The organism is Allobosea sp. GW821-FHT09G06, from assembly GCF_059416005.1.
Genome location: NZ_JBWKOI010000002.1, coordinates 895,100 through 950,685, shown reverse-complemented (window position 1 = coordinate 950,685; position 55,586 = coordinate 895,100). Strand labels below are relative to the sequence as shown.

General features: G+C 67.1%; 55 protein-coding genes (2 of these 55 running past the window's edge). 21 read left to right on the top strand and 34 right to left on the bottom strand.

Annotated elements, in window-relative coordinates:
- Together dxs and AC07NY_RS14690 are read left to right on the top strand one after the other, a co-directional pair.
- Positions 1-920, top strand: the end of a protein-coding gene (dxs, locus tag AC07NY_RS14695; RefSeq protein ID WP_494584436.1) for a 1-deoxy-D-xylulose-5-phosphate synthase. The gene continues 991 nt to the left of window position 1, outside the view; only the last 920 of its 1,911 coding nucleotides appear in the window; its start codon lies off the left edge, out of view; its stop codon occupies positions 918-920.
- A 10-nt stretch (positions 921-930) separates the two neighbouring features.
- Positions 931-1,653, top strand: a complete 723-nt coding sequence (locus AC07NY_RS14690) for a TlyA family RNA methyltransferase (RefSeq protein ID WP_494584435.1) — start codon at positions 931-933, stop codon at positions 1,651-1,653.
- A gap of 66 nt (positions 1,654-1,719) precedes the next feature.
- Here AC07NY_RS14690 and AC07NY_RS14685 read toward each other — a convergent pair whose 3' ends face one another.
- Positions 1,720-2,220 carry a hypothetical protein gene (locus AC07NY_RS14685; protein ID WP_494584434.1) on the bottom strand — a complete coding sequence of 167 codons (501 nt, stop codon included), beginning with the start codon at positions 2,218-2,220 and terminating at the stop codon, positions 1,720-1,722.
- A gap of 87 nt (positions 2,221-2,307) precedes the next feature.
- On the opposite strand from AC07NY_RS14685, the gene AC07NY_RS14680 reads away from it, so the two are divergent.
- Both AC07NY_RS14680 and AC07NY_RS14675 read left to right on the top strand, forming a co-directional pair.
- Positions 2,308-3,075, top strand: coding sequence for an SOS response-associated peptidase (locus AC07NY_RS14680; protein WP_494584433.1), 768 nt, complete (start codon positions 2,308-2,310; stop codon positions 3,073-3,075).
- 51 nt (positions 3,076-3,126) lie between these two features.
- Positions 3,127-4,722 carry a gamma-glutamyltransferase family protein gene (locus AC07NY_RS14675; RefSeq protein ID WP_494584432.1) on the top strand — a complete coding sequence of 532 codons (1,596 nt, stop codon included), beginning with the start codon at positions 3,127-3,129 and terminating at the stop codon, positions 4,720-4,722.
- A 1-nt stretch (position 4,723) separates the two neighbouring features.
- Here AC07NY_RS14675 and AC07NY_RS14670 read toward each other — a convergent pair whose 3' ends face one another.
- The 5 genes from AC07NY_RS14670 to AC07NY_RS14650 form a co-directional block, all read right to left on the bottom strand.
- Positions 4,724-5,500 carry an ABC transporter permease gene (locus tag AC07NY_RS14670; protein ID WP_257732576.1) on the bottom strand — a complete coding sequence of 259 codons (777 nt, stop codon included), beginning with the start codon at positions 5,498-5,500 and terminating at the stop codon, positions 4,724-4,726.
- Positions 5,501-5,525: 25 nt separating this feature from the next.
- Entirely contained in the window at positions 5,526-6,326 is an 801-nt protein-coding gene (locus AC07NY_RS14665) for an ABC transporter ATP-binding protein (protein WP_492284147.1), read from the bottom strand.
- A 92-nt stretch (positions 6,327-6,418) separates the two neighbouring features.
- Positions 6,419-7,492, bottom strand: coding sequence for an ABC transporter substrate-binding protein (locus tag AC07NY_RS14660; RefSeq protein WP_494584686.1), 1,074 nt, complete (start codon positions 7,490-7,492; stop codon positions 6,419-6,421).
- Positions 7,493-7,661: 169 nt separating this feature from the next.
- Complete coding sequence (locus AC07NY_RS14655) at positions 7,662-9,074, bottom strand: FAD-binding oxidoreductase (RefSeq protein WP_494584431.1); 1,413 nt, start codon at positions 9,072-9,074, stop codon at positions 7,662-7,664.
- Between the two features lie 172 nt (positions 9,075-9,246).
- The gene (locus AC07NY_RS14650) at positions 9,247-10,485 is read right to left on the bottom strand and encodes a class I SAM-dependent RNA methyltransferase (protein WP_494584430.1); all 1,239 of its coding nucleotides are present in this window, start codon (positions 10,483-10,485) and stop codon (positions 9,247-9,249) included.
- Between the two features lie 141 nt (positions 10,486-10,626).
- On the opposite strand from AC07NY_RS14650, the gene AC07NY_RS14645 reads away from it, so the two are divergent.
- The gene (locus AC07NY_RS14645; protein WP_494584429.1) at positions 10,627-11,673 is read left to right on the top strand and encodes a cysteine synthase A; all 1,047 of its coding nucleotides are present in this window, start codon (positions 10,627-10,629) and stop codon (positions 11,671-11,673) included.
- A 28-nt stretch (positions 11,674-11,701) separates the two neighbouring features.
- Here the strand turns inward: AC07NY_RS14645 and AC07NY_RS14640 are convergent, their stop codons facing one another.
- On the bottom strand, positions 11,702-13,069 hold the full coding sequence (locus AC07NY_RS14640) for a dicarboxylate/amino acid:cation symporter (RefSeq protein WP_494584428.1): 1,368 nt from the start codon (positions 13,067-13,069) through the stop codon (positions 11,702-11,704).
- A 469-nt stretch (positions 13,070-13,538) separates the two neighbouring features.
- Between AC07NY_RS14640 and AC07NY_RS14635 the strand changes: the two genes are divergently transcribed.
- Positions 13,539-14,537, top strand: coding sequence for a magnesium and cobalt transport protein CorA (locus tag AC07NY_RS14635; protein ID WP_494584427.1), 999 nt, complete (start codon positions 13,539-13,541; stop codon positions 14,535-14,537).
- On the opposite strand, the gene AC07NY_RS14630 is transcribed toward AC07NY_RS14635, so the two are convergent.
- The 4 genes from AC07NY_RS14630 to AC07NY_RS14615 form a co-directional block, all read right to left on the bottom strand.
- Positions 14,538-16,313, bottom strand: coding sequence for an SLC13 family permease (locus AC07NY_RS14630; RefSeq protein ID WP_494584426.1), 1,776 nt, complete (start codon positions 16,311-16,313; stop codon positions 14,538-14,540). It abuts the gene before it with no gap.
- A 33-nt stretch (positions 16,314-16,346) separates the two neighbouring features.
- A complete protein-coding gene (locus AC07NY_RS14625) occupies positions 16,347-17,336 on the bottom strand; it encodes a magnesium transporter CorA family protein (protein WP_494584425.1) in 990 nt (329 codons plus the stop codon).
- A gap of 88 nt (positions 17,337-17,424) precedes the next feature.
- Complete coding sequence (locus AC07NY_RS14620; RefSeq protein ID WP_494584424.1) at positions 17,425-18,285, bottom strand: SDR family oxidoreductase; 861 nt, start codon at positions 18,283-18,285, stop codon at positions 17,425-17,427.
- Positions 18,269-19,150: an SDR family NAD(P)-dependent oxidoreductase gene (locus tag AC07NY_RS14615; protein WP_494584423.1), complete on the bottom strand. Its 882-nt coding sequence runs from the start codon at positions 19,148-19,150 to the stop codon at positions 18,269-18,271. The genes AC07NY_RS14620 and AC07NY_RS14615 overlap by 17 nt, the downstream gene beginning before the upstream one ends.
- Positions 19,151-19,230: 80 nt before the next feature.
- Here AC07NY_RS14615 and AC07NY_RS14610 point away from each other — a divergent pair, with 80 nt between their 5' ends.
- Positions 19,231-20,025: a class I SAM-dependent methyltransferase gene (locus AC07NY_RS14610; protein ID WP_494584422.1), complete on the top strand. Its 795-nt coding sequence runs from the start codon at positions 19,231-19,233 to the stop codon at positions 20,023-20,025.
- A gap of 17 nt (positions 20,026-20,042) precedes the next feature.
- Here the strand turns inward: AC07NY_RS14610 and AC07NY_RS14605 are convergent, their stop codons facing one another.
- Positions 20,043-21,818: an acyl-CoA dehydrogenase family protein gene (locus tag AC07NY_RS14605; protein ID WP_494584421.1), complete on the bottom strand. Its 1,776-nt coding sequence runs from the start codon at positions 21,816-21,818 to the stop codon at positions 20,043-20,045.
- A 177-nt stretch (positions 21,819-21,995) separates the two neighbouring features.
- Between AC07NY_RS14605 and AC07NY_RS14600 the strand changes: the two genes are divergently transcribed.
- Entirely contained in the window at positions 21,996-22,976 is a 981-nt protein-coding gene (locus AC07NY_RS14600; RefSeq protein WP_494584420.1) for an L-threonylcarbamoyladenylate synthase, read from the top strand.
- Between the two features lie 235 nt (positions 22,977-23,211).
- Positions 23,212-24,111: a LysR family transcriptional regulator gene (locus tag AC07NY_RS14595; protein ID WP_494584419.1), complete on the top strand. Its 900-nt coding sequence runs from the start codon at positions 23,212-23,214 to the stop codon at positions 24,109-24,111.
- Position 24,112: 1 nt separating this feature from the next.
- Here the strand turns inward: AC07NY_RS14595 and acuI are convergent, their stop codons facing one another.
- Positions 24,113-25,099, bottom strand: a complete 987-nt coding sequence (gene acuI, locus AC07NY_RS14590; RefSeq protein ID WP_494584418.1) for an acrylyl-CoA reductase (NADPH) — start codon at positions 25,097-25,099, stop codon at positions 24,113-24,115.
- A 153-nt stretch (positions 25,100-25,252) separates the two neighbouring features.
- A complete protein-coding gene (locus AC07NY_RS14585) occupies positions 25,253-26,485 on the bottom strand; it encodes an MFS transporter (RefSeq protein WP_492284163.1) in 1,233 nt (410 codons plus the stop codon).
- A 331-nt stretch (positions 26,486-26,816) separates the two neighbouring features.
- Between AC07NY_RS14585 and AC07NY_RS14580 the strand changes: the two genes are divergently transcribed.
- Both AC07NY_RS14580 and AC07NY_RS14575 read left to right on the top strand, forming a co-directional pair.
- The gene (locus AC07NY_RS14580) at positions 26,817-28,109 is read left to right on the top strand and encodes a cell wall hydrolase (protein ID WP_494584417.1); all 1,293 of its coding nucleotides are present in this window, start codon (positions 26,817-26,819) and stop codon (positions 28,107-28,109) included.
- 608 nt (positions 28,110-28,717) lie between these two features.
- A complete protein-coding gene (locus tag AC07NY_RS14575) occupies positions 28,718-29,311 on the top strand; it encodes a hypothetical protein (RefSeq protein ID WP_492284165.1) in 594 nt (197 codons plus the stop codon).
- 260 nt (positions 29,312-29,571) lie between these two features.
- Here AC07NY_RS14575 and AC07NY_RS14570 read toward each other — a convergent pair whose 3' ends face one another.
- The 7 genes from AC07NY_RS14570 to AC07NY_RS14540 form a co-directional block, all read right to left on the bottom strand.
- Positions 29,572-29,838 carry a hypothetical protein gene (locus AC07NY_RS14570; RefSeq protein ID WP_492284166.1) on the bottom strand — a complete coding sequence of 89 codons (267 nt, stop codon included), beginning with the start codon at positions 29,836-29,838 and terminating at the stop codon, positions 29,572-29,574.
- A 7-nt stretch (positions 29,839-29,845) separates the two neighbouring features.
- The gene (infA, locus tag AC07NY_RS14565; protein ID WP_492284167.1) at positions 29,846-30,112 is read right to left on the bottom strand and encodes a translation initiation factor IF-1; all 267 of its coding nucleotides are present in this window, start codon (positions 30,110-30,112) and stop codon (positions 29,846-29,848) included.
- An 80-nt stretch (positions 30,113-30,192) separates the two neighbouring features.
- Positions 30,193-31,713: a DEAD/DEAH box helicase gene (locus AC07NY_RS14560; RefSeq protein ID WP_494584416.1), complete on the bottom strand. Its 1,521-nt coding sequence runs from the start codon at positions 31,711-31,713 to the stop codon at positions 30,193-30,195.
- 282 nt (positions 31,714-31,995) lie between these two features.
- Positions 31,996-32,205: a cold-shock protein gene (locus tag AC07NY_RS14555; RefSeq protein WP_047578161.1), complete on the bottom strand. Its 210-nt coding sequence runs from the start codon at positions 32,203-32,205 to the stop codon at positions 31,996-31,998.
- Positions 32,206-32,435: 230 nt separating this feature from the next.
- Complete coding sequence (locus tag AC07NY_RS14550; RefSeq protein WP_494584415.1) at positions 32,436-32,807, bottom strand: helix-turn-helix domain-containing protein; 372 nt, start codon at positions 32,805-32,807, stop codon at positions 32,436-32,438.
- Between the two features lie 12 nt (positions 32,808-32,819).
- Positions 32,820-33,074, bottom strand: a complete 255-nt coding sequence (locus AC07NY_RS14545) for a type II toxin-antitoxin system RelE family toxin (protein ID WP_492284170.1) — start codon at positions 33,072-33,074, stop codon at positions 32,820-32,822.
- Between the two features lie 43 nt (positions 33,075-33,117).
- The gene (locus AC07NY_RS14540) at positions 33,118-33,816 is read right to left on the bottom strand and encodes an HAD family hydrolase (protein ID WP_494584414.1); all 699 of its coding nucleotides are present in this window, start codon (positions 33,814-33,816) and stop codon (positions 33,118-33,120) included.
- Positions 33,817-33,915: 99 nt separating this feature from the next.
- On the opposite strand from AC07NY_RS14540, the gene AC07NY_RS14535 reads away from it, so the two are divergent.
- On the top strand, positions 33,916-34,161 hold the full coding sequence (locus tag AC07NY_RS14535) for a type II toxin-antitoxin system Phd/YefM family antitoxin (protein WP_494584413.1): 246 nt from the start codon (positions 33,916-33,918) through the stop codon (positions 34,159-34,161).
- Positions 34,158-34,544 carry a type II toxin-antitoxin system VapC family toxin gene (locus AC07NY_RS14530; protein WP_494584412.1) on the top strand — a complete coding sequence of 129 codons (387 nt, stop codon included), beginning with the start codon at positions 34,158-34,160 and terminating at the stop codon, positions 34,542-34,544. Before AC07NY_RS14535 ends, AC07NY_RS14530 begins: the two co-directional genes overlap by 4 nt.
- 29 nt (positions 34,545-34,573) lie before the next feature.
- Here the strand turns inward: AC07NY_RS14530 and AC07NY_RS14525 are convergent, their stop codons facing one another.
- The 3 genes from AC07NY_RS14525 to AC07NY_RS14515 all read right to left on the bottom strand — a co-directional run bounded on the left by AC07NY_RS14525 (position 34,574) and on the right by AC07NY_RS14515 (position 38,500).
- A complete protein-coding gene (locus AC07NY_RS14525) occupies positions 34,574-35,137 on the bottom strand; it encodes a cytochrome c oxidase subunit II (protein WP_494584411.1) in 564 nt (187 codons plus the stop codon).
- Entirely contained in the window at positions 35,134-37,818 is a 2,685-nt protein-coding gene (ppdK, locus tag AC07NY_RS14520) for a pyruvate, phosphate dikinase (protein ID WP_494584410.1), read from the bottom strand. Before ppdK ends, AC07NY_RS14525 begins: the two co-directional genes overlap by 4 nt.
- A gap of 187 nt (positions 37,819-38,005) precedes the next feature.
- A complete protein-coding gene (locus AC07NY_RS14515) occupies positions 38,006-38,500 on the bottom strand; it encodes a YcgN family cysteine cluster protein (RefSeq protein ID WP_492284173.1) in 495 nt (164 codons plus the stop codon).
- A gap of 233 nt (positions 38,501-38,733) precedes the next feature.
- Between AC07NY_RS14515 and AC07NY_RS14510 the strand changes: the two genes are divergently transcribed.
- The 3 genes from AC07NY_RS14510 (at position 38,734) to AC07NY_RS14500 (ending at position 42,230) form a co-directional block, all read left to right on the top strand.
- Positions 38,734-40,956 carry a transglycosylase domain-containing protein gene (locus tag AC07NY_RS14510; protein ID WP_494584408.1) on the top strand — a complete coding sequence of 741 codons (2,223 nt, stop codon included), beginning with the start codon at positions 38,734-38,736 and terminating at the stop codon, positions 40,954-40,956.
- Positions 40,957-41,025: 69 nt separating this feature from the next.
- Positions 41,026-41,601 (top strand): DUF1214 domain-containing protein, encoded by a 576-nt coding sequence (locus AC07NY_RS14505; RefSeq protein ID WP_494584407.1) that lies wholly within the window; start codon positions 41,026-41,028, stop codon positions 41,599-41,601.
- The gene (locus tag AC07NY_RS14500) at positions 41,598-42,230 is read left to right on the top strand and encodes a DUF1254 domain-containing protein (RefSeq protein ID WP_494584406.1); all 633 of its coding nucleotides are present in this window, start codon (positions 41,598-41,600) and stop codon (positions 42,228-42,230) included. The genes AC07NY_RS14505 and AC07NY_RS14500 overlap by 4 nt, the downstream gene beginning before the upstream one ends.
- A gap of 11 nt (positions 42,231-42,241) precedes the next feature.
- Here AC07NY_RS14500 and AC07NY_RS14495 read toward each other — a convergent pair whose 3' ends face one another.
- Together AC07NY_RS14495 and AC07NY_RS14490 are read right to left on the bottom strand one after the other, a co-directional pair.
- Entirely contained in the window at positions 42,242-43,006 is a 765-nt protein-coding gene (locus AC07NY_RS14495; RefSeq protein ID WP_494584405.1) for a hypothetical protein, read from the bottom strand.
- Complete coding sequence (locus tag AC07NY_RS14490) at positions 43,003-43,212, bottom strand: hypothetical protein (RefSeq protein ID WP_494584404.1); 210 nt, start codon at positions 43,210-43,212, stop codon at positions 43,003-43,005. Before AC07NY_RS14490 ends, AC07NY_RS14495 begins: the two co-directional genes overlap by 4 nt.
- Before the next feature lie 169 nt (positions 43,213-43,381).
- On the opposite strand from AC07NY_RS14490, the gene AC07NY_RS14485 reads away from it, so the two are divergent.
- Complete coding sequence (locus AC07NY_RS14485) at positions 43,382-44,512, top strand: DUF2336 domain-containing protein (protein WP_494584403.1); 1,131 nt, start codon at positions 43,382-43,384, stop codon at positions 44,510-44,512.
- 24 nt (positions 44,513-44,536) lie between these two features.
- Here AC07NY_RS14485 and AC07NY_RS14480 read toward each other — a convergent pair whose 3' ends face one another.
- The 3 genes from AC07NY_RS14480 to AC07NY_RS14470 are packed head-to-tail and all read right to left on the bottom strand — an operon-like array spanning position 44,537 to position 47,281.
- Complete coding sequence (locus AC07NY_RS14480; RefSeq protein ID WP_494584402.1) at positions 44,537-44,872, bottom strand: DUF1491 family protein; 336 nt, start codon at positions 44,870-44,872, stop codon at positions 44,537-44,539.
- Between the two features lie 15 nt (positions 44,873-44,887).
- Positions 44,888-45,457, bottom strand: coding sequence for a hypothetical protein (locus AC07NY_RS14475; RefSeq protein WP_494584401.1), 570 nt, complete (start codon positions 45,455-45,457; stop codon positions 44,888-44,890).
- A 15-nt stretch (positions 45,458-45,472) separates the two neighbouring features.
- Positions 45,473-47,281 carry a PAS domain-containing sensor histidine kinase gene (locus AC07NY_RS14470; protein WP_494584400.1) on the bottom strand — a complete coding sequence of 603 codons (1,809 nt, stop codon included), beginning with the start codon at positions 47,279-47,281 and terminating at the stop codon, positions 45,473-45,475.
- 326 nt (positions 47,282-47,607) lie between these two features.
- On the opposite strand from AC07NY_RS14470, the gene AC07NY_RS14465 reads away from it, so the two are divergent.
- Together AC07NY_RS14465 and AC07NY_RS14460 are read left to right on the top strand one after the other, a co-directional pair.
- The gene (locus AC07NY_RS14465; protein ID WP_492284183.1) at positions 47,608-47,877 is read left to right on the top strand and encodes a hypothetical protein; all 270 of its coding nucleotides are present in this window, start codon (positions 47,608-47,610) and stop codon (positions 47,875-47,877) included.
- Between the two features lie 39 nt (positions 47,878-47,916).
- Positions 47,917-48,345, top strand: coding sequence for a SufE family protein (locus AC07NY_RS14460; protein WP_494584399.1), 429 nt, complete (start codon positions 47,917-47,919; stop codon positions 48,343-48,345).
- Between the two features lie 6 nt (positions 48,346-48,351).
- Here AC07NY_RS14460 and AC07NY_RS14455 read toward each other — a convergent pair whose 3' ends face one another.
- The 3 genes from AC07NY_RS14455 to AC07NY_RS14445 all read right to left on the bottom strand — a co-directional run bounded on the left by AC07NY_RS14455 (position 48,352) and on the right by AC07NY_RS14445 (position 50,175).
- Complete coding sequence (locus tag AC07NY_RS14455; RefSeq protein WP_494584398.1) at positions 48,352-49,146, bottom strand: DUF6456 domain-containing protein; 795 nt, start codon at positions 49,144-49,146, stop codon at positions 48,352-48,354.
- Positions 49,143-49,511: a helix-turn-helix domain-containing protein gene (locus AC07NY_RS14450; RefSeq protein WP_494584397.1), complete on the bottom strand. Its 369-nt coding sequence runs from the start codon at positions 49,509-49,511 to the stop codon at positions 49,143-49,145. The genes AC07NY_RS14455 and AC07NY_RS14450 overlap by 4 nt, the downstream gene beginning before the upstream one ends.
- A gap of 247 nt (positions 49,512-49,758) precedes the next feature.
- Entirely contained in the window at positions 49,759-50,175 is a 417-nt protein-coding gene (locus AC07NY_RS14445) for a Ros/MucR family transcriptional regulator (RefSeq protein ID WP_257732537.1), read from the bottom strand.
- A gap of 327 nt (positions 50,176-50,502) precedes the next feature.
- On the opposite strand from AC07NY_RS14445, the gene AC07NY_RS14440 reads away from it, so the two are divergent.
- Entirely contained in the window at positions 50,503-52,674 is a 2,172-nt protein-coding gene (locus AC07NY_RS14440; protein ID WP_494584396.1) for a S9 family peptidase, read from the top strand.
- Here the strand turns inward: AC07NY_RS14440 and AC07NY_RS14435 are convergent, their stop codons facing one another.
- Positions 52,675-54,066, bottom strand: a complete 1,392-nt coding sequence (locus AC07NY_RS14435; RefSeq protein WP_494584395.1) for a hypothetical protein — start codon at positions 54,064-54,066, stop codon at positions 52,675-52,677.
- A 287-nt stretch (positions 54,067-54,353) separates the two neighbouring features.
- On the opposite strand from AC07NY_RS14435, the gene AC07NY_RS14430 reads away from it, so the two are divergent.
- Entirely contained in the window at positions 54,354-54,950 is a 597-nt protein-coding gene (locus tag AC07NY_RS14430; RefSeq protein WP_454657826.1) for a superoxide dismutase, read from the top strand.
- A 200-nt stretch (positions 54,951-55,150) separates the two neighbouring features.
- Here AC07NY_RS14430 and AC07NY_RS14425 read toward each other — a convergent pair whose 3' ends face one another.
- Positions 55,151-55,586: the 3' portion of a methyl-accepting chemotaxis protein gene (locus AC07NY_RS14425; RefSeq protein ID WP_494584394.1), read on the bottom strand. 1,250 nt of this gene lie beyond the right edge of the window; the window shows 436 of its 1,686 coding nt (coding positions 1,251-1,686); the start codon falls outside the window, past its right edge — the gene reads right to left on this strand; its stop codon occupies positions 55,151-55,153.

The window sequence follows — 55,586 nt, the reverse complement described above, 5'->3', positions numbered from 1 at the left end:
AGCAGGCGCGGGAGGACGACAAGGTCGTCGCTGTCACCGCCGCGATGCCCTCCGGCACCGGTCTCGACGCTTTCGGCAAGGAGTTCCCGGGCCGCACCTTCGACGTCGGCATCGCCGAGCAGCACGCCGTGACCTTCGCGGCCGGTCTCGCGACCGAGGGCTACAAGCCCTTCGTCGCGATCTACTCGACCTTCATGCAGCGCGCCTACGACCAGATCGTGCATGACGTGGCGATCCAGAAGCTGCCGGTGCGCTTCGCGCTCGATCGCGCGGGGCTCGTCGGCGCCGATGGCGCGACCCATGCCGGCTCCTTCGACATCGCCTATCTCGCCTGCCTGCCGGACATGGTGGTGATGGCGGCGGCGGATGAGGCCGAGCTCACCCATATGGTCGCGACCGCCGCAGCCTATGAGGACGGGCCGATTGCCTTCCGCTATCCGCGCGGCGAAGGCGTCGGCGTCGAGATCCCCGACGGCGGCGTACCCCTCGAAATCGGCAAGGGCCGCATCGTCCGCGAGGGCTCGCGGATCGCACTGCTCTCGCTCGGGACGCGTCTGGCCGAATGCCTCAAGGCCGCGGATTTGCTGGCGCAGCGTGGCCTGTCGACCACCGTCGCCGATGCCCGCTTCGCCAAGCCACTCGACGAGGCCCTGATCCTGAAGCTCGCCCGCGAGCACGAGGTTCTCGTCACGGTCGAGGAAGGCTCGGTCGGCGGTTTCGGCAGCCATGTCCTGCATCTGCTGGCGCAGAACGGCGCGCTCGATGCCGGCCTGAAGATTCGGAGCCTGACCCTGCCCGACGTCTTCCAGGACCATGACAAGCCGGACGCGATGTATGCCGCCGCCGGGCTCGACGCCGCCGGGATCATCAAGGCCGTCGAGACCGCGCTGGGCACGCCAAGCGCGGTGAAGCTGGCCTGACGGCACCGGCATGAAGAGCCGGGCCGACCAGTTGCTCGTCGAGCGCGGCTTCTTCGAGAGCCGGGCAAGGGCGCAGGCCGCGATTGCGGCCGGACTGGTCACCGTCAACGGGACGCCTGTACGCAAGGCTTCGGAAATGGTGGCCCATGATGCCGAGCTGACCGCGCAGGCGCCGCATCCTTACGTCTCGCGTGGCGGGCTGAAACTGGCGGGTGCGCTCGGCGCCTTCGGCTTCGATCCGCAGGGGCTGACCTGCCTCGATGTCGGGTCCTCGACCGGCGGCTTCACCGACCTCTTGCTCCAACGCGGCGCGCGCCATATCGTCGCCGTCGATGTCGGGCGTGACCAGCTCCATCACTCGCTAAGGACCGATCCGCGCGTCACCAGCTTCGAGGGGCAGGATATCCGCACGCTGGATGTCGAGGCCCTGCCCGAGCGGCCGAGCCTTGCGGCAATCGATGTCAGCTTCATCTCGCTCAAGCTGGTGCTGCCGGCAGTCGCTGCCCTGCTCGCGCCGACCGCCGGCATCGCGGCGCTGATCAAGCCACAATTCGAGGCCGGCCGTGCTGCGCTCAAGAAGGGCATCGTGCGGGACGAGGCGATCCAAATCCAAGTCTGCGACGAGATCGTTGCGACATTGCAGGGGCTGGGCTTCGCGGTTGAAGGTCCGATCCCCTCCCCGATCGAGGGCGGCGACGGCAACCGCGAGTTTCTCGTGGGAGCGCGGCGCTAGCATCGGATGATTCCGAAAAGTGGCATGCACTTTTCGGAATCATCCGATGCTGCGACGAATGCCTAACTAGCGCGCGAGCAAGGCGTCGATCTGCGCCTGGAGGGCGGTATCCTCGAACTTTCCGATATCGATCGAGCCATTCGCGTTGATGAACTGGGTTGTGCGGGCGATCTGCCGACGCAGGGCCTCGCTGGCGACCTCGATGATGACCGGCAGCTCGGGCTGAGGCGGCGTTTCCGCGAGAAGCGCCGTCACCGTGCGCACCAGCCGCGTCATCGCATGGCAGGCCTCGTCGAAGGCCCGGGCCCGGTTCGGGTTCAGATCGTCGTAAGCAGCGAGAGCCGAGGCGGCGCAGCGCAGGGCCGATGCGGCGAAATGCTCGCGATAGCCGACGGATTGCCAAGCCTGGAGATCGGCGAGGATGGTCTCGTCCATCGCGACCATCTCGATCAGCATCAGGGCTTCGCTGTAGCGATTGAGAAAATCGGTCGACAGACGCGGGTGGACACCGGCATCGAGCCGTTCGGCCGCCGTTCCCGCCAGCATGTCCGTCGCGATGACGCTCATCCGCTACCCCAAATCGGCGCGACTATGTTGGTGCAACCGCAAATAAAGTGTTGATTCCGAGCGCTCGTCTCGACGTAAACAGCGGGCATGTGCGGACGCTATGCGATCACCCTGCCACCCGAGGCGATGCGCGAGACCTTCGGCTATCGCGAGCAGCCGAATTTCCCGCCGCGCTACAATATCGCGCCGACGCAGCCGGTGCCGATCGTCAGGCTGCATGACGGCGCGCGGCAGTTCATGCTGATGCGCTGGGGCTTCATTCCCGGCTGGGTCAAGGACCCCAAGGATTTCCCGCTCGTCATCAATATCCGCATGGAGAGCGCGGCCGAAAAACCCTCCTTCCGCAACGCCCTGACGCGGCGGCGCTGCCTGCTGCCGGCGGATGGCTTCTACGAATGGCGGCGCAGCGGCACCGGCAAGGAAGCCCGGAACGAAGCCTTCCTGTTCCGCAAGCCGGATCGCGGTCTCTTCGCCTTCGCGGCGCTGTGGGAGACCTGGCATTCGCCTGACGGGTCCGAGATCGACACGGTCGCGATGATGACGGGGCCGGCGAACGGCACGATGGCCCCGATCCATCACCGCAGCCCGATCATCCTCGATCCCCGCGACTACCAGGCCTGGCTCGATCCGCAGGCCACGCCTGAACAGACCGGGCGCCTGCTCAGGCCGCCGCCGGACGATCTGCTGGAGGCCGTCGCCATCGGCAACGCGGTCAACAAGGTCGCGAATGACTCGGCCGAAATTCAACTGCCGCTGGCCGAGCTTCCGCATCAGGAAGCGCCCGAGGAACCGAAGCGCCATGCGCGCAAAGCGACCCGGCCTCCCGCGGATGACGGGCAAGGCAGCCTGTTCTAGCGCCGGATTCGTGCTCTGATCGTCATCAGAAGACGACGAGGAGACGCTGACATGCACGGCCGCCGCCCCACCATGACCTCCCGCCACGGCATGGTCGCCGCCGCCCATCCCCTGGCGGCACAGGCCGGCGCAAAGCTACTGGCACAGGGCGGCAACGCCTTCGACGCCGCTGCCGCCACCGCCGCCGCGCTCAACGTGGTCGAGCCCTTCATGTCGGGGCTCGCCGGCATGGGTCTCTCGACGATGTGGGTCGCGGCCGAGAAGCGCGTGCGCGTGCTCGATTTCGTGCCGCCGATCCCGGCAAGCTTCCCGGCTGACCGGTTCAGCCAGCGTACCGACCTGGAGCGCGGCGCGCTCGCCGTCGCCTCGCCCGGCAATCTCGCCGGCTGGTGCGAGCTGGTGAAGACCTATGGCCGCAAGTCCTTGGCCGAGGTCTTCGCGCCGGCCATCGCGCTGGCGCGGGACGGTTTCGCGCTGGCCGAATTCGGCGCGGCGGAGTTCGAGGAGAACGACCCGCTCTTGAAGGCGATTCCCGCGCTCTATCCGGCCTGGTCGAAGAATTACCAGCCCAACGGCCCGATGCATCTGGGCTCCGTGGTCGTCCAGTCGGATCTCGCGAAGACGCTAAGCGAGATCGCCGAGAAGGGGCCTGAGCATTTCTATCGCGGCGCTCTCGGCGAGAAAGTCATCGCGCATCTGCAGGCGCTCGGCGGGTCATTGACCATGGCCGATCTTGCCGCTGTTAAGACGGTCTGGCGCGAGCCGATGGCGGCGAGCTTCAAGGGGCTCTCCGTGCATGTGCCGCCGCCGCCCTGCGAAGGCTTCCAATTCCTGCTGACTTTGCGCCTGCTCGACGGGGTCGATCTCGCATCCAAACCGAGGGACGGGGCTGATCATCTCGACCTGGTCTATCGCGCGATCCGCCTCGCGGCGGGCGAGCGCATCGCCCATAACAATCCCTCGCCGGAGAAGCTCGCCGAGATCATGTCGGATGCCTCAGTCGCGCGTCTGCGCCAGCGCCTGACCGACGGCAAGCCAGTGACCGGGCCAACCGAGCAATGGGTGCCACAGGACAAGGAAGACCCGGCGCACACCACCTCGCTCTCCGTCGCTGACGCTGAGGGCAACCTGATCTGCATCACGCAGAGCCTCGGCAGCCCGTTCGGCAGCGGCGTGGTCGTACCCGGCACGGGGCTCTGCTTCAACAACTTCCTGTACTGGGCGGATGTCCAGCCCGGCAGCCCGAACCGCTCCAAGCCCGGCGACGAACTGCCGATGTGCATGTCGCCCACGCTCTCGACCCGCGACGGCAAGCCCGTACTCGCGCTCGGCACGCCCGGCAGTTACGGCATCATGCAGACGCAGGCTCAAGCCATGGTCCAGCATCTCGTCTACGGCCTGCCGCTGCAGGAGGCGATCGAGGCGCCGCGCGCCCGGCTCTGGGACGGCCGCCTCGTCGAGATCGAGAACCGGATCACGCCCGAGACGATCGCCGAACTGGTCAGGCGCGGACACGAGGCGCGCGCCTTCGATGTCGGCTGGACGATGCGCTGCGGCGGCATGCAGGCGGTCGCGGTCGATCCCGCGACCGGCGTCTTCACCGGCGCTGCCGACCCGCGCCGCGACGGCTACGTCGCGACGCCATAGCTCAGGCGACGATCTCGCCGCGGAAGGCCCAGCGGGTCATCCGCCGCTCGACCAGGGCACAGAGTGCATAGAGCGCGATGCCCATGATGGCGATGGAGAACAGGCCGGCAAAGGTCGTCGGCGCGTCGTTGCGCGCGCCGGCCGACAGCATCAGGAAGCCGATGCCGCGATTGCCGCCGACCGTCTCCGACAGCACCGAGCCGACGAAGGCGAGCGTCACCGCGACCTTCAGGCTGGCGAAGAGATAGGGCATCGCGCGGGGCACGCCGACCTTGGTCAGGATTTCCCATTGGCTGGCGCCGAGCGAACGCATCACGTCGCGCATCTCGGGCTCGATGGTGGCGAGGCCCGTGGCGACGTTCACGACGATCGGGAAGAACGAGATGACGAAGGCGGTGATCACCGCCGGCAGCGCCCCCACGCCGACCCAGATCATCAGGATCGGCACGATCGCGACCTTCGGGATCGCGTTGAAGGCGATCAGCAGCGGATACAGGCCCGAATAGACGAAAGGCGATGCGCCGACGGCCAGGCCGAGCAGCAGGCCGAAGCCGATCGCCAGCGCGAAGCCGATCAGCGTCGTCCAGAGCGTCTCCAGGCAGAAGCGCAGCAGGATGTCCCAGCGCAGGATCATCGTCTCGATGATGCGGCTCGGGCGCGGCGCCAGGATTTCCGGCACGTCGAAGACGATGCAGGCGATCTCCCAGGCCAGCAGCAACCCGCCCATGGCAAGCCAGGGCATGGCGAGAAGCAGGATGCGCTTCTGAGGTTCCGTCATGATCTTTGTCCTGCCGGGGGCCGCATCACGCATGCTCCATATGGATGCGCTCGCGCAGCTCATGGACGATATCGACGAACTCGACCGTGAAGGTCGTCTCCAGCGTGCGCGGACGCGGCAATTCGATCTTGCGGATCTTGACGATCTTTCCGGGGCGCCGGCTCATCACATAGACCGTGTCGGCCAAATAGACCGCCTCGCGCAGGTCGTGCGTCACGAGCACTGCCGTGAAGCGGCGCTCCATCCAGAGCTTCTGCATCACGCCCCAGAGTTCTTCGCGCGTGAAGGCGTCGAGCGCGCCGAAGGGCTCGTCGAGCATCAGGATATCGGGCTCGTGGACGAGCGCGCGGCACAGGCTCGAGCGCTGCTGCATGCCGCCCGAAAGCTGCCAGGGATATTTCTGGCCGAAGCCGCCGAGGCCGACCGAAGCCAGCAGCGCCTCGCCACGCGCGACATACTCGGCCTTGTTGGCGCGGAAGCGGCGCTTGTGCGGCTCGACCACCTCCAGCGGCAGCAGGATGTTGTCGAGCGTCGTGCGCCAGGGCATCAGCGTCGGCGCCTGGAAGGCCATGCCGACGCCGCGGATCGGGCCCTTCACCACCTGCCCGTGCACGCGGACCTCGCCGCCGGTCGGCGGCAGCAGCCCGGTGACGAGCTTCATCAGGGTCGACTTGCCGCAGCCGGACGGGCCGACCACGGCAATGAACTCGCCCTTGGCGATGGAAAGCGTCGCATCCTCCAGCGCCTGCATGCGGCCGGGGCCGCTGCCATAGGCGAGGCTGACCTGCCGCAGTTCGACGAGGGGACCTTCGTGTGTTTCAGCCATCCGGGCGTCGTCTCGGGCTTGCCCCGAGAAGCTCGGGGAGGAAAAGGCTCGGGCGCGATGGCCGGGTCTGGCCCGGCCATGACGGCTGAGGATCAGGGGCCGAGAATCCGATCCGCCTTCGGCGGCAGGAATTTTCCGGTGAAGACCTTGTCCGGCTCAGGCGCCGACGGCAGCCCGAAGGCCTCGGCGACATCCTTGACCGAGCGGGCGAAGCGCGCGGGATCGACATCGCCCATGCCGTTCGCCTTGACGAAGGGGGTCAGCACGTTGAGCCTGAGCGACATGTCGAGGCGCTCGGCCTCCAGCTTCTCGTCGATCAGCGGATCGCGCTTCTTGGCGGCGGCGATGCCGATGGCCGGGCTGGCGGCGACTTCCCGCCAGGCCTTGGCGGTGGCGCGCAGGAAGCCGGTCACGACCTCCGGCTTCGCGGCCAACGCCGGCGAGACGATGATGCCGTTGCCGTAAACATCCATCTTGTAGTCGGAGTAGTTGAAGGAGACGACATCCTCCGGCTTCACGCCGCGCGCCTTCAGGTCGAGGATCGACGAGAAATAGTGGCCGGAGATGAAATCGACCGTGCCCTGCACCAGCGACTGCTCGCGCAATTGCGGGGTCAGGTTGACGTGCTGGACGGAGGCCGCGTCGATGCCGTTCTTCTTGGCGAAGGCCGGGAAGAGGCGAAACGAGGCGTCGAAGACCGGCGCGCCGAGCTTCTTGCCGGCGAGGTCGGTCGGCTTGGTGATGCCGCTCTTCTTCAGCGCGTGGACGCCGAAGGGCGGAAAGTCGTAGGCCATGAAGACGCAGAGGATTTCCTTGCCGACGTTCTTGGCGTTGTACTCGATCAGCGAGTTCACATCGGCGAAGCCGATGTCATAGGCGCCGGTCGCGACGCGCTGGACCGCGCCGGCGGAGCCCTGGCCGGGGTCCATGGTCACGTCGAGCCCCTCGGCCTTGTAGTAGCCCTTGTCGAGCGCGACGAGGAAGGGCGAGGTCGGGCCCTGGAAAACCCAGTCGAGCGTGAACTTGATCGGCGTCTGGGCGGCGGCGGGCAGCGCCCCGGCCATCGCAGCCGCTCCGGCCAGAGCCAGCGCGGCGAGCGCGCGGCGCGTCGGCCCCCTGCCCCGCTTGCGCGCACAATTCGACAGCATCCGCGTCACGCCGATCATAGCAGCCAACCCCTCATGTTATCGTTATGAGGGCGAAGGCTAGAGATGCCGCGAAAAACGGTCAATCGAGCGGCCGGGCCATCCTGCCAAATTTTTGAGCAGGAGCCTCCGGCGACAGCCTTTCCCGGTGCAGGCTGCCGATTGGACGGTCAGGCTCTCGACCTCAGGATCAATCCTGCGCCAGCACGGCGCCCGGATTGAGAATCCGCTTGGGATCGAGCGTGCGCTTCAGCATCCGCATCAGGTCGAGCTCGACGGGATCCTTCACGCCGGGCAGCAGGTCGCGCTTGAGGCGGCCGATGCCGTGCTCGGCCGAGATCGAGCCGTGCAATTCGGTGACGATGGCGTGGACCGCCTCGTTCATCTCGCTCCAGCGCCCGAGGAAGCCCGCCTTGTCGACGCCGACCGGCTGGCTGACGTTGAAATGGATGTTGCCGTCGCCGAGATGGCCGAAGGGCACCGGCCGGCAGCCCGGCACCATCGCCTCCACTGCCGCGATGGCCCGCGCCAGGAATTCCGGCGTCGCATGGATCGGCACGGAAACGTCGTGCTTGATCGAGCCGCCCTCATAGGTCTGCACCTCCGAAAGCATCTCACGCAACTTCCAGAAATCGGCACGCTGGGCGAGCGAGCCCGCCAAAGCCGCATCGGTGACAATGCCCTTCTCCAGGGCCTCGCCCAGGAAAGCCTCGACATGCTCGTCGAGGCCGGAAGCCTGCTGGGCGGAAACCTCCATCAGCACATACCAGGGCGACGGCTCGGAGAGCGGATCGCGCGTGCCGGAAGCGTGGCGCAGGACGAAATCCATGCCGATACGCGGCATCAGTTCGAAGGTGGTGAGCGTGCCACCCGCGCCGGCCTTGGCGGCGTTCAGCAATTCGAGCGCCGCCGCCGGGTCGGGAACGGCGAGGAAGGCGGTGGCGCGCGCCGCCGGCGCGGGGAAGAGCTTCAGCACCGCCGCAGTTATGATGCCGAGCGTGCCTTCGGCGCCGATGAAGAGGTTCTTCAGATCGTAGCCGGTATTGTCCTTGCGGAGCTGGCGCAGCCCATTCCAGATGCGCCCGTCCGGCAGCACGACCTCAAGCCCCATGCAGAGTTCGCGGGCATTGCCATAGGCCAGCACGGCGGTGCCGCCGGCATTGGTCGAGAGGTTGCCGCCGATGGTGCAGGAGCCTTCCGAGGCCAGCGAGAGCGGGAAGAGCCGGCCGGCGGCCTCCGCCGCATCCTGCGCCCGCTTCAGGGTGACGCCGGCCTCGACGATCATCGTGTCGCCATCGGTGTCGACGGCGCGGATCTTGTCGAGGCGCTGCAGCGAGAGGATCACCTCCCGGCCCTCGGAGATCGGTATCTGGCCGCCGACGAGACCGGTATTGCCACCCTGCGGAACCAGCACCGTGCCGGTCTCGGCCGCAAGCTTCACCAGCTCGGCAACCTCGGCGGTCGAGCCGGGGCGGACAATGCCTTGCGCCTTGCCGCGGAAGAGATCGCGCCATTCCTTGAGATAGGGCACCATCGCGTCGGCGTCGGTGATGACGTTCTTCGCGCCGACGATACCGGCCATGCGATCGAGAATTGCGCTCATCCTGAAGCCCTGCCCTCACAAGCCTTTTCGAACCTCAGCCCTCATCCTGAGGAGCGCTTTGTAAGAAGCGCGTCTCGAAGGATGCTCCAGATGTCTCCGGAGCCTCCTAGACCATCCTTCGAGACGCCGCTTCGCGGCTCCTCAGGATGAGGGCTGAATGTTCGGACCGGCGTTAGCCCTTCCTGCCCCGCCGGAACACGCCGACGAGCTCGACATGAGCGGAATAGCGGAACTGGTCGACCGGCGTCACGGCCTCCAGCGCATAGCCGCCCGCAACGAGGGTCGCGGCGTCGCGCGCGAAGCTCGCCGCATCGCAGGAGACGTAGATCACGTCCTTGACCTTGGACGCCGCCAAACGCTTGACCTGCGCCTCCGCTCCGGCCCGCGGCGGATCGAGCACGATCACGTCGAAACCGTTGAGCTCATGCTCCAGCAGCGGGCGGCGGAACAGGTCGCGCGTCTCGGTCGCGATGGGTTTGAGCCCTTGCGTCGCACCGGCGCCCTTGGCCAGCGCCAGCATCGCCGCCTTGTCGCTTTCGATGGCGAGCACCTGCATCTTCTCCGCGATGCGGAAGCTGAACGGGCCGCAGCCGGCGAAGAGATCGGCCGCGCGCTTGCCCTTGGGCAGGGCCGCCATGACGAGCCCGGCCAGCACCTCCTCGCCAGCCGCGGTCGCCTGCAGGAAGCCGCCCGCGGCCGGTGCGACGAGTGCCTTGCCCATGCGCTGCAAGGGCGGACGGCGCTCGACGACGATCTCGCCATGGTTGGAAAGCCGGGCGAGATCGAGCCGCTCGGCAAGCTGCGTCAGGGCAAGCCTCAGCTTGTCACCGATCGGGCCATGGCCGCGCATATCGACATCGAGCCCTGCTTCCGAGGCGGTGACCTGAATATCGAGCGGCTTGTTCGCGCCGCCCATCCGGTTCGCCAGCATCAGGGCGACGGCAGGCGCGCGGTCGAGCCTCGGCGCCAGCACCGGGCAGGCTTCGACGGAAATCAGATCATGGCTGCGCGCCGCCATGAAGCCGACAATCATCGCCTCGCCCTGGCGGCGGGCATGAAAGGTGACGCGGCGGCGGCCGGCGCCATGGGCATCGACGAGATCGCCGACCGGAGCCTCGATGCCGGCACGGCTCAAGGCGGTGACGACCTGCTGGCGCTTCCATTCGCGGTAGAGGCCGGGCGCCATGTGCTGGGCCGCACAGCCGCCGCAGCGGGTAAAGAGCGGGCAGATCGCGGCGATGCGGGACTCGGAGGGCGCGATGATCTCGACGAGCTGGCCCCGCTCGCCATCGACCACGGCGCGCACGGTCTCGCCCGGCAGCGCATAGGGAATGAAGATGCTGCCGGAGGCGGCCTGCACGATGCCATCGCCCTTCTGGCCGAGGCGATCGACGGTGAGAACTTCATTCATGGCGAGCTTCGGAGAAGAAATTTCTCCGGCTTGCGGCTTGGCAACTGGCATTGTTCCGAACTCGGGGCGAAAGGCCCGCTCACTGATGACCGCTGAGAGGCTTTCGCCTATCAGGTCGGAGAGAAATTGGGAAATCCTGCCATGACTATCCGCAACGGCGTCATCGAAGCCATCGGCAACACCCCGCTCATCAAGCTCGAACGCGCCTCGGCGGAAACCGGCTGCACCATCCTCGGCAAGGCCGAGTTCATGAATCCCGGCCAGTCGGTGAAGGATCGCGCCGCGCTCGCGATCATCCGCGATGCCGAGGCGAAGGGGCAATTGAAGCCGGGCGGCGTCATCGTCGAGGGCACGGCTGGCAATACCGGCATCGGCATCGCGCTCGTCGGCAATGCGCTGGGCTATCGCTCGGTCATCGTCATCCCGGAGACGCAGAGCCAGGAAAAGAAGGACATGCTGCGGCTGGCCGGCGCGACCCTGGTCGAGGTGCCGGCTGCGCCCTACGCCAATCCGAACAACTACGTGAAGGTGTCCGGCCGGCTCGCCGAGGAACTCGCGAAGACGGAGCCGAACGGCGCGGTCTGGGCCAACCAGTTCGACAATGTCGCCAACCGTCAGGGCCATCTCGACACGACGGGCCCGGAAATTTGGGAGCAGACCGCGGGCCAGGTCGACGGCTTCATCTGTGCTGTCGGCTCAGGGGGTACGCTCGCCGGTGTCGGCATGGCGCTCAAGGCGCGCAATCCCAAGGTGACGATCGGGCTGGCCGATCCGATGGGCGCGGCGCTCTATTCCTACTACACGGCGGGCGTGCTCAAGGCCGAGGGTTCCTCGATCACCGAAGGCATCGGCCAGGGCCGGATCACCGCCAATCTGGTGGATGCACCGGTCGATGTCGCCTTCCAGATCCCCGATGCGGAAGCGGTGCAGATCGTCTTCGACCTGCTGGAGCAGGAGGGCCTGTGCCTCGGCGGCTCGTCGGGCATCAATGTCGCCGGCGCGATCCGGCTGGCGCAGCGGATGGGGCAGGGCCACACCATCGTGACGGTGCTCTGCGACTACGGCACGCGCTACCAGTCGAAGCTGTTCAACCCGGAATTCCTGCGCTCCAAGAACCTGCCGGTTCCCGGCTGGCTGGAGCGCGACGGTTCGGCGCTGAAGCAGGTCGTCGCGAAGGTGATGGCCTGAGGCGGCAGCCGCCCCAGGCCACTTATCGTCACGCCGCCCGCGGGCTCGCGTCGATCGCCTCGATATCGCCGGCGCGGTCGTATTGCGCCTGGTCGAGCATGCCCTGACGCTTGGCGACGAGGGTCGGCACCAGCGCCTGACCGGCGACGTTCACCGCCGTGCGGCCCATGTCGAGGATCGGGTCGATCGCGAGCAGCAGGCCGACACCGGCCAGCGGCAGGCCGAGCGTCGAGAGCGTCAGCGTCAGCATCACCGTAGCCCCAGTGAGGCCGGCAGTCGCGGCCGAGCCGATCACCGAGACGAAGGCGATCAGGACGTATTCCTGGATGCCGAGCGGCACGCCGTAGAACTGCGCAACGAAGATCGCGGAGATCGCTGGATAGATCGCAGCGCAGCCATCCATCTTCGTGGTGGCGCCCAGCGGCACGGCGAAGGCGGCGTATTCGCTGGGCACGCCGAGGCTCTTCTCGGTCACGGCCTCGGTCACCGGCAAGGTGCCGATCGAGGAGCGGGAGACGAAGGCGAGCTGGATCGCGGGCCAGGCGCCCGCGAAGAAGCGCGCCGGCGACAGCCCGTGCAGGACGAGCAGCGCGGGATAGACGACGAGCAGCACGATCGCGAGGCCGAGGTAGACGGCGAAGGCGTACCAGGAGAGCTGCTCCAGCGTCTGCCAGCCATATTGCGCGACGGCGTTGCCAAGCAGGCCGATGGTGCCGATCGGCGTCAGGCGGATCACCCACCACAGGACCTTGCGGACGATCGCGAGGAACGACTCGTTCAGCGCAAGGAAGCTGTTGGCGCGCTCGCCGACCTTCAGGGCCGCGACGCCAACGACGATCGAGATCACCAGCAATTGCAGCACATTGAAGCCGAGGCGCGTGGTCGCGCCGCTACCCTCGACGCGCGTCGTCGCCTGCAGGCCGAACATGTTGGCAGGCACCAGCCCCTTCAGGAAATCGAGCCAGGAGCCGACCGAGCCCGGCGCCTTGGCGCTGGCGGCGGCGACGCCGGCATTGATGCCGGGCTGGATGATAAGGCCGAGCGCGATGCCGATCAGCACGGCGATGAAGGCAGTGATCGCGAACCAGAGCAGCGTCTGCCAGACCAGAGCGGCGGCATTCGAGAGCTGGCGGAGGTTGCTGATCGAGGCGACGATCGCCGTGAAGATCAAGGGCGGCACCAGCGCCTGCAGGAGCTGCACGAAGATCGAGCCGGTGGTCGCGAGCGTGACGGTCAGCCAGTTCGGCTGGCCGGGCGCGACCGGGCCCATATTGCGCGCGACCCAGCCCAGCACGAGGCCAATCACCATGGCCGCCAGCACCTGGAAGCCGAAGCTCGAATAGAACGGTTTTGAACCGGCGCCGGCTGTGCCGGTCCGGGGAATTGCGGTGGTCATGACAGGATCTCTTCTGCTTCGGCCCATGGCCGTAGATGAATGTTCCTATACACCTCCGGAACCGGCCGCTGCAAAAGCGGATATTTTCGTTCTTTGGCCTTCAAGCGATAAAAATATTCTCCCTGATCCGCTTGAGACTCGCTCACCTGTCATTCCGGGGCTTCGCGGAGCGAAGAACCCGGAACCCACGACTGGGTGAGGCATTCCATGTCGGGTTATAGGCGGCTCGCCCGGTCGTGGGTTCCGGGTTCGCGCCTTTGGCGCGCCCCGGAATGACAGGGGGCGCGGATGCGCGCGGCGGCGAGTGTCCCCTCGCCGCATCATCCCATTTGCCGGAAAAGTGTTTCCCACGGAGATCGAACGGTTCTAGCCTGCACTCCGATGATCCAGCGATCGGCGAGGTGGTCGCATGTCAGTCTCGGAAGTCCGGCTCACGTCCCCCGCCCCGCGGGCTACGCCGCACGCCGCCATGCCGCCCGAACAGGAGCACCCGCAGCAGGACGGCGTCGTCGCGTCCGGCGTCTATGTCCATGGCGTGCGCGTCGCCGATATTCCCGTCGCGGAGGCAGGCGAATGGGCACGCAAGGACGACCATGTCGTCTGGATCGGCCTGTGCGAACCCGAGCCTGCGCTGCTGCGCTGCGTGCAGCAGCAGTTCAACCTGCATCCCCTCGCGGTCGAGGACGCCACCAACGCACATCAGCGGCCCAAGCTCGAGCAATATGGCGACGCGCTCTTCGTCGTCGCCCGCACGGCCCAATTGATCGACGGGCGTATCGCTTTCGGCGAGACACATATCTTCGTCGGGCGCGGCTATATCGTCAGCGTCCGGCACGGCGCCTCGACCTCGTACAAGTCGGTGCGGCAGCATTGGGAGACCTGCCCGACCTCGCTGGCGAAGGGCGAGGACTTCATCCTCTACGCGATCCTCGATTTCATCGTCGACAACTACATGCCGGTGCTGGAAGCGATCCATGACGAGGTCGAGGAGATCGAGGACAAGATCCTGGCCAAGCCGATGGGACGCTCCGATATCGAGCGGCTCTACATGCTCAGGCGCGACCTGCTGCGCCTGCGCAATGCGGTGGCGCCCTTGGTCGATGTCTGCCAGCGCCTGATGAACGGCACGGTGCCGCAGGTCCGGCCGACGCTCGCGCCGATGTTCCGCGACGTGACCGACCATGTCCGCACCGTGCAGGAGAAGATCGACAGCCTGCGCGAGGTGCTGGCCTTCGCCTTCGAGGCGAGCCTGCTGGTCGGGCAGAGCCAGGAAAGCCTGATCACCAAGCGACTGGCATCCTGGGCCGCCATCCTGGCCGTTCCGACGGCGGTGGCCGGCATCTACGGCATGAATTTCGAGAACATGCCGGAACTCAAGATGTATTACGGCTACTATTCCGTGCTGACGCTGATCGTCTGCACCTGCTCGATCCTGTACTGGCGCTTCAGGCGGAACGGCTGGTTGTAGCTATTTGAGCGGCCAGATCAGCAGGATCATCGGCACGGCGAGCAGGATGACCAGAGCCGAGAGCGGCGCGCCGAGCCTTGCGTAGTCGCTGAAGCGATAGCCGCCCGGCCCCATCACCAGCGTGTTGCACTGGTGGCCGATCGGCGTGAGGAAGTCGCAGGCCGCGCCGATCGCCACCGCCATCAGGAAGGCATCGGGATTGTAGCCGAGGTTCTTCGCGAAGCCCGCGCCGATCGGCGCCATGACCAGCACCGTTGCGGCATTGTTGAGGAAAGGCGTCACGGCCATCGCCGCCACCAAGATCAGCGCGACCGAGGCCCAACCCGGCAAACCGCCGCCGATCATCGCGAGCCAGGAGGCGAAGAGATCGGTCGCGCCGGTGGTCCGCAGGGAATCGGAGACCGGGATCAGCGCCGCCAGCATCAGCAGGATCGGGGCATCGATGCTGTGATAGGCCTCGCGCAAGGGCACGCAGCGGAAGGCGATCAGCAGCACGGCGGCAGCGAAGAAGACGAGCGGCACCGGGGCCAACCCCGCCGCCAGTGCGATGATGGCGGCCAGCACGATCGTCACGGTCAGGACGACGCGGCGCGTCGAGCCCAGCGGCACCAGCCGGTCCGCCAGCGGCAGCAGGCTGAGCTCGGAGAGCTTTTCGGGCAGCAGCTTCTCGTCGCCCTGGATGACGACGATATCGCCGGCCCGCAGGCGGATATCGCGCAGGCGCTGGCTGAAGCGCTCGCCCGATCGGCTGATCGCGATCATGTTGACGCCGAAGCGGCTATGCAGGGCGATATCGCCGGCCGACTGGCCGATCAGGGTCGAATCCGGGCCGATGATCGCCTCGGCGATGCGGTCGGGATCGAGCGCATCCTCCTTTTGGGTCGGGCGGTCCTTGCCGGTGAGGTCGAGCCCGCCTTCGGCGACGACCCGCTCCAGCACGGCGGCATCGCCGCGCAGAAGCAGGATGTCGCCGGCCTTCAGCGAAGCATCGGGCAGCGGCGCCTGGACGCGGCGCTCATTGCGCAGGATCGAGACGATCTCGATGCCTTCGCCAATCGCCTTGAGATCGGCGACCGTCTTGCCGGCAAGCGGCGATTTCCCGTTGAGCTTGGCCTCGGTCAGATAGTCCTTGATGTCGATCGCCTGATCGAGCGAGACGGCGCCACGGCGATCGCGCGGCAGCAGGCGATAGCCGAGGCTCAGAAAGATGCAACCGGCAACGGCCACGACGATGCCGACAGGAGCAAAGTCGAACATGCGGAACGGCTCGCCGCCGAGCTCCTGCCGGACGCGAGCGACGATGACGTTGGGCGAAGTGCCGACCAGGGTGACGATGCCGCCGAGCAGCGAGGCGAAGGCCATCGGCATCAGGAAGACCGAAGGCGATGTCCCGCTCTTGCGGGCGAGCTGGTAGGCGATCGGCAGCATCATCGCGAGCGCGCCGATATTCTTGATGATCGCCGACATCACCGCGACGACGAAGACGAGCAACGGCACCTGCAATTGCGTCGAGGACAAGCCGGAGCCGAGCTTCGAGAACAACCGCTCGATGATGCGCGAGCGCGCCACCGCTGCGCTCAGCACCAGCGCGCTGCCGACGATGATGACGATGTCGTCGGAGAAACCCTTGAAGGCCTCAGTCGCCGGCACCAGCCCGAGCGCGACGGCCGTGAGCAGCGCCAGCATCGCGACGATGTCGTAGCGCAGCCGCCCCCAGAGGAAGGCCGCCATCATGCCGGTGACGAGAAGGACGGAGAGAATCTGCGGCTGGGTCATCCGGCCTTCAGCGTAGCGCGCGCGGTCAGCACCTCACAGCCACTTCTTCCAGCGGAAGAACAGGTAGGGCAGGATCGCGGCCACCACCATGATGCCGAGCGACAGGGGATAGCCTATCTGCCATTTCAGCTCGGGCATCTTCTCGAAATTCATGCCGTAGATCGAGGCGACCAGCGTCGGCGGCATGAAGACCACGGCGACGACCGAGAAGAGCTTGATGATCTTGTTCTGCTCGATACTGACGAGGCCGAGCGTCGCGTTCAGCATGAACTGCAGCTTATTCGACAGGAAGGTGGCGTGCTCCTCGATCGCCTGCACGTCGCGAATCGCGGCGCGCCATTCCGGGGTGAAGCCGCTAGCCGCCTTCTTCGTGCGCTTGAAATTGGCCGAGAGGTACAGGAGCACCCGCTCGATCGAGACCATGCTCTCGCGGACGTTCGAGATGATGTGCTCGTACTGGCCGATCTTGCGCACCACCGCCTGGTAGACGCGGCCCTGCTCGACGCTGGCGCTGTTGCCGTCGAAGATCTGGCGCGAGCGCAGGTCGATGCGGTCGCCGACGCCGCGCAGCACCTCGGCGGCACGGTCGACGATCGATTCGACCAGCCCTTCGATCACCCCCGCCGGCTCCAGTTCGCAGCCGCCCGGCTTGGTCGCACGGTTGAGGAAGATGTTGAAGGCACCGGGCTCGTCATAGCGCACCGTGACCAGCGCCTTCTCGGTCAGGATGAAGGTGACGTCGGCGAGCCGCGGCACATTGCTTTCCGAGTGGCAGATGACGCGCGCCGTCATGTAATGCGCACCGTCCTCGGCATAGATCGTCTCGGACGGCTCGAGGTCGTGCATCTCCTCCCGCGTCGGAATGGAGATGCCGAGATGCTTCTCGACCTTGGAATCCTCGGTGCCACTGGGATTGAGCAGGTCGATCCAGATCGAGCCGGGCGGAATCTCCTCCTCTTCGGCCAGCGAACGGTGAGAAAGCTTGTCACCGTTCTTGGGACAGATTCCGTGGATCAGAAGCATGGCTGGTCATCCGGGAGCGTGGCGTTGCTCGGCGCGATTTGCACTGCACCAACTCCAAACTCCCGGCGGTGTCAAACCGATGACGGCGTCAGACGCCGCCCCTCACGCCCTGCGGCGGCAGGCTGTCGGCCGGCACGAAGAAATCCGGCATCAGCGGCACCGACGCGTCGACGCGATAGGGGCTGAAATCGGTGACGCCCTCGCCCGCCATGAAGCTGTCATCGATCAGGAAATTGCCCGAGAACTCTCGGGACGGCTTCGAGAAGATCATATGGGCGGCGTCGGCGAGGATCTCCGGCGTGCGGCTCGCCTGCACCATCTTGTCGCCGCCGAGCAGGTTCTGGACCGCGGCGGTCGCGATCGTCGTGCGCGGCCAGAGCGCGTTGACCGCGATGCCCTGGCGCGCCAGCTCGCCGGCAAGGCCGAGCACGCAGAGGCTCATGCCGTATTTGGCGATCGAGTAGGCCAGATGCGGCGCGAACCACTGCGTCTTCATGTCGAGCGGCGGCGAGAGCATCAGGATATGCGGGTTCTCAGCCTTCGCCAGATGGGGAATGGCGTATTTCGAGACCATGAAGGTGCCGCGCGTGTTGATCTGATGCATCAGATCGAAGCGCTTCATATCGGTCGTCTGCGTGTTGCTCAGTTGGATCGCGCTGGCATTGTTCACGACGATATCGATGCCCCCGAAGGTCTCGGCGGTCTCGGCGATCGCCTCGGCGACGCTCTGCTCGTCGCGGACATCGACCATCAAGGGCAGGCACTTGCCGCCGGCCGCCTCGATCTCGGCGGCGGAGGTGTAGATCGTGCCGGGGAGCTTGGGGTGCGGCTCGGCCGTCTTGGCGGCGATGGTGACATTGGCGCCGTCCCGCGCTGCCCTGAGCGCGATGGCCAAGCCGATGCCGCGCGAGCCGCCGGTGATGAAAAGCGTCTTACCCTTGAGCGACATCGCCGCCTCCCTGTTGATTATCGATGACGTAGCGAGCCGGTTGCGAACCGTCCCGGTCGGTGAAGCCATAGGCACGCGCGAGATCGGCGACATGCAGCACTCGCCCGGCATGCCGAGCGACGTCGGGGTCGCCAGCCAGCGCCGCGACGGCCCGGCCGGCATAGAGCGGGGTCTCCGTGGTCTGATCGCCCAAGCCCGCATCGCGGACGCGCTCGGTCAGGACATGGCCGGGCGAGAGGCCCAACGCCGTAACGCCGAAAGGCTTCAGCTCTTCGGCCATCGCGAAGCTCAGGCGGTTCATCGCCGCCTTGGCGAGGTCGTAGAAGACATCGCCGAGATAGAGGCCGCCCATATCGAAGCTCAACGTGACGATGATGCCCGCGCGTGCCTGGACCATGGCCGGCGCGACCGCCCGCGCCAGCAGCAGCTGGGCATAGACGCCGCTCTCGAAACTCTCGCCCAGTCGTGCCGCCGGGCGGCGCCAGAACGGCGTGCCGAAGCCGGAGCCGTCGGGATAGCGCTCGCCGTCATAACCTTCATTGCCGCCCCAGACCGCGTCGACGACGCAGTCGAGCCGGCCGAAGCGGCGCAAGGCCCAGGCTATGAGCCCATCGACATCCCGCTCGCTGGTATGGTCGCAGCGATAGGGATAGCCCTTGCCGCCGGCCGCCTCGACCTCGCGGGCCGCGTCCTCGAAGGTCTCGGAGCGCTGGTCGGTGCGCGGCCCGGCCTCGCTGGAGCGGCCGGTGACGATGACGGTCGCGCCCGCTTCGCCGAGCGCCCTGGCGATGCCGCGCCCGAGCCCGCGCGAAGCGCCAGCGACGAGGCAGATGCGGCCAGAGAGGGACGGTTGCTCAGCGCTCATGGGCAATCCCCACGAAACGCCGCTAGCCACATTCCATCCTCTGCTCTATAGCCCCGCTCCCCTCGCAACGGAGCAGCACCATGGACAGCACCGATGTCGCCGCTTGCTGGGAGGCCAATGCCGAGACATGGACCCGGCATGCGCGGGCCGGCTACGACCTCTATCGCGACGCGCAGAACACGCCCGTCTTGCTGGCGAACCTGCCCGACATCACTGGCCTGAACGGGCTCGATATCGGCTGCGGCGAAGGCTCGAACACGCGCAAGCTCGCCGAAGCCGGCGGGCGCATGATCGCCGTCGATATCGCGCCGACCTTCATTCGCCATGCGCAGGAAGCCGAAGCCGCGAAACCGCTCGGCATCGACTACCGGTTCGGAGACGGCACCGCGCTGCCTTTCCCTGACTCTCAGTTCGATTTCGCCACGGCCTTCATGTCGTTGATGGACATGCCGTTTCAGGACAAGGCGCTGGCAGAAGCGGCGCGCGTGCTGAAACCCGGCGGGTTTCTGCAGTTCTCGATCCTGCATCCCTGTTTCGCGCCGCCCTACCGCAAGGTGCTGCGTGACGATGCCGGCAACATCCGCGCGATCGAGGTCGGCCGCTATTTCGACGGCGTCGATGGCGAGATCGAGACCTGGCGCTTCGGAGCGGCCCCAGTCGAGATCAAGGCCAGCGTCGAGCCGTTCCGCGTGCCGCGCTTCCACCGCACGCTGAGCGAATGGGTGGCGATGATCGTGGCGGCCGGGCTCACGATCGAGCATATGGCCGAACCGCATGTCGATGCGGAGACGGCGCGGGCCATCCCCTATCTCGCCGACACGCATATCGTCCCGCTGTTCCTGCATATCCGCGCCCGCAAGGGCGCGGCGGCCTGAACGGGGCGCGGCTGCGCTCACGCGGCGAAAACCGCGGCCGCGTCGGCAATCGCACCGGCGCCCTCCGTGACCGCAAGTTCGAGGGCAGGCGCCTCGGTCGCGATGCATTCGGCGTAGAAGCGGGCCGTGGCGAGATCGGCAGTGCTCTCGGCTTCCGAGCGGGTGGCGAGCGCCTTCTTCGCCAGCCCCGTGCCGCCCTGCGCCAGCGCGAAGAGCTTGAGATAGGGCGTGGCGCCGGCCAGCGCGTCGGCCGGCTTGCCGCCGAGCGCGCCGAGCATCCATTCCGTGGCGCGCTCAAGGGAATCGACGGCGGCGCCGAGGCGGGCGGCGGCATGGCCGAAGCCCGGATTATTGGCGCGCTCGACCTCGGCGACGATGCCGCGCATCTCGTTGATCAGGGCATGCACGGCATCACCGCTGGACAACGGCAGCTTGCGGGTAACGAGATCGATCGCCTGGATGCCGTTGGTGCCCTCGTAGATCGCGGCGATACGGGCATCGCGCAGATGCTGGGCGGCGCCGGTCTCCTCGACGAAGCCCATGCCGCCATGGATCTGCACGCCGGTCGAGGCGACGTCGATGCCGATATCGGTGGCATAGGCCTTGGCGATGGGGGTGAGGATCGCGGCGCGCTCGGACGCCGCCTTGCGCCTGGCCTCGTCGGTCTCGCGATGCGAGCGGTCGAGCGCTTCCGCGACCTGATAGGAGATGGCGCGGGCGCCTTGCGTCTTGGCGCGCATGTCCATCAGCATGCGGCGCACGTCCGGATGGACGATGATCGGGCTCATCGGCGCGCCCTTCGGCGCATCAAGCGCCGCGCCCTGCTTGCGCTCATGGGCGAAAGCGAGCGCCTGCTGATAGGCACGCTCGGCGATGGCGACGCCCTGCAGCGCGACATTGAGGCGGGCGTTGTTCATCATCGTGAACATACAGGCGAGGCCGCGATTCTCCTCGCCGATCAGCCAGCCGATGGCGCCGTCATTGTCGCCGAAGGCCATGGAGCAGGTCGGCGAGGCATGGATGCCGAGCTTGTGCTCGATGCCGGAGCAGCGCAGGTCGTTATGCGCGCCGAGCGAGCCGTCGGCATTGACCATGAATTTCGGCACGAGGAAGAGCGAGATGCCGCGCGTGCCGGGAGGGGCATCGGGCAAGCGCGCCAGCACCAGGTGGATGATGTTCTCGGTCAGATCATGCTCGCCATAGGTGATGAAGATCTTCTGGCCGGTGATGCGATAGGTGCCGTCCCCGACGCGCTCGGCCTTGCTGCGCAGCGCGTTGAGATCGGAGCCGGCCTGCGGCTCGGTCAGGTTCATCGTGCCCATCCACTCGCCGGAGACGAGCTTGGCGAGATAGGTCTCCTTGAGATGGTCGGAGCCATGCGCATGGATCGCCTCGATCGCGCCGACCGTCAGCAGCGGGCCGAGCGCGAAGGCGAAGGCGGCCGAGTTCCACATCTCGATGCAGGCCGATTGCAGCAATGCCGGCAGGCCCTGCCCGCCATAGGCTTCCGGCGCCGGCAGCGCGTTCCAGCCGGCCTCGGCCCAGGCCTTGTAGGCCTCCTTCCAGCCCGGTGGCGTGGTGACGGCGCCGTCCTTCAGCTTCGAGCCGGTGAGATCGCCGACGCGGTTCAGCGGCGCGATCACGTCGTTGGCGAATTTTGCGGCCTCGTCGAGCACGGCTTCCGCCACGCCGCCGTCCAGCTCCGGCGCCAGCCCGTCTGCGATCAGCCTGTCGAGACCCGCGACGTTGCGCATGGTGGAGAGCATGTCCGAAACCGGGGCGCGATAGCTCATAACCGTCTCTCCCTGAGGCCGGCTCTTGCCCTTGAAGGCAGCCGCAGCCTGCATTTGCCGTTGCCGCGATGGTAGCGAGGAACTATCGCCTAAGCCACGCGCAAGCGAGCGCGACCTTCGTCCCGTGCCACACTCCTCAGTTAGTTTATATATAAACCATCTTTGGTCAATCGCATCGTGAACCAGCCCGTGTCTCCTCCTCGCCAGACGAAGCTCCTTGCCGCCGATGCCTCCGGCATCACTGAGGCTGCGGCACTGCTGCGCGCGGGCGGGCTCGTGGCGATGCCGACCGAGACGGTCTACGGGCTTGCGGCCGATGCGACCTCCGGCACGGCGGTTGCCGGCATCTACGCGGCCAAGGAACGGCCGAGCTTCAACCCGTTGATCTCGCATCTGCCCGATCTGGCAAGCGCGCGCCGGCAAGGCCTGTTCGATGCGAACGCGCTGGCGTTGGCGCAAGCCTTCTGGCCGGGTCCGCTGACGCTGGTCGTGCCGGCCTCGCCGGGCTGCACGGTGAGCGATCTGGCGCGGGCGGGACTGCCCTCAGTCGCCTTGCGCGTCCCTGCCCATCCGGTCGCGCATGCCGTGCTCGAAGCGGCGGGACGGCCGATCGCGGCACCCTCCGCCAACCGTTCCGGCCGGATCAGCGCCACCAGCGCTGCGCATGTGATCGCGGATCTGGAAGGGCGCATCGATGCCATCCTCGATGCCGGACCGACCGAGGTCGGCGTCGAATCGACCATCGTCGCCTGCCTGGACGGTGCGCCGCGCCTGCTCCGCCCCGGCGGGGTGCCGCGCGAGGCGATCGAGCGTGTCATCGGCCGGCCGCTGGTGATCGCGGGGGATGCCGGCCACGCCCCGATCTCGCCCGGCATGCTCGCCTCGCATTACGCCCCGGCGGCGCGGGTTAGGCTCGATGCCGAGGCGCCCTATGACGGCGAAGCCTGGCTCGGCTTCGGTCCTGAGGCCCAGGAGCGTCCGGCCTCGCTCAATCTCAGCCCGAGCGGCGATCTGCGCGAGGCTGCCGCCCATCTTTTCGGCTATATGCGCCGGCTCGACGAGATCGGGCGGAAGACCATCGCGGTCGCTCGCATTCCCGAGCATGGGCTGGGCGAAGCCATCAACGACCGTCTGCGGCGCGCGGCGGCGCCGCGCTGAAGGTTTCACAGCCCTCATCCTGAGGAGCGAGCCAAAGGCTCGCGTCTCGAAGGATGCTTCAGGAGGCTCCGGAGATTCCTGGAACATCCTTCGAGACGCCGCTGACGCGGCTCCTCAGGATGAGGGCTCAGATATTCTGCCGCTTATGGGTTACCCGCTCTCCCGGATTTGAATTCCTCCAGCTTGCATCATTGCAAGATATCGGCTTGCGTGCCCGCAGGAGGATGCCTTGCCGATGAATGCCAAGCTTGCCTGGGACGATTTCCGGCTGATCAAGGCCATTGCCGATCATGACGGGCTGACCGGGGCGGCGGCGGCGCTCTCCGTCAATCATTCGACCGTGTTCCGGCGGCTCGGCCAGATCGAGGAGCTCGTCGGCATCCCGCTCTTCGAGCGCCGCAAGACCGGCTATGTCGCGACGGTCGCCGGGGCCGAGATGGCGGCGCTGGCGAGCCGGATGGACGAGGACGTCACCGCCTTTGCCCGGCGCCTCGCCGGGCGGGACGTCGCGCCCTCAGGCGAGTTGCGGATCACCACGACCGACACGCTCTACCAGAACGTGCTGCTGCCGATCTTCGCGGCCTTCCGCAAGGCGCATCCGCTGATCCGACTGGATGTCGTCATCGGCAATCAGGCGCTCAACCTGTCGAAGCGCGATGCCGATATCGCGATCCGCGCCAGCGACACGCCGGGCGAGACGCTGGTCGGAAGGCGCATCGCCACGATCGCCTGGGCGATCTATGGCCGCGCCGCGGACGGGATCACCCCCGAGGAGGAAGCCAGCCCCGCCCTGCTCTACCAGCGCGACTGGGTCGCGCTCGGCGACCAGCTCTCGCATGTGAAGGCGGCCCGCTTCGTGCGCGAGCATGTCGCGCCGGAACGGATCGCGCTGAAGAGCTCGGCCGTGCTGGGGATCGCGGAAGCGGTCGCGCAGGGTCTCGGCATCGGGCCATTGCCCTGTTTCATCGCCGACCAGCGGCCGGAGCTGATCCGGCTCCTGCCGCCCAATCCGGATTTCGCCACGGGCCTCTGGGTCCTGACCCATCCCGACATCCGGCATGTGCCGCGCGTGCGCGCCTTCATGGATTTCTGCAGCAACGAGCTGGCGCGGCAGCGGGCGCTGTTCGAGGGGTAGGTCAGCCGATCTCGACGACGACGCGGCCCTTCACCTTGCCCTCGACGATCGCCTTGCCGGTCTCGATCACGGCCTCCAGCGGGATCGTCGTGGTGATCAAGGCGAGCTTGTCGCGGTCGAGATCGCTGGCGAGGCGCTGCCAGGCCTCGATCCGGCGCGGCTTCGGGCACATCACCGAATCGACGCCGAGCAACGCGACGCCGCGCAGGATGAAGGGCGCGACCGAGGCCGGCAGGTCCATGCCCTGCGCCAATCCGCAAGCGGCGATGGCGCCGCCATACTTCGTCATCGAAAGCAGGTTCGCGAGGGTATGCGAACCGACGGCGTCGACGCCGGCGATCCAGCGCTCCTTGCCGAGCGGGCGGCCGGGCGCCGCCAACTCGTTGCGGTCGATGATCTCGGCTGCACCGAGGCTCTTGAGATAGTCAGTCTCCTCGGCCCGGCCGGTCGAGGCGATGACATGCCAGCCGGCCTTGGCGAGCAGGGCGATCGCGACCGAACCGACGCCGCCGGCCGCGCCCGTGACCACGACCGGGCCGTCAGAGGGCTTCAGGCCGTGCTTCTCGAGCGCCAGCACGCAGAGCATCGCAGTGTAGCCCGCCGTGCCGATCGCCATCGCCTCGGCGGGGGTGAGCTCCGCCGGCAGCGGCACCAGCCAGTCGCCTTTCACCCGGCTCTTCTGGGCGTAGGCACCGAGATGGGTCTCGCCGGTGCCCCAACCGTTCAGGACAACGAGGTCACCGGGCTTGAAATCAGGATGGTCGGAGGTCTCGACCCGGCCGGCGAAGTCGATGCCGGGGATCATCGGCCAGCGGCGCACCACCGGCGCCTTGCCGGTTACGGCGAGCCCGTCCTTGTAGTTCACCGTCGAATGGGTGACGCGGACGGTGACGTCGCCCTCCATCAGGTCGCTCTCGGCGAAATCGGTAAAGGCGAGGTTCGGCCCGGCCTCGCCCTTGGTCGCCACGAGGGCCTTGAACGTCGTCATCACCATCTCCCGAGCGCTGGGCATCGGACCGAAAAGTGGAATCCGGTTTTCGGGAATTCCGATGCCGCTTCAAAAAAGCACGAAGGCCGACAAGGTTGCAGCGGCGTGCCGCCACCGCAACCCCATCGGCCGTGTGCAGGTTCGTCTTCCCGATCAGGCGGGCTGCGCTTCCGGCCGGTTCACCGGCCGCTCGACGATCGGCAAGTTGATCAGGGCCGAGGCGACGCCGAGCGCGACCGAGAGCCACCAGACGAACTGGTAATTGCCCATCGATTCGTAGAGCACGCCGCCAAGCCAGACGCCGAGGAAGCCACCGACCTGGTGCGAGAAGAAGGCGAAGCCATAGAGCATCGCCATGTACTTTGTGCCGAACATCAGCATGACCAGCGAGGAGGTCGGCGGCACGGTCGAGAGCCAGAACAGGCCGATGACGATGCCGAAGGTGATCGCGGTGGTCGGGCTGGGCGGCAGCAGGATGAAGGCGGCGATCGCGACCGCGCGGCCGAGATAGATCCAGGCGAGGAGATGGCGCTTCGGCATCCGCGTCGAGAGCCAGCCCGAGGAGAGCGAGCCGACGGCATTGGCGAGGCCGATGACCGCCAGCGTCCAGCCACCGACCCAGGCCGGCAGGCCGGCATCCTTGAGATAGGCCGGCATATGCACGGTGATGAAGGCGAGCTGGAAGCCGCAGGTGAAGAAGCCGAGCACGAGCAGGACATAGCTGCGATGCTTGAAGGCCTCGCTTAGCGCCTGCACGATCGTCTGGTTCGGCAGGTTGGCCGCAGCGGCGCCGGCCGCAGCACCGGTCTTGCGCGTCGCCATGACGATCGAGATCGGCAGGATCGGCAGTAGCGTGAAGGCGAAGACGATCAGCGCCTGCTGCCAGCCCAGCGTTTCGATCAGGATGTTGCCGATCGGCGGGAAGAGGAACTGGCCAAAGGAGCCGGCCGCCGTGCCAGCGCCGAAGGCCATCGGCCGCCACTGCTCCGGCAGGAGCTTGCCGAAGGCGGCGAGCACGAGATTGAACGAACAGGCCGAGAGGCCGAAGCCGATCAGCACGCCGGCGCCGAGATGGAGCTGCAGCGGCGTCGTCGCATAGGCCATCATCACGAGGCCGGCAGCGTAGAGAAGCGCGCCGACGCAGAGCACGCGCACGGTGCCGTAGCGATCGGCGATGGCGCCGGCGAATGGCGCGCCGAGACCCCAGAGCAGGTTCTGGATCGCCAGCGCCAGACTGAAGGTATCGCGGCCCCAGTTGAACTGGATCGTCATCGGGATCTGGAACAGGCCGGCGCTGGCGCGGGGGCCGAAGGTGATGAGCGCGATCAGGCAGCCGGCTGCGACGATGATCTCCGGAGCGTAGCTGCGCGCTGGCGTGGACGTCATGGCTATCTCCGAAACGTCGAATGTGTGGCTACACGTTAGCGCCCTGCCCGCACGGCAACCAGCGCGATTTCGTGACATTTCGCATCACGGCAAAGCATGGAAGGCAAGGCGCGTTCGCGCGTCTCCCGTCTGGGAGAAAATAGCGCGACGAAGCCGAAACGACGAGGTGGCGCGTGCGGCCGCATCATCGTCCCCTACGAAGCTCCGCCGTCGTTAACCGGCGCTCAACCTTACCGAGGCGATAACGGATTCCAACGAAGGCGCTCAGAGTTCGGCAGCGTCTTTCGTTCCGTGCGATCGGGACGGGTGTGTCGCTTTGAGTCATTGGCGTGTGCACAGGCATGGGCGGAAGGCGCGCCCCCTCGGCATCAAATGGGCCGCGAGCACCGTCGCGCCCTGGGCCCTGTCCGTCGGCATGCTCGTTTCCTTCACCGCCTCCGCCGGCCAGAATTTTGGTCCGACCGGCCTGCCGTCGAGCGCCATGGCCCGGGTCGCGCCCGGCCCCATCTCCGAACTGGCGGAAGGTCCCTCGATGCTTGTCGCGGCCAGCGCCTTCCGGTTGCCTGGCCTCGCGCTGACCTCGGCCGTCACACAGGCGAAACTTTCCTTCGAGGACCCGGAGCGGCGCATCGTCGTCGACCCGCGCGCGCCGCGCGAGGACATGAAGCGCTCCGTCGCGGCGAGCTTCCCCGAGGTCGATCGCACCGCCAAGGGCGACATGCTGCCGAGCCTGCGGCCGGGCCTCTCCGAACATCCGTCGATCGAGCTGGAGCGCGTCGTCTTCGGCGATACCCAGCCCAAGCTGATCTCCGGCGGCTTCTCGCTCGACGCCATGCGCGCGGCCGAGGCCGTCGACGGTCCGCAGACCGGCTTCGAGCCCTATGCCAATGACGAGGGTCTGACCGATCCGGCCCTGTCCGATTCCTCGCCGGTCTCGCCATTCAAGCCGAAGATCCTCTCGGCACGGCAGGCGGAACTGCATCTCGAAAGCATCGACGGCTCTTCGCCGTCAGTGCCGCAGGCAAGCCAAGGCTCGTCCTCGACGCCGCTCGTTGGCTCGGTCATCGGCACGCTGACGCCCTCTGCCCTGCCGGCTCAGTCCGCCCCGCAACAGCGCGGGCGCATCGCGCTGGCCTCGGCGCCGGCCAATCGCGACCTGCGCCTGGCCGAGCCCGGCGTGAAGCAGGACTACACCAAGCTGATCGCACCGGAGAGCATGGCGAAGGAGCAGCGCTGCCTCGCGGAAGCCGTCTATTTCGAGGCTCGATCCGAGTCGCTTCAGGGCCAGGCGGCCGTGGCGCAGGTCGTGCTCAACCGCGTGAAGAGCGGGCTTTATCCGAGCAGCGTCTGCGGCGTGGTCTACCAGAACAGCAACCGCTACCTCGCCTGCCAGTTCACCTTCACCTGCGAAGGCAAGTCGCTGCGCATCACCGAGCCCGCTTCCTGGCGCGACGCTGTCAGGATCGCACGCGAGGTCCATGACGGCACGACCTATCTGCCGGAAGTCGGCGCCTCGACCCATTATCACGCCAATTACGTGCGGCCTTACTGGGCGAAGCGACTGAAGAAGATGGATACGATCGGCCAGCACGTCTTCTACCAGCTGCGGCCGGGGCAGACCTGACGGGGCAGACCGCCTGTGGCCTCATCCACCTTGACGTGGCAGGCCGGCGCGGGCGCTACCCGAACAGGAAATGCCAGACGCCGTAACCGATGACGCCGACCCAACCGAACGTCACGACCGCGGTCAGGCCCAGGTAAAGCGCGATGAAAGCGTTGTCCTTGATATCGTCCATAAGGCCCTCCGCGGCGCGCGACCCGGCCACTCTCGCGAGTGACCGGGCCAGCCCAAACGGATGCGGCATGAAGGCTGGGCCAAGCCTCGCGAATGTCATAGCCAAGCAATTCCGGTGCCGGCGTCCTTTGTTCGAAGGGCGCGCGGCCTTTATGTATGACCTCCGGCCAACGACGCCGGTCAGGACTGCCGGCGACCGCGATCGGCTCTCTCCGTTAATGGAGCCGCGCTCCCAGATCGCCGCTCGGCCAGTGCCCGACTGACTAGAATCCGAGCGTTTTCCTTTACTTGGGCGCAATCTGCGTGAATGCGCGCACCAGCACCGAATTGGTTAATTTTACCTTGTTTTAGCGTTTACCTTGCGTTCATCACTTCGAGCAGGCTTCCTGTCCCCCAACGAACGGCGCCCGGCGCCGTAACCGACAGGTCAGGTCAACATGGTGCGCTCGCTTTCTTCAGGCATCATCGCCGCTTCCAGCCTCACCGCTGCGCTCGTGCTCGGCGCATCAGTCGCCCAAGCCGGCGGCGGCTGCCGCGGCTCCGCTTGCTACAACCTCGTCAACACGCCGCCGGTGTACGGCACGATCGACGAGACCTACCAGGTCCGCCCGGCGCAGGTTCAGCGCCGCGTCGTGCCGGCCGAGTACGAGACGGTCACCGACACGGTGATGATCGCTCCCGAGCGCCGCATCCCACATCACCGCGCCGCCGTCTATGAGACGGTGACCGAGAAGGTGCTGATCTCATCCGCCACCCGCCGCTGGGAGGTGACCCGCGACGCCTGGGGCAACACGGTCGGCTGCTGGGTCGATGTGCCCGCCCGCTACGGCTACCAGAGCCGCCGCGTCGAGGTTTCACCCGCTACCATCGATTACGAGACGGTTCCGGCCGTCTACACGCAGCGTCAGCGCCAGGTGATGGTGCGCCCCACTCAGGTCGTGCGGGAGGAGATTCCCGCCGCCTACGAGACCCGGCAGCGCCAGGTGATGGTCAGCGCCGGTTCGCAGTACTGGTCCCGCTCGCGCTACTGAGCGAACCGACAGAGTTTCACGCAGACCCTTTTATACCCACGGAACGACCACTTTCACCCCGGCCCTCGCGCCGGGGTTTTTTCTTGGCCGGTTTTCCCACGGCGCAGAGCGCCGTCATCCCCAGGCACAGCAAAGCCGTGAGCCCGGAATCAGGAACCGCTGAATCTGATCGAAAACTGCGCAGATCGGCACCACCCCGAAAGGCGGCGGTTCCGGACCCCGGAATGGCGGCTATGCGCGATGTGACAGGAAGCGTCCGCTCAGGCGAGCTTGTCGCCGAGCAGGAGAACGCAAACGCCGACGACGAAAGCGAGGAAGCGAGCGGGCATGCGGACCAGCGTGCCCGGAGGACGGCCCGTCGCAAAACCGACGAGCAGTTCGACGATCCCCAGACCGAACAGCACGATGGCGAAAGGCGGCAGGGCTCCGTCCGGGGCGATGAGACCGGCCCGGACCGCCCAGGCGACGATCGTTCCAAGAACGGCGCCCAGCGCGATGAACAGAAGCTCGTTTCGCGACAGGCGCATCGTTTCGTCAGCGCCGGCGGAAGTTCTGGCGCGGAGCGGACGGACCGGGGCCCGCGGTCTTCTGGCGGAAGTTGATGCGGCCGCGATCAAGGTCGTAGGGCGACATCTCGACGATGACGCGATCGCCCGCGATGGTGCGGATGCGGTTCTTCTTCATCTTGCCGGCGGCATAGGCCAGGATGATGTGATCGTTGTCGAGCTTCACCCGGTAGTTGCCGTCCGGGAGCACCTCGACCACGGTGCCGTCGAATTCAAGCAGTTCTTCTTTCGCCATCTGTCGTCCTTCGTGAGCCCTAGGGCGCGTGGGCGAGCCTTCGTCTCAGAGACTCGCCCTTGGTTCTGGTCGATCGCGCGTCAGCGCGCGCGCCGCCGGGCGCCGTTGGTGCGTGGTTGCTGTGTTCTTTGCTGCAAGAACGCGACGCCGCCAAGCCCTTCTTTTGCGGAAACGCCGTCTTTTCGCTGTGCCGCCTGCTCAGGGCGCGGGGCACGCTCGGGATGGCGCGGACGCTCGTGACGCTCCTGGCGCTGGCCGCCATTGGCAGGCTGGTTGCGCTGGCCGCCCTCAGCGGGCTTGCCGCCGCGCGGCTGCTGCTGCCCTTGCGGGCGAGCCTGCTGCTGGCCCTGCGGACGGGCACCTTGCTGGCCCTGCGGGCGGCCTGGACCACCACGTCCGCCACCGTTCTGCTGCTGGCCACGCCCGCCGCCGCGCTGGTTCTGCGGCGGCTTCTTCGGCGTGCGGCCATCCCAATAGGGCACCGCGCCGATCGGGGTGATCGCGACCTTGGTCAGCTTCTCGATGGCAGCGAGATCGCCGCGCTCTTCCGGCGTGCAGAAGGCGATGGCGAGGCCCGACGCGCCGGCGCGTGCGGTGCGGCCGATGCGGTGGACATAGGTCTCCGGCACGTTCGGCAGGTCGAAATTCACGACATGGCTGATGCCGTCGACATCGATGCCGCGCGCCGCGATGTCGGTGGCGACGAGGATGCGCAGGCTGCCGTCGCGGAAAGCGCCAAGTGCCCGCTCACGCTGGCTCTGGCTCTTGTTGCCGTGGATCGCGGCCGCTTCGATGCCTGACGCGCCGAGCTGACGCACGACCTTGTCGGCGCCGTGCTTGGTGCGGGTGAAGACGATGGCGCGCTCGAGCTCGGGCACGTTCAGTGTCTTCGCCAGCAGCGCCGGCTTGTCGCCCGGCTCGGTGAAGATGACGCGCTGGTCGATCTTCTCGGCGGTGGTCGCGACAGGCGCCACCGCGACCTCGACCGGATCGGTGAGATAGGCGGAGGCGATCTCGCGGATCGGCTTCGGCATGGTCGCCGAGAAGAGCAGCGTGTGGCGCTCCTTCGGGATCAGGGTCGCGATGCGGCGCAGCGCATGGATGAAGCCGAGGTCGAGCATCTGGTCGGCCTCGTCGAGGACGAGGAACTCGATCTCGCGCAGCGAGACGGCGCGCTGGTCGACGAGGTCGAGCAGGCGGCCGGGCGTGGCGACGAGGATGTCGACCTTCTCGCCGAGCGCGCGGATCTGCTTGCCGACGGGTACGCCGCCGAAGATCACCGTCGATTTCAGCGAGGTGTAGCGGGCATAGGTGCGGATGCTGGCTTCGATCTGGGCCGAGAGCTCACGCGTCGGCGACAGGATGAGCGCACGCACGGCGCGGGCCGGCATCTGGCGCGGCTTGGCGAGCAGGCGATGCAGCATCGGCAGCGAGAAGGCAGCGGTCTTGCCGGTGCCGGTCTGGGCGGCGCCGAGCAGGTCGCGGCCCTGCAGAATATGGGGGATCGCCTGCGCCTGGATCGGCGTCGGCGTTTCATAGCCCTCGGCCGCGAGCGCCTTGAGAAGGGGCTCGGCGAGGCCGAGATCGGTAAACTTGGTCAAGAAGGATCTTTCCGGACGCCGCGATGCGAGGGGCGCATGTGGGTTTCGGCTGCGCCGCAGGCTCGCATCCGGCCTGAATTCAAAAATAGTCGGACCTGCCGGCGAACCGCTAGCCACAGCGCCGGCAGGCTTGTCGTGGACCGGGGCCGCTATAGCATCGGACCGAAAAGCGGGTTCCACTTTTCGGAGAACTCCGATGCGATAACTAAGAGATCGATCATCGTGACCGCGTCCTATCGGACGCGCGATGATCTGGGCTCTCCCGGTCGATCAGGTATCAGCTCAGGCGACGACGAGGTTGCCGGCCGAGGTCTTGCCGGTCTTGCGATCGGCAACGAGTTCGTAGGAGACGACCTGGCCGTCGCGCAGCTCGCGGAGACCCGCGCGCTCGACAGCGGAGATGTGGACGAACACGTCCTGGCCGCCGTTCTCAGGGGTGATGAAGCCGTAACCCTTGGTGGCGTTGAACCACTTCACGGTGCCCTTTTCCATAGTTCTAGAATCCTTACGTTTCAGATCCGCGTATCGTTGCGACCCAGAGCTCGACGCGCGGACGTCTTGCAGTGGTATTGTAGCGATGTGTGGTGGATCTGAATCGTGCCCGCCGACCGGATTGCCCGCGCGGAGGATTGGCCAGAACCCGGCCGCATCTCGTCATACATCGGTGCGGATAGCACGAAATGCAAGAAGGGTCCAGCAAGGGCCGGAATCAGGCGCCTTGCCTAGACAAGGTCATCCGACTGCACATGCAGGGCCTGGGCGATCCGCTCCAGCTTCTCTGCAGCCGCACGCCGCGCGCCGGTCTCGATCTGGCTGAGATAAGGCTGCGACAGGCCAGCCGCCTGCGCGAGACCGCTGACGCTCAGGCCGCGATGCTCCCGCCAAACGCGGATCGGGCTTTCGCCTGCGAGAAGGCGTTCGACCATGGCAGCCGGCAGCAGCTCCTCCTCGCCCGCCTCCAGCCGCTCGCGGAAAGCCCGCACCGCGGCGCTATCGGCAGCGTCCTCGGCCGCGGCCAGCAGGAGCTGATAGTCCGCTTCCGAGAGCATCACCATCCGCTCACCATTGGGGGTCGTGAAGATTTGCGCGTTCATCGCCTCAAACTCCTATTCGTAGACGGAGCCACGCGGCGCGATCCTCAGGATGGCGATGACGCGACCGTCCTCGGAAAACAGGATGCGCCAATCACCGACCCGTAACCTGAAGATGCCGGCTTCGCCCTTCAATGCTTTCACATTGTTGGCCAGCGAGCCCGGATCGGCGGCATACTGGTCGATCTTCAGGCGGATCGTCGCGGCGACATTGGCAGGCATCCGCCGCAACGTCCGCACGGCCTCCCTGCTGTATGTCACCAGCTTCATGGCCAATCTATAGCAAATCTATTGCTAATTGCAATAGATTTGCTCAACGCAGGCGCTGCACGACGCTGCACAAACCGCCCAGGTCGGCCAGCGTGACGAAGCGATCATGCCCCGCCGGTTCCTCGGCATGCTCCAGGACCCAGGTCAATTCATGCGGCACATGGACGGCCCAGGAACCAGCCTCCAGCGCCGGCAGGATATCCGACTTCAGGGAATTGCCGACCATCATCGCCCGCCCTGCCCCGTCGCCATGGCGAGCGAAGATGCGACCATAGGTCTCCGGCTTCTTGTCGCTGACGATTTCCACGGCATGGAAGAAATCGCCGAGGCCGGACTGCGCGAGCTTGCGCTCCTGGTCGAAGAGATCGCCCTTGGTGATCAGCACCAGCCGGTAATCGCTGGACAGCGCTGCAAGCGTCTCGTGGACATGCGGCAAGGTCTCGACGGGATGAGCCGCCATTTCGCGCCCCGCGGCGAGGATCTCGCCGATGACGGAAGCCGGGACCTGTCCCCGCGTGATCTCGATCGCCGTCTCGATCATCGAGAGCACGAAGCCCTTGATGCCGAAGCCGTAGAAACCGAGATTGCGCTTCTCCGCTTCGAGCAGGCGGCCGGAAATCTCGGCCGCCTCGCCATGTTCGCCGAGCAACGCGACGAAGCGATCCTCCGTCATCCGGAAGAACTGCTCGTTCTGCCAGAGCGTGTCGTCGGCATCGAAGCCGATGGTGGTGAGCTTCGGCACGTCTGCCGTCTCCTTGCAATCAAGACCCTCTCCGGGCCGGCCACTTGCTCTGCCCGGAAATTGAACTAAGTCTAATGGCCTAAGTCCTGTGAGGCAGCCATGGACATCGTCAACATCCACGAAGCGAAGACGCATCTGTCCCGCCTTGTCGAGCGCGCCGCCAAGGGCGAGAGCTTTATCATTGCCAAGGCCGGCAAGGCCATGGTCAAGGTCGTCCCGGTCGATGCGCCCGATCAGAGCCAGATGCGCCGGATCGGCTTCCTGAGCGGGACCTTCGAGGTGCCCGACGATTTCGACCGCATGGGCGAGGACGAGATCGCGCATCTGTTCGGCGCCGGCTCATGAAGCTGCTGGTCGACACGCATCTGCTGCTTTGGCTCGCGCTGGGCTCCAGCAAGCTTTCAACGCAGGCCCGCACCGTCATCGAGGATGCCGGCAACAGCCTGTTCTTCAGCGCCGCGAGCATCTGGGAGGTCGCGGTCAAGCGCGGGCTTGCTCGCGACGATTTCACGGTCGATCCGCGCCTCCTGCGCCGGGGCCTGCTCGACAACGGCTATGAAGAACTCGCCATCGACAGCCGGCATGCGATCGCGACGCTCGACCTGCCGCCTTTGCACAAGGACCCGTTCGATCGCATCCTCGTCGCCCAAGCCATGGTGGAAGGCATGACGCTGACGACGGCCGACGAAGCCGTCGCACGCTACCCCGGAACGATCCTCAGGGTCTGAACTAAAGCGCGACGTTCGGGAAACGGGCCTCAACGGATACACTGCTTCGGCAGTTCCATCCGCTCCCAGGCCGCATAGGCCGAAGCGTCGAGCACGCGCAGTTCGATCGGCATCTCCCGAAAACCCTTGCCGGAGATCGCGGTCGCTTCCCCGCGGAAGAGCCCTTCCTTCTCCGGCTTGATGTCGACGACATCGAGCAGGCCGGGAATGGCCGAGGACCGGATGCCCAGATCCGGCAGCGACCATTCGTGGATGACGTCGTCCGAGGTCAACTGGAGGCGTGTCGGCTCGCCGGCAGGCAGCATGAGCGGCCCCGGAATCGTGCAATCCGTATCGCTTGCGGCCGTCGGCAGCCGGTAGCGATAGCTCCAGCCGAATTGCCGCCCCGTCACGAGGATCGTCCGCGCCGGAGCATCCGGGACCGGGCGCAGCAGAATATCCAGGGCCTTCTCGCAGCCCTCGCGCATCGGTGCCGGCTTCTGGGCACAGACGCGCGACCACTCCTCAGTGCCCGGCGCGGCGAAGGCCGCACCGGACGTCATCAGGAGGCCGGCAAGCCCGGCGCACCATCGGCGCGCCGGGCGCGCGATCACGCGTCCTTGGCCTTGATCGCGCCCAAGGCCGCCTGCGCGGCGGCAAGACGCGCAATCGGCACGCGAAAGGGCGAGCAGGAGACGTAGTCGAGGCCAACGCTCTCGCAGAAGCCAATCGATGCCGGGTCGCCGCCATGCTCGCCGCAGATGCCGAGCTTGATGCCGGAGCGGGTCTTGCGGCCGCGCTCGGCGGCGAGCTTCACCAATTCACCGACGCCGTCCTGATCGATGGTGACGAAGGGATCGGCGTCGAGCAGGCCCTTGGCGGTGTAGGAGCCGAGGAAGGAGGAGGCGTCGTCGCGGCTGATACCGAGCGTCGTCTGCGTCAGGTCGTTGGTGCCGAAGGAGAAGAACTCGGCGCTCTCGGCGATCTCGGCGGCGCGCAAGGCGGCGCGCGGCAATTCGATCATGGTGCCGACCTGATAGTCGATCTTCGTGCCGCTCTCCTCGATCACGGCCTTGGCCATGGCGTCGATGCGGGCCTTGACGAGGTCGAGCTCGGGCTTGCCCATGACGAGCGGCACCATCACCTCGGGGATCACCGGCTTGCCGGTTTCCTTGGCGGCGATGACCGCCGCCTCGAAGATGGCGCGGGCCTGCATCTCGGCGATCTCGGGGAAGGCCACCGCGAGACGGCAACCGCGGAAGCCGAGCATCGGGTTGAATTCGTGCAGTTCGGCCGCGCGATGCTTCAGCGCGTCCGGGGTGACGCCGAGCGCAGCGGCGACCTCGCCGATCTCCTTCTCGCCATGCGGCAGGAACTCGTGCAGCGGCGGATCGAGCAGGCGGATTGTCACCGGCAGGCCGCTCATGATGCTGAAGAGCTGGACGAAGTCCTGGCGCTGCACCGGCAGGAGCTTGGCGAGCGCGGCCCGCCTGCCCTTGTCGTCATGGGCGAGGATCATCTCGCGGACGGCCTGGATGCGATCCCCTTCGAAGAACATGTGCTCGGTGCGACAGAGGCCGATGCCCTCGGCGCCGAATTCGCGGGCCGTCTTCGCATCCTCGGGGGTCTCGGCATTGGCGCGGACCTTGAGGCGCCGGACCTTGTCGGCCCAGCCCATCAGGGTCGAGAATTCACCGGAGAGCTCCGGCTTCTGCATCTTGATCTCGCCGAGCAGGACCTGGCCATTGCCGCCGTCGATGGTGACGAAATCGCCGGCCTTCAGCGTGGCCGGGCCGACGGCGAGCGTGCCCTTGGCATAATCGATGCGGATCTGGCCGGCGCCGGAGACGCAGGGCTTGCCCATGCCGCGCGCGACGACCGCCGCATGCGAGGTCATGCCGCCCCGCGAGGTCAGGATGCCCTCGGCCGCGTGCATGCCGTGGATGTCCTCAGGCGAGGTCTCGACGCGGACGAGGATGACCTTGCGGCCAGCCTTCTTCGCAGCTTCGGCATCGTCGGAATTGAAGACGATCTCGCCGGCGGCGGCGCCGGGCGAGGCCGGCAGGCCGGTGGTCAGCACGCGGCGCTCGGCCTTCGGATCGATGGTCGGGTGCAGGAGCTGGTCGAGCGCACCGGGCTCGACGCGGCCGACCGCCTCCTCCTGCGTGATCAGCCCTTCGGTCGCAAGCTCGACCGCGATGCGGAGCGCTGCCTTGGCGGTGCGCTTGCCGGACCGGGTCTGCAGCATCCAGAGCTTGCCCTCCTGGATGGTGAACTCCATGTCCTGCATGTCGCGGTAATGCTTCTCGAGGATGCCGTAGATCCGGCAAAGCTCGGCATAGGCCTCCGGCATCTCCCGTTCCATCGAGGGCTTGTCGGAGCCCGCCTCCTTGCGGGCGGCCTCGGTGATGTCCTGCGGCGTGCGGATGCCGGCGACGACGTCCTCGCCCTGAGCGTTGATCAGGAACTCGCCATAAAGCGCGTTCTCGCCGGTCGAGGGATTGCGGGTGAAGGCGACGCCGGTCGCGGAGGTGTCGCCCATATTGCCGAACACCATCGACTGGACGTTGACCGCCGTGCCCCAGCTCGCCGGTATGCTGTTCAGCTCGCGATACTTGATGGCGCGGGCGTTCATCCAGGAGGAGAACACGGCGCCGACGGCGCCCCAGAGCTGCTTCTCGGGCTCCTGCGGGAAGTCGGAGCCGAGCTCCTTCTTCACGATCTCCTTGTACTTGCCGACCAGCAGCTTCCAGTCGGCGGCCTTGAGATCGGTGTCGAGATGGAGGCCCTTGCGCTCCTTGTAGTCCTCCAGCGCCTCCTCGAAGAGGCCGTGGTCCACGTCGAGCACGACGTTGGAATACATGGTGATGAAGCGGCGATAGCTGTCCCAGGCGAAACGTTCGTCGCCCGAGGCCTTCGCGACAGCCTCGACCGTCTCGTCGTTGAGACCGAGATTGAGGACAGTGTCCATCATGCCCGGCATCGAGGCGCGGGCACCGGAGCGGACCGAGACGAGCAGCGGATTGGCCGGGTCGCCGAAGGTCTTGCCGGTGAGCTTGCCCATGCCGGCGAGCGCGGCCTTGACCTGCCCGTCGAGCTCGGCCGGGAAGCTTTTGCCGTTGTCGTAATAGGCCGTGCAGACCTCGGTGGTGATGGTGAAGCCGGGCGGAACGGGCAGGCCCAGATTGCTCATCTCGGCGAGGTTCGCGCCCTTGCCGCCGAGCAGGTTCTTCATTCCCGCCTCACCCTCGGCCTTGCCGTCGCCGAAGGTATAGACCCACTTCCCACCTGCCATCACATAGCCTCTTCTGTTCAACCGGACGAGGCAAACGCCGCGCCGGCGTGAAAGTTTCGTGTGCGTGCCGCCAATGACTCAGGGTCATCGGCCGCGGGGATGAGGCGCTCATGCCCAAAACGACATGAACAATCAATGAGCGTGTGCAGCATCGGCTGATGCAGCGCAATAGCACGGCTGGGTTGCGTCAGGCTCCCTCCCCGCGCGCGGCCCGGGGCCAGCGCAGCGGCCAGTTGACGATGCGCTCGGCGACCTCTTCCTCGGGAACCTCATCCTCGTTGGCGAAGACGCGGCCGCGCACGGAGACGCCGGCCGCAACCACCGTCTCGGGATCGCCGGAGACCAGCGGATGCCACCAGGGCAGATCCTTGCCTTCAGCGACGAGGCGATAGCCGCAGGTCGGCGGCAGCCAGGGCAGCGTGCGCACCTCCTCCGGCGTCAACGTCACGCAATCCGGCACTTTCTGCGAGCGGTTCGGGTAGTCCCGGCAGCGACAGGTGCCGGCCTCGAACAGGCGGCAGCCGACATCGGTCGCGAAGATGCGGCCGGTATCCTCATCCTCCAGCTTGACGAGGCAGCAGCGGCCGCAGCCGTCGCAGAGCGATTCCCATTGCTCGCTCGACATCGCCTCCAGCGGCGTCGTCAGCCAGAAGGGCTGATCTTTCGGCGGGGTCTGCGTCATGGCAGGCTTATGCGCCGACGGAAGCGAAGATGGAAGACCATCGAGCTCCACCCTAGGTCGGAATGGCACAGCATCCGGCGCAGTTTACGGTCCCAAAGGCGAAATTTACCGTCCCGCCTCTTATCCGGGCGCTAGCGATGCCTATGTGTCCATTCCCTGGCGCTCGCCTGTTGCCAAGACGCCAAGCTCGCGGCAGGACTTAGGCGGGGGCCATTCGGAAAGCCTGGAACGCCATGGAGTTCAGGAAGGCGGGCTGGAGGACGCGGCTGAAGCGCTTCGCGCTGGCCGCCGACTCATGGCTGGACGCCAGCCTGTGGGGCGCCGGGCGCCGCGCCGGCGAAATCCATGAGCGCATCCGCAGCATCGCCGATCGCCTGACTGTCAGCGGCGGCAAGCGCATCGCCGCCGAAGTCGCCAGCGAAGGGCTTAATATCGGCATCGTCGGCGCCATTTTCGTGCTGGCGCTGGCGCTGCCCTCTTTCCGGATCGGCAACGAGGAAGCGCTCAAGAACCAGGTCTTCGCCGTCACCTTCCTCGATCGCTACGGCACGCCGCTCGGCCATCGCGGCGCTCGGCATGACGATTCGCTCAAGCTGGAGGAGATGCCGGACCATCTGCTCAAGGCCGTGCTCGCCACCGAGGATCGCCGCTTCTACGATCATTTCGGCATCGACCTGATCGGCACCTCGCGGGCGCTGCTGGTCAATACACGCGCCTCCGGCGTCGTCCAGGGCGGCTCGTCGCTGACCCAGCAGCTCGCCAAGAACCTGTTCCTCAACAACGAGCGCTCGCTCGACCGCAAGATCAAGGAAGCTTTCCTCGCCCTGTGGCTGGAAACGCGGCTGAGCAAGAACGAGATCCTCAAGCTCTATCTCGACCGCGCCTATATGGGCGGCGGCACCTTCGGTGCTGCTGCGGCGGCGGAATACTATTTCGGCAAGTCGGTGCGGGACGTCACGCTGGCCGAGGCCGCTATGCTCGCCGGCCTGTTCAAGGCACCGACGAAATACGCTCCGCATGTCAACCTGCCGGCGGCGCGCGCGCGCGCCAACGACGTGCTCAACGCCATGGTCGATGCCGGTTTCATGACGGCCGGCCAGGTCGACAGCGCCAAGCGCAACCCGGCGACGCCGATCGACCGCAAGCGCGATTCCAGCCCGGATTACTATCTCGACTGGGCCTTCGACGCGGTGAAGGAGCTCGCGTCCGAGGGCAAGCTCGGCGCCGACCGCGTGCTGACCGTGAAGACGCCGCACGACACCGCGATCCAGGAGCGCGCCGACGAGGCGATCGAGTCGATCCTGCGCCAGCATGGCCCGGCCTATCGCGTGAAGCAGGCGGCGACCGTCGTGATGGACCCGGACGGGGCGGTGCGCGCCATCGTCGGCGGCCGCGACTACGGCGCGAGCCAGTTCAACCGGGCAACCGCGGGGCAGCGCCAGCCCGGCTCCTCGTTCAAGCCCTTCGTCTATGCCGCCGCGCTCTCGGCCGGGCTCTACAAGCCGAACACCATCGTCACCGACCGGCCGGTCTGCATCGGCAACTGGTGCCCGAACAATTACGGGCGCTCCTATGCCGGCTCGATGCCGCTGACGGTGGCGCTGGCGAAGTCGATCAATACGATCCCCGTGCAGATGTCGATCGCCATCGGCCGCGCTACGGGCGAGACGCATGAGGCCCGCGCGGCCACGATCGGCCGCAAGAAGATCATCGAGACGGCCCATGCCATGGGCCTGACCACGCCACTGACCGACACGGTCTCCCTGCCGATCGGCGCGGGCGAGGTCACGGTGATCGACATGGCCGCCGGCTATTCCGTGCTCGCCAATGGCGGGCGCCGGGCCAAGCCCTATGCCGCGCTCGAGATCGCCAATTCGCAGGGCGAGGTGATCTACCGCCATGACCGCGACGAGCCGGAGCCGAAGCAGGTGCTGAGCCCGCAGGTGGCGCAGGACATGAACTTCATGCTCTCGAAGGTGCCGACCGAAGGCACCGCCCGGCGCGCCGCGCTCGACGGCGTCGTCACCGCCGGCAAGACCGGCACGACCAACGGCTACAAGGACGCCTGGTATGTCGGCTATTCCGGCAATCTCGTCGGCGCCGTCTGGTTCGGCAACGACAATTCCGCCGAGACCGCGAACATGACCGGCGGCTCGCTGCCGGCGATGACGTGGAAGGAGATCATGCAGTTCGCCCATCAGGGGCTGGAGCTGAAGCCCATCCCCGGCGTGCCCGCAGTCGATCCGAAGAGCGCAGCGATCGCCAAGGCCGGCAGCGCCGCGACGCCGGCAGCCACGGTATCCGGTCCCGGCGCCGGCCATATGCCGCGCCAGTCTTTCGAGGTGCTCTCGGCCGTCGGCTCGCTGTTCAAGGCTGTGGAGCCGCGGCGCGTCGCCAGCCGCCCGGTGCAGGTCGGCATCCGCGAAATCTCGGGGAACGAGCCGCGGGTGCGCTGAGGCTGTTGACGTCAGCGGGTGCGGCGGATCAACTCCGCCGCGGAAGCCTCTCCCAGGCGGAAGGACAGCGTGCGGATTCTCGATCTCGCCTATATCCTCGCCCTCGGGGCCGGGCTTGGCCTCGGCTCCGCGCATTGGGCCGTTGCCGGGCGCCCCGCCATCGGCAAGGTCGAGGTCGGGGCCTGGACGGCGTGGCCACGCAGCGGCAGCCGCGAGGTCGATCCCTATATGCGCGCCTATCTCGCCCGCGGCGTGCATCTGCCGTTCGGCTCCGGCGAGGGGCTAGAGCTGATCGCCGAGCGGGACGATGCGGGGCGAGCGCTGGACGGGCGCTGCCGCTACCGGCTCTCCGGCGCGACGCCGACGACGCGCGGCTGGACCGTCGGCATCACCGATGGCGACGGGCTACCTTTCCGCCTGCCGCTTGAGCGCACAAGCTTCACCGATTCGGAGATCGTCCGGCCGGAGAACGGCGGCCTCGCCATCGTCGCTTCCTCTGCCCCGGAGGCCGGCAGCTGGCTGCCGCTGCCGGCGAGCGGGCGCTTCCAGATCCGTCTGCGGCTCTACGACACGCCGATCTCCAGCCAGACCGGCGAGACGCGCGCCAGCAACCTGCCGCGCATCACGCGCGTCGATTGCCGATGACCGCCGTCAGCCAAGATCCGCCGGAACGGCGCAACGCGCCCTTCGCCGGCTGGCGGCAACGCTTGCGCGCTGGATTCGCGCGCTTCGTCATGACGACGCTGGCCGGGCTCATCCTCGCGGCGATCGTGCATATCGTGACGGTGCTGGCGATTCCCGCCCTCTCCCGGCACGACGCGGCCCATGCCTATCGCGAGCTCGGCACCGAGGGGCATGCGGAGCCGGTGCCCTCGCCCGGCAACAGCCGCGGCCTGCCAGCCTTGCGGGAGGCCGATCCCCATGTCGTCACCGCCATCTGCAGCTACGACCTCTCGGCCGGGCCGATGCGGATCGTCGCCCGCACCGGCACGCTGCCGCTTGGCCTGACATTGCACCGGCAAGGCGGTGGCGTGCTCTACGCGATCACCGACCGCGCGGCGATCCGCGGCACGCTCGAATTCCTGGTGATGACCGAGGCCCAGCGCGACGAACGCATCGCTGCCGACGAGGAGGGCGAGACCAGCCGGGAGCTGCGCATCGTCTCGGATACCGAGCAGGGCCTGCTCGTCGCGCGGGTCCTGCAGCGCCTGCCCTCGGACAGGGCGGATGCGGAAGCGCTTGCGACCGGCGTCGCCTGCGGGGCGGCGAACTAAGAGGCTCTAAGCTAGCCCTTGTAGACGACGGGGCGCTTGCCGCCTTCGCCGAAGGCGCCGTTGAGCTGCATCTGGCAGAGCGGCTTGGCTTCCATCTCCAGCGCCATGATCGCGCGCTCAGCCTTCACGGCCTCACGAGACGGCATCTCGACGACGAGATTGGCGAGCGCATAACGGTAGCTGCGGATGCGGAAATCGATGCGCTCGCAGACCCAGAAGACGAGCCCTTCGTTCTCGACGACGCGCGCCATCGCCGGTTCCTGCTTGTCGGCCGGAACATCGGGAGAGGATTCGGCCGTGCGCATGCGCACCCGGTCCATGTTCACGACGCGCCCCGCATTGGCGCGGAAGGGGCCGATCAGCAGGCGGTCGGCATTGGCGTCCTCCGCCAGCCGGTTGTAGCGCGAGGCCTGCGAGGCAAAGGACATCGAGGTCAGCGCCCGGAAATAGTCGCCGACATCGGTCGACTGGGCCGCGACCGGCAGGATGCGGGTATGGGCGAGATTGGAGACCTCGCCCTGGAAGACGCTGCGCTCGTGGCCGGGCATGACGAAGCGCCAGGCGCGGTCACGCATCTGCTCCTCGTCATCGGTCAGGCGGAAATAGGATGTCTGCTCGCCGCGCATGGTGGCGGACCAGAAACCCGCTTCGGGCGCGATGAGCTGCGTCCAGACCGTCGGCCGCGGACGGCCGAGGTCGCCCGTGGTGGCGGTGCAGGCCGAAACCGACGCGGCCGCCAGCAAGGCAAGCAGCAGCTTGGCCGGCCCTCGTGTCACGCAGGCTGCCTGCGGGCGCTCTTGCGCGGGGCGACCTTGCGGGCCCGCCCGGCGGAGGAGGTCTTGGCGGCCGGCTGCCGGGCCTCGGGCGCGCGCTCGTAACGAACGCCCGTGAAAAACAGGATCTCCGCCGTCTGCGGCGGAAGTGAAGAGGCCGAAGCCTGCTGCGGGCGCCGCTGCGGCGCAAAGGGGATGACGACGGCCATGATGCGCCTCCTTATCCAGCGCCAGAGTTGCAACGCGAAGGCAGGCGAGGTGCGGGCAGCACCGAGTCGCAAGGCCCCGCAAGCTCATCAGGCCCGGACATGGTTAACGCGGCCTTAACGGTCGGGGATTAATAGTGCTGCATCTTCGGTTTCCCGGTCCGAGTCTGCCATGCCTGCATCCGTTTCCCAGGAACTCGCCGACCTCGCCCGCCTCGCGCGGGAAGGCGGGCTCGACCTCAGCCCGATCTCGCTGCGGGTCAAGGCGGATCTGCTGCTGTCGTCGCCACAGCCCTCGCCTGCCGATCTTGCCGCCTTCAGCGAGATGGCCGAGGCGCTGCTGCCGGGCATCGACGAGGCGACGGCGCTGATCCTGGCCCGCAAGCTCGCCGGCTGGCCGCAGACGCCCGCGCCGGTGCTCGCCGGGCTCGCCGCGAAGGGCGGCGCCGTGCTGGCCGAGCTCCTGCGCCACAGCATGCCCGTCGCGGAAGCAGAGATCGAACGCCTCGTCGAAACCGGCGACGAGGCGATGCGCGCGGCGCTCGCCGTCCGCTCCGACCTTTCGGCCCAGGCCGTCCTCATGCTGGTCGCTCATGAAAGCAGCGCGCTCGACCTCGCCCTGATCGCCAATCACAATGCCCCGATGCCACGCGCGGCCGTCGACAGCCTGATCGCGCGGGCGCGGACGGAGCCCGCCTACCGGCCCGGCCTGCTGGCACGTCCCGACCTGTCCAATCTCGAGCTCGCGCCGCTCTTCCTCCATGCCGGCGCGGAGAGGCGCCTCGCGGTCCTCGAATCGCTGATGGCGCGCGAGGCCCTGCATCCCAGCGAAAGGCGGCCTGCCCTGACCGGCCCGGTCTTCGCCGGCTGGCTCGACCTCGCGGCTGAGGATCGCGGCAGCGCCTTTGCGGCCATCGCCGAGCATCTCGGCGGCGGCGGAGCACTCGCTGCCGCCATGGCCGGCGACGCGTCACGGGACCTTGCGGCGCTTGCGCTGACCGCCAGCGGCACCACGGTCGAGGAAGCGACGCGCTTCCTGATCCGGCTCGGCGACGATGCCGCCCATTCGGTCGAACGGATCTTCGCGCTGGTCGCACTGATGCGCTCGGTGAGACCCGCCATCGCCTTCCGCCTGGCCATGCTCATCGCCGGCACGAGCACCGCCGCGCCGCAACGCCGGGGCCAGCACCAGCCGGCCATGGACCCCAGCGGAACGCCGGCACGCGCCGGCGCCGCCCGGCCCGATGCCCAGCCGGCCCTGTCGGACGTTCTTGGAAAGATCGGCCGGCGCGAGCGCGGCTGAGCCGGCGCGCTTCGGCGGGCTCTGTCAGCTCTCGACGAGCTGGAGGCGCGGGTCCCCGGCCCGGTTTTCGATCTCGACCAGCCAGAGGTCGCTGTCGAAACGCAACTCGCGATCGACGCGGTCTTCAACGGCGAGCGGATCGGCATCGAGCAGGAGCTGGAAACGGCGCTCGCCATCGTCCTCGGCCAGCGTCTGCGGGGCCGGGCCATAGAGCGCGGCGGTGCCGTCCAGCCGGTCGAGCTTGACGAAGATGGCGCCTGCCTCGCGCGCGCCGCGACGGCGCAGCACGGCGACGAGACCTTCGAGCCCCGCCTGGCGGATATAGGCCGAAACCCAGAAATCGCTGGTCAGGCGCGCCATCTCAGGCGCCCCGGATCACGTGCGAGGAGCTCCAGCGGAGCGGTTGGCAGACTTAACGTCCGCCGGCGGACGCAGGTCGCCGCCATTGATCAGGTCGGCGATCGGATCGCGCGCGGGAGCCGCCGCAGCACGGGGAGCAGCCGGGGCAACCGGTGCAGCGGCGCGCGGTGCGGCCTGGATGGGCGCGGGCGGGCGCGGCTGAGCCTCACGGGCAGTCTGCGTCTGCGAGAGGTCGGTGGGGCGCGCCGGCGGGCGGATCGGCTGCGCGGGCACTTCTGCCGCCGGAGACGGTGCGGGCGCCGGCTCGGCACGGCGCTCGGTCGTCGTCCGCGACTGGGAGGCCGGCGTAGAGGCGGAGAGCATCGGGGCGGGATGGCGCGCCTTCTGGAACATCAGCGCATTGGCGACGATCGCGACCGAAACGATGCCGAAGGTCAGCAGGATGAGCGCCCGGCCCGGCCGCTTGCCGGCGGCGCGCGCGACGCGGCCGAGCCAGGACGTCTTGCGGCGCGCCGGCTGGGCGCGGCGCACCGGAGCGGAGAGAGAAGCGCCGGAATGGGCGCGGGCTGCCATGGTCATCGACATTACGTCAGCTCGTCTTCAAGCGGTCAGGCGGAGAGGTTCTTTGGTTTCGAGGCCCCGGCGCGGAGCCCGGGCGAAGGTCACGATCTTGGCAGGCTGCTCGAGGCCCTCGGTGCCGCCGACCGGCAGCCGGACCGAGACGCGCGTGCCGACGCCCGGCGCGCTCTCGACCGTCAGGCGGCCGCCATGCAGGCCGACGAGCCCGCGTACCACGGAGAGGCCAAGCCCGGTGCCCTCATGGGTCCGGTCATAGGCGCCCTTGGCCTGGAAGAAGGGATCGCCCAGCTTGGGCAGGTCGGCGGCGGCGATGCCGATGCCGGTATCGGCGACGGACAGGTCGATGGTGTCGCCGTCACGCACGACAGCGAGCGTCACCCGGCCGCCGGCCGGCGTGAACTTGATGGCGTTGGACAGGAGGTTGAGCACGACCTGCTTCAGCGCGCGCCGATCGCCTTCCATCGCGGGTAGCGCCGGCCCGACCACGCGCTCCAGCGCGATGCCGCCGGTCTCGGCCCGCAGCGCCATCAGCGTGCAGCAATCCTGCGTCATCGCGGCAAGATCGAGCGGCTCGCGCTCGATGGTCATCGCGCCGCTCTCGATCTTCGAGATGTCGAGCAGCGTGTTCACGACCTCGAGCAGGTGATGGCCGGAGGCGTGGATGATACGGGCGTATTCCAGGCGCTTTTCGGCATCGAGCCAGCCATTGTCCTCGGTGCTCAGCATCTCCGAGAAGCCGATGATGGCGTTGAGCGGCGTGCGCAATTCGTGGCTCACCGTCGCCAGGAACTGACCCTTGACGTCGTTGGCCCTGAGCGCCTCGGCATGGCCGCGCTCGCGGGTCTCCTCGTCGGCGCGCCGCGCGGTCACGTCGCGCATCACGCAGACGACGGCGGCGCCATCCGCGGCCGCAGCGCCTGCGACGCGGCAAGCCTGCATCTCCAGCCAGAGCGAAACCGGCAGGCGGGCGCCGCCCGCGACCTCACGCGGCACGAAGAGCGTGCGGAAGCAGACCGTCACGCCTTCCCGGCCATGGGCGGCATCGCTCAAAGCCTTCAGGAAGAGCGGCCGGTCGGCGATATGGACGCGCTCGAACAGGCCTCGTCCGAGCAATTCGCGCGGATCGGCACCGGCGAGCGTGCGCGCCGCCGCATTGGCGAAGACGACCGCGCCACTGGCGTCGTGCCAGGTGACGAGATCGCCGACATGATCGAGCAGAAGCTGCGAACGCGCATCGGAGACGCGCTGCTCGCGCTCCTCGGCATGGCGCCGGCGCAGCAGCACGGCCGTCACGACCAGGGCCTGGGCGAGCGCGGAAACAGCCAGAAGCGGCACGGCCTCGCCTGTCCAGAACGTCGCCTCAGCGAAGGCCCCGAGCCAGTGCAAGCCCATGGCCGCGAACAACGCCGCCACGGCGATCCATCCAGCCCGCAGCATGAAGCCACGCGAACCGAAGAAGGCTGCCTCGACCGGCACGACGGCCAGCCAGAGCAGCAACGGCGACGACACGCCGCCGGTCGCGCCGGCCAGTGCCACGATGAAAAGCGACAGTGCCGCGGAAGACAGCGCATGCGCCGCGCCGAGACGACCGGTGCGGGAGACGAAGGCGACGGACAGGACCGCGAGAGCGGCGGCGACGATCATCGCCGCCTCGAAGGCGCCGGGCGCGCCGCGCCAGGCCAGATAAGCGGGAGCGAGGCCGAGCATGCCGCCGCCGACGAGCAGGCGCGACAGAACGAAACGTTCGTGACGCTGCCTTTCCGCCGGGTCCGGCTGCACCGATGCATGCACCAGTGCCGCCGCCTGTGTCCTCAATGCTGTCATCGCCATACGGAACGCAACGCCTTACTCTTGCGGATACCCCCATCCGCTTGGCTCAATCTCGTCATGGCGGGTTTAAGCGGGGCTTAAGGCGCCCGGCAGCGAAAGGGCCGACCAGATCGAGAGATCGAATTTTACGACGGCTTTTCATATAGTTATCTCAATTCGACTTGATTTTTCCGGTTCGACCGATGTTCATGGCAAGGTGAATGGAACCTGAAGATGATCCGCTGCATTCGACTCGCATTTGAGCGTTCGGAATGACGCGATTTTTCGATATCCCGGTCTAGGTTGTCCTCGCGGCGCACAGGAAGGCGCCGGCGACGGAGACCAACATGGCCTATCTGCTGCGCAAGATCGCGATCATCGGCCTGATCGCCGTGAATTCGCCCGTGCACAGCGGCAAGCCGGCCGATGCGGCCTTGCCGCAGGCCGTGCGGCAGGTCACCGAAACCGTTCGCACGGAGAGCCGCACCGTGGCCGGCAGCCTGACGGCCGCGCGCGAGGCGGCCGAAATCCTGGCAGGCATGGACCCCGCCCTGCGCGAGCGCATCCTGAACGCTGCGGCGACGGCCATGGTCGGGAAGCAGGGCGCACAGCGCTGACCGCTTGACGCCCTCCTGCAATCGCGGGAAGAGGCCGACATGACGACAAGCCTCGACGACATCGTCGCGAATTTCGAACTGCTCGAAGAGTGGGACGATCGCTATCGCTACCTCATCGAACTCGGCAAGAGCCTCGAGCCCCTGCCCGAGGAAGATCATGTCGACGCCAACAAGGTTCGCGGCTGCGCGAGCCAGGTCTGGCTCGTCGCGCATCGCGCGGGCGGCAACGGGCCGCAGACGCGGCTGCACTTCGTCGGCGACAGCGACGCCCATATCGTGCGCGGGCTCGTGGCGCTGGCACTGGCGATCTTCTCCGGGCGGGAGGCTTCCGAAATCCTCGCGACCGACGCCTTCGCCATCTATGAGCGCCTCGGCCTCGCCGCCCATCTCACGCCGCAGCGCTCGAACGGGGTGCGCGCGATGATCGACCGGATCAAGCGCGACGCCCAGGCAGTGGCTGCGGCCTGAACGTATTCAGCCGGTTGCCGGGAACTCGCTCGGCCGGGCGCCATCTGCCTGCCAGCTGCGTAATCCGGCCTGCCGACTGCGGCGATCAAGGCCGTAATGCGTCACCAGCGCCGCCAGCGCGACGCGCAGCACGACCTTGGCCGAGCGCGGCGGCCAGCGGCGCTCCTTCTCGACGAGATCGAGCCCTTTGAGAAAGCCGCAGATGTCGATCGCCAGGCCCGAGAGCTCCGGCCCGAGGCGATCGCAGGCGAGCCTGACGCGCTGACGCGCCGCAAGCGCCGTGTCGGACGAGCCTGCGACGTCGCGTGGCCCTGTACTGGCCTGATCCGGCGTGAAGGCGGCATCCCAGTTCATCGTCGTGCGCGGCAGCATGCCCGCCAGGGTGATATCGGCCCGGAAACGCTCCCCCGCCGCGAATTCCGCATCGCTGATCTGCGGCCTGCCATCCTTGCCCGGCCGGCGATGCAGCCAGAGCAGCGGGCTCTCGCGATCATCCATGGCGGGGGCCTGCGGCCTATCCGCCTGAGACCGGGTCTCCTCCGTGGGTGTCGAGCCCGGCTCCGACGCGGCAAGGCCGAGCCGGGCAGCGCCTCCCTTGGCCCACCAGGCCACGAGGCCTTCGGCTTCCAATGCCGCGACCGATTCCGGAGAGACATAGCCGGCGCCGAGGCTGGTTCCGCTGACAGTGCGGAAAAGCGCGATGCGGCCGCAGCCCAGAGGCGATACGAGGCCGTAGCACCCCGGTCCTGCGAGATGCTTCAGCAGCCGATTGCGCTCGTTGCGTTGGGTTTCGCCGGTCATCGCCCGGCCTCCACGACCGGACCGCCGAGCTTCGCCATCGTGGCGAGGAGAGCAGCTTCGAGCGCCGTCAGACCGAATTCGAGCTGGGGATCGTCGCGACGGTCCTCGATGAGAGCGCAGGCATGGCGGACGGTCGTGCGGTCCCGGCCGAAACAGACGCCGACACGGGTCAGGCTGAGGCCGAAGGCCACATGCGAAAGATACATCGCCGTCTGACGGGCGAGCGCGATCGGTTTCCGGCCCCGGCTCGCGGAACGCAGGCCGGCCAGCGAGATGCGGGCCGCCGCCACGGTCGTCACTTCCGCCAGGCGCGCGCCGGCCGTTGCGCGCAGGACAGCTTGCGGTTGGTCGCCTTGAATGTTCATGATATGTTCCTATTCGAGCCTGCCACGCCTGCACGGCGAGGCATCACAGAAATAGGATTATATTCTTAATTCTCGCTTGGCAAGCCCGCAGCCTGCCTTATCCCCGCCCCTCCCCGCGAGGCACAACAAAAAAGCCGCCGAGATCATCGGCGGCCTTTTCATCTTGAAGTATTCCGAGCCTCTCGGCGCTCCTCCGAGCAACCGAAGAAACTCACCGATGCGGCGTGCCTTACGCCGGAGCCATTGCTCAGCGGCGCTTGCGGCGCTGCTGGCCGAGGCCCATCTTCTTCGCAAGCTGAGAGCGCGCCTCGGCATAGTTCGGCGCAACCATCGGATAGTCCGGCGGCAGGCCCCACTTCTCGCGATACTGCTCGGGCGACATGTTGTACTGCGTGCGCAGGTGGCGCTTCAGCGACTTGAACTTCTTGCCGTCTTCCAGGCAGATCAGGTAGTCGGCCGTGATCGACTTCTTCACGGGGATGGCGGGCTTGGGAGCCTCGACCTGCACCACTGGCGCGGCGCCGCCGATCACGCGGCTCAGCGCCGAGTGAACTTCGCTGATCAGGGCCGGCAGATCGGAGGCCGGCACGGAGTTGTTGGAGACGTAAGCGGAAACGATATCCGCCGTCAGTTCAATGAAATCCGCTCCATCGGTCTCGGTCATGGCGATGTCTCTCCTTATCGTTCTTGGTAACGTTTTACGCTGATCGCCCACCGCCTCGCACCCGACAGCCTGATAAATACTACCAATAGTGGGTCAAGCACCATCGGCCCAGAATCGGACAATGCGGACTGATCGAGGTATGCGTTTATTCGATACTGTTTAGTTGTGCAAGTCAGCATATCTCAACAATTGAGACACTCAAAGCTCAACAAATCATCATTCAGATGCTGCGCTGCACTGGCCGGAAAACCAAAGCCGCTGCGGCCTGAATGTCTTGCAAGCTGTTCCCGCCGCCTCTACCTGTCGCGTCCCAAGTCGGAGATCGTCATGAGCACGGATCAGGCACGCCACGCCCCAAGCAAAGCGACCCGCAGGCGGGGACGCCTGCCGTCGCCGCCACTGGCTGAGGTCCGGACAACGGAGACCCGGGTCCATGGCGTCACCTTGCGCGACGATTATGGCTGGCTGCGCGCCAACAACTGGAAGGATGTCCTGCGGGAACCCGATGTCCTGCCTGCCGACATTCGCGGTTATCTCGAGGCCGAGAATACCTATTGCAAGGCGCTGATGGCACCAACCCGCGCCTTGCAGAAGGACTTGATCAAGGAAATGCGCGGCCGGATCAAGGAGGACGATTCGAGCGTCCCGCAGCCGGACGGGCCGTTCCTCTACTATTCACGTTATCGCAAGGGCGCCGAACATCCGCTGATCTGCCGCAAGCCGCGCGGCATGGCAGGCAAGGCCGGCCGAGCGGGCGAACAGATCATGCTCGATGCCGATGCCCTGGCGGAAGACAAGGATTTCTTCGACCTCGGCGATGCGCAGCACAGCCCCGACCATCGCCTCCTGGCCTGGAGCTCGGACGAAGCCGGCTCGGAGCTGCATGCGATCCGCATCAAGGACCTGGAAAGCGGCAGCGAGCTGCCGGATCGCGTCGAGGATACCACCGGCGAGATCATCTGGGCCCGCGATTCCCGCTCGTTCTTCTATGTCGCGCTCGATGACGATCATCGCCCCTCGCGGGTGAAGCGCCACCGCCTCGGAGAGCCCGCCGAGACCGACGAATTGCTCCACGACGAAGGCGATGCCGGCATGTTCGTCGATATCGACAAGACCCAGTCCGGCCGCTTCCTGCTGATCACGATCGGCGACCACGAAACCTCGGAAACACGGATCCTCGACCTCGACCGGTCAGATGCGCAGCCGGTGCTCGTCGCAGGCCGCGAGCCGGGGCGTCAGTATAGTCTGGAGCATCACGGCGACGTCTTCGCGATCCTGACCAACGCCGACGGGGCCGAGGACTTCAAGATCGTCACGGCTCCCGTCGACGCCCCGGTTCCGGCGAACTGGCGCGACCTGATCGCGCACCAGCCGGGACGCCTCGTCCTCGACCATGTCTGCCTGAAGGGGCGCCTGATCCGGCTCGAACGCGAGGACGGACTGCCACGCATCGTCATCCGCGATCTCGCGAACGGCTCGGAAAGCAGCATCGCCTTCGACGAGGAAGCCTACGCGCTCGGCATGGATGCCGGCTACGAATTCGAGACCGATACGCTGCGCTTCATCTATGCCTCGATGGCGCGGCCGGCCGAAACCTATGATTACGACCTCGCCACCGGCGAGCGCACCCTGCTGAAGCGGCAGGATGTACCATCCGGCCATGATCCCGCGAAGTATAAGGTCCGTCGCATCTTCGCCACGGCGGCGGACGGGGCAAGCGTGCCGATCTCGATCCTGCACCGGGCCGATCTCGCGCTCGACGGTAGCGCGCCTTGTCTGCTCTACGGCTACGGCTCCTATGGCTCGGCGATGTCGGCCTCGTTCCGGACGCGGCCGCTCAGCCTCGTCGATCGCGGCTTCGTCTACGCGATCGCCCATGTGCGCGGGGGCACCGAGAAGGGCTGGGGCTGGTATCTCGACGGCAAGCGCGAGAACAAGCGCAACACCTTCACCGATTTCATCGCGGCTGCCGGAGCGCTGACCGACGCCGGCTTCACCCGGCGCGGCCGCATCATCGCCGAGGGCGGCAGCGCCGGCGGGATGCTGATGGGTGCGGTCGCCAACATGGCGCCTGAGCTGTTCGCAGGGATCGTCGCCGAAGTGCCCTTCGTCGACGTGCTCAACACCATTCTCGACGACACCTTGCCGCTGACGCCACCGGAATGGCCGGAATGGGGCGACCCGATCCGCGACGTGAAGGCGTTCGAGACCATCCGCAGCTATTCGCCCTATGACAATGTCACCGCACAGGCCTATCCGCCGATCCTCGCGATGGGCGGGCTGACCGATCCGCGCGTGACCTATTGGGAACCGGCGAAATGGGTCGCCCGGCTGCGCGCCACGATGACCGGCGGCGGGCCGGTGATGCTGCACACCAATATGGAAGCCGGCCATGCCGGCTCGGCCGGGCGCTTCGACTCGCTGAAGGAGACGGCGCTGGCCTATGCCTTCGCCATCCACACGGTCGGCGAAGGCTGGGACGCGGCGAAGGGCGTCTGATCAGACGCCCAGCCGGCTCTTCTCGCTGGCGAGATAGACCTTGAGCTCGTCCATCGAGGCGAAGCTGTACTCGCCATCGGGCGTCCGCGCCCGGATCGAGCCATCGGCGTAGATGGTGAAATGCGCGTCGCCGACCTGATAGGCGCCGACGATGCCCTCATCGGACGCCGGACGGGAATCCGCGGCAGCAGGAGCCTCGTCGACAGGCGGTTCCTCGGCCACGACAGGCGCGGCGGCTTCCGCCGGCTCGAAATCGTCAGCTTCCTTGTCAGCAAGCATGTCGGCAGCGGCTTCCGGTTCGGCAGCAACGGCCTCGGCCGGCGCATCGAAGGCGGGAGCTTCGGTTCGCGGCGGCCAGATCGGAGCCTCGTCGGCCGCAGCCGGCTCCGGCTCTTCGGCCGGCGGCGTGTCGAGCCAGGGCTCGCGGCGCGGCGAAGCGCGATCCATCCAGGACTCCGCCACGGCGAAGGGGTCCGGTTCCGCGGAAAAGGAGGGCTCGATACGGCCGGTTTCGCGCTCCGGCTCGTTCAAATGGCCCGCGAGGCTCGCGCGCAAGGCGCTGAACTCGTCGAGTTCGCCTTCGCCTTGGGCCGCAACCGGTGTTTCCGCCGCCTCGACAGGCCCCGTCGGCTGCTCGTCTGCGGCGGGTTCATCCGAAGCCCGATCGTCGACGGGAACCTGTTCATCATGCCGCGTGAAGGCCCAATCCTCGTCCGAAAATTGGACTGCGGCCTTGGCTCGTTCGTCCGGCTCGTGCAGTTCGGCCTCGATCTCGACCGGAGTCTCGGCGGGCTCCGGCGGTAGTGCCGGCAGATCTTCCGGCAGCGACAACGGCGCTTCGTCGAACATGTCGGGCAGCGGTTCGGCCGGTTCGGCCACAGCGGGAACGGCTTCATGAGCCTCCTCGGACTCATCCTCGGCAGCCGGCTCCTGCTCCTCCAGGCTGCGCGTCACGAGCGCGCCGAACAGATCGCGGTCCGTGGAGGCGGGCGCCGGCGGGGCTTCGTCGTCGGAGGCGGCGAGAGCCTGTGCCACGGCGCCCGTCGCAACAACGCCAGCCGCCGCACCGATTGCTGCGGGAGCTGCCACGCGCGCGAAGGAGGGATATTCAGCCGGCATGGATGCAGCCGGCGGGGGCTCCGCCACCACGACCTCCGGAGCCGGCTGTTCGGGACGAAGCGCCAGCGCCTCGACCAGCGCGCGCCGGACGGCCCTGATTTCCTTCAGAACCCAGGCGAGCGAAAGCAGGATCAGGCCGGCGCTGCTCGCGATCGAGCCGATAATGACCTGGGTGAACCCCCGCTCGAGCACCAGATAGGGCCAGCCGTCATAGATGGCATAGGCACCACCGCCGGACAGGATCAGGCCCAGAATGGTAAAAATCGCGATCAATTCGGTATCCTTGCAGGGCCTGACCGGCGCCGGGCCGTAGCGAGCGTCGCGTCACTATCTAACGTATTGAATAAGGGAGAGTTTCCAATCGAGAGGGCTTAGGGCGAGAAATCTGGCGCGATTGTGGCGGCCTGTCGAGAAGACATATGCTTTTCGCAGCAGGAGCGGTTGTGGACCGGCCCGCAGGCGCTTAACTATCGCGGGGAATGGCAGGGCCTCCACGGCTCAGCCTGCCCCCGGCAGGCCATTCTCATTTCAAGCGATTTCACAGCCCAAGGAGAGGCCTCATGTCCTTTACCCTTCCCGATCTGCCCTACGCCCATGATGCGCTCCAGCCCTTCATGTCGAAGGAGACGCTCGAGTACCATCACGACAAGCACCACCTCGCCTATGTGACCAACGGCAACAACGCCATCAAGGGCACGGAATTCGAGGGCAAGTCGCTGGAGGAGATCGTCAAGGGCTCCTATGGCAAGAACCCGGCCGTCTTCAACAATGCCGGCCAGCACTACAACCACCTCCATTTCTGGAAGTGGATGAAGCCGAATGGCGGCGGCAAGATCCCGGGCGCGCTGGAGAAGGCGATCGTCGACTCGTTCGGCTCGGTCGAGAAGTTCAAGGAAGACTTTGTCGCGGCCGGCGTTGGCCAGTTCGGCTCGGGCTGGGCCTGGCTCGAGGTCAAGGGCGGCAAGCTCGCCGTCAGCAAGACCCCGAACGGCGAGAGCCCGCTCGTCCATGGCGCCACCCCGATCCTCGGCGTCGACGTCTGGGAGCACTCCTACTACATCGACTACCGCAACCGTCGCCCCGACTATCTCAAGGCCTTCTTGGAAAGCCTGGTGAACTGGGACTACGTGGCCGAGCGTTTCGACGCCGCCAAGTAATCGGCGGGTAGCCGGATACGAAAACGGGGCCTCGCGGCCCCGTTTTTATTTGCGGTCATCCCGCACGCGCTGCGGCACGAAGTGCCGCTGCGCAGATGCGGGACCGTGCCCAGAAAGAGGCGCCCTCTCGTCACGCGGTCCCGTGTCTGCGGCGCATCGCTTTGCGCTGCACCGCGCACGGGATGACCCGCGCCCCGCGCTCAGGCGGCGACGTTGCGCAGGAACTGGTCGACGGTCGAGTCGAGGCGCTGTGCCTGGTCGGCGACTTCGCCGGCCGCACTACGCACCTGCTCCGCCGAGCGCCCGGTCTCCTCGACGCTGTCGGCGAGCACGCTGAGATCGCTCGACACCGAAAGAGCCGAGGTGCTGGCCATGGCGACGCCGCTGGCGATCTCGCCGGTCGCGATGGCCTGCTGCTCGATAGAGGTCGCGACCGAGTTTGCGAATTTCTCGATCGCGTTCATGCGCTCGGCGATGTTCTGGATCGAGCCCACGACCTGGCCGGTGGCGCCCTGGATCGCGGCGACCTGCGCCACGATGCGGTCGGTCGCGTCGGCCGTCTGGGCCGCCAGCGACTTGACCTCGTTGGCCACCACGGCGAAGCCGCGGCCCGCCTCGCCCGCGCGCGCCGCCTCG

Coding starts and splice junctions, on each gene's coding strand:
- AC07NY_RS14615 (WP_494584423.1), bottom strand. CDS start 19,150: ATGAGCGCTGAGCAACCGTCCCTCTCTGGCCGCATCTGCCTCGTCGCT.
- AC07NY_RS14570 (WP_492284166.1), bottom strand. CDS start 29,838: ATGCGCCTGTCGCGAAACGAGCTTCTGTTCATCGCGCTGGGCGCCGTT.
- AC07NY_RS14450 (WP_494584397.1), bottom strand. CDS start 49,511: ATGAACATTCAAGGCGACCAACCGCAAGCTGTCCTGCGCGCAACGGCC.
- AC07NY_RS14455 (WP_494584398.1), bottom strand. CDS start 49,146: ATGACCGGCGAAACCCAACGCAACGAGCGCAATCGGCTGCTGAAGCAT.
- AC07NY_RS14500 (WP_494584406.1), top strand. CDS start 41,598: ATGACCGCCGTCAGCCAAGATCCGCCGGAACGGCGCAACGCGCCCTTC.
- AC07NY_RS14655 (WP_494584431.1), bottom strand. CDS start 9,074: ATGAGCGCAATTCTCGATCGCATGGCCGGTATCGTCGGCGCGAAGAAC.
- AC07NY_RS14480 (WP_494584402.1), bottom strand. CDS start 44,872: ATGGCGCGCCTGACCAGCGATTTCTGGGTTTCGGCCTATATCCGCCAG.
- AC07NY_RS14490 (WP_494584404.1), bottom strand. CDS start 43,212: ATGGCCGTCGTCATCCCCTTTGCGCCGCAGCGGCGCCCGCAGCAGGCT.
- AC07NY_RS14475 (WP_494584401.1), bottom strand. CDS start 45,457: ATGTCGATGACCATGGCAGCCCGCGCCCATTCCGGCGCTTCTCTCTCC.
- AC07NY_RS14670 (WP_257732576.1), bottom strand. CDS start 5,500: ATGACGGAACCTCAGAAGCGCATCCTGCTTCTCGCCATGCCCTGGCTT.
- AC07NY_RS14535 (WP_494584413.1), top strand. CDS start 33,916: ATGGACATCGTCAACATCCACGAAGCGAAGACGCATCTGTCCCGCCTT.
- AC07NY_RS14440 (WP_494584396.1), top strand. CDS start 50,503: ATGAGCACGGATCAGGCACGCCACGCCCCAAGCAAAGCGACCCGCAGG.
- acuI (WP_494584418.1), bottom strand. CDS start 25,099: ATGACGACGTTCAAGGCCCTCGTGGCGACCAAGGGCGAGGCCGGGCCG.
- AC07NY_RS14630 (WP_494584426.1), bottom strand. CDS start 16,313: ATGACCCAGCCGCAGATTCTCTCCGTCCTTCTCGTCACCGGCATGATG.
- ppdK (WP_494584410.1), bottom strand. CDS start 37,818: ATGGCAGGTGGGAAGTGGGTCTATACCTTCGGCGACGGCAAGGCCGAG.
- AC07NY_RS14515 (WP_492284173.1), bottom strand. CDS start 38,500: ATGACGCAGACCCCGCCGAAAGATCAGCCCTTCTGGCTGACGACGCCG.
- AC07NY_RS14665 (WP_492284147.1), bottom strand. CDS start 6,326: ATGGCTGAAACACACGAAGGTCCCCTCGTCGAACTGCGGCAGGTCAGC.
- AC07NY_RS14660 (WP_494584686.1), bottom strand. CDS start 7,492: ATGATCGGCGTGACGCGGATGCTGTCGAATTGTGCGCGCAAGCGGGGC.
- AC07NY_RS14545 (WP_492284170.1), bottom strand. CDS start 33,074: ATGAAGCTGGTGACATACAGCAGGGAGGCCGTGCGGACGTTGCGGCGG.
- AC07NY_RS14510 (WP_494584408.1), top strand. CDS start 38,734: ATGGAGTTCAGGAAGGCGGGCTGGAGGACGCGGCTGAAGCGCTTCGCG.
- AC07NY_RS14460 (WP_494584399.1), top strand. CDS start 47,917: ATGACGACAAGCCTCGACGACATCGTCGCGAATTTCGAACTGCTCGAA.
- AC07NY_RS14620 (WP_494584424.1), bottom strand. CDS start 18,285: ATGTCGCTCAAGGGTAAGACGCTTTTCATCACCGGCGGCTCGCGCGGC.
- AC07NY_RS14430 (WP_454657826.1), top strand. CDS start 54,354: ATGTCCTTTACCCTTCCCGATCTGCCCTACGCCCATGATGCGCTCCAG.
- infA (WP_492284167.1), bottom strand. CDS start 30,112: ATGGCGAAAGAAGAACTGCTTGAATTCGACGGCACCGTGGTCGAGGTG.
- AC07NY_RS14605 (WP_494584421.1), bottom strand. CDS start 21,818: ATGAGCTATCGCGCCCCGGTTTCGGACATGCTCTCCACCATGCGCAAC.
- AC07NY_RS14465 (WP_492284183.1), top strand. CDS start 47,608: ATGGCCTATCTGCTGCGCAAGATCGCGATCATCGGCCTGATCGCCGTG.
- AC07NY_RS14635 (WP_494584427.1), top strand. CDS start 13,539: ATGCCGCCCGAACAGGAGCACCCGCAGCAGGACGGCGTCGTCGCGTCC.
- AC07NY_RS14595 (WP_494584419.1), top strand. CDS start 23,212: ATGAATGCCAAGCTTGCCTGGGACGATTTCCGGCTGATCAAGGCCATT.
- AC07NY_RS14555 (WP_047578161.1), bottom strand. CDS start 32,205: ATGGAAAAGGGCACCGTGAAGTGGTTCAACGCCACCAAGGGTTACGGC.
- AC07NY_RS14610 (WP_494584422.1), top strand. CDS start 19,231: ATGGACAGCACCGATGTCGCCGCTTGCTGGGAGGCCAATGCCGAGACA.
- AC07NY_RS14550 (WP_494584415.1), bottom strand. CDS start 32,807: ATGAACGCGCAAATCTTCACGACCCCCAATGGTGAGCGGATGGTGATG.
- AC07NY_RS14530 (WP_494584412.1), top strand. CDS start 34,158: ATGAAGCTGCTGGTCGACACGCATCTGCTGCTTTGGCTCGCGCTGGGC.
- AC07NY_RS14650 (WP_494584430.1), bottom strand. CDS start 10,485: ATGAATGAAGTTCTCACCGTCGATCGCCTCGGCCAGAAGGGCGATGGC.
- AC07NY_RS14625 (WP_494584425.1), bottom strand. CDS start 17,336: ATGCTTCTGATCCACGGAATCTGTCCCAAGAACGGTGACAAGCTTTCT.
- AC07NY_RS14575 (WP_492284165.1), top strand. CDS start 28,718: ATGGTGCGCTCGCTTTCTTCAGGCATCATCGCCGCTTCCAGCCTCACC.
- AC07NY_RS14640 (WP_494584428.1), bottom strand. CDS start 13,069: ATGACCACCGCAATTCCCCGGACCGGCACAGCCGGCGCCGGTTCAAAA.
- AC07NY_RS14675 (WP_494584432.1), top strand. CDS start 3,127: ATGCACGGCCGCCGCCCCACCATGACCTCCCGCCACGGCATGGTCGCC.
- AC07NY_RS14470 (WP_494584400.1), bottom strand. CDS start 47,281: ATGGCGATGACAGCATTGAGGACACAGGCGGCGGCACTGGTGCATGCA.
- AC07NY_RS14645 (WP_494584429.1), top strand. CDS start 10,627: ATGACTATCCGCAACGGCGTCATCGAAGCCATCGGCAACACCCCGCTC.
- AC07NY_RS14485 (WP_494584403.1), top strand. CDS start 43,382: ATGCCTGCATCCGTTTCCCAGGAACTCGCCGACCTCGCCCGCCTCGCG.
- AC07NY_RS14685 (WP_494584434.1), bottom strand. CDS start 2,220: ATGAGCGTCATCGCGACGGACATGCTGGCGGGAACGGCGGCCGAACGG.
- AC07NY_RS14680 (WP_494584433.1), top strand. CDS start 2,308: ATGTGCGGACGCTATGCGATCACCCTGCCACCCGAGGCGATGCGCGAG.
- AC07NY_RS14690 (WP_494584435.1), top strand. CDS start 931: ATGAAGAGCCGGGCCGACCAGTTGCTCGTCGAGCGCGGCTTCTTCGAG.
- AC07NY_RS14445 (WP_257732537.1), bottom strand. CDS start 50,175: ATGACCGAGACCGATGGAGCGGATTTCATTGAACTGACGGCGGATATC.
- AC07NY_RS14585 (WP_492284163.1), bottom strand. CDS start 26,485: ATGACGTCCACGCCAGCGCGCAGCTACGCTCCGGAGATCATCGTCGCA.